We start from the raw sequence: 57,067 nt of genomic DNA, 5'->3' as shown, positions 1-57,067 counted from the left end.
GCATAATACCGCGCAGATCGCGGTGGCGGTATGTCTGGTCAGTACGTTTAAACTGATGTATTATCTTCCCGTTCTGCTCGTATCAGGCGTGGTGACCGGAGCAGGGATCGGGATCGTGAGCAGGGAGATGATCCGGCGTCTGGCGCCGGTGTTTCAAAAGGAATAAGAGGGCATAGAAGATGATCGTGTTTGTTAAAGGTGAGGTCGCGGAGCTCGGCGAACACCATGTAGTGATCGATAACGGCGGAATTGGCTATGAAATTTTCATGCCGTCCTCCATGCTGGCATGTCTGCGGCAGGGGGAAGAAATCCGGATACATACATACCAGCATGTGAAGGAAGATGCCATGCAGCTGTTTGGATTTCTGACAAAAGAGGATATGCAGGTCTTTCGGCTGCTGATCGGTGTGAACGGCGTGGGACCTAAGGCGGGACTTGGGATACTGTCTGCACTGTCCACGGATGAACTGCGGTTTGCAGTTCTCTCTGATGACGCCGCTGCGATCTCCCGGGCGCCGGGGATCGGGAAGAAGACAGCGCAGAAGATCATACTGGAACTGAAGGACAAGATGGACCTTCAGGATGCATTTGAACAGAAGCTGATGCATCAGCAGGAGGCGCAGGCAGAAGCGGGGGCTGATCTCGCAGTGCACGAGGCTGTACAGGCGCTGACGGCACTCGGATACTCAAATTCAGACGCCCTGCGTGCGGTAAAACAGACAGGCAGCACGGAGGGAATGGATGCCGAGGCTGTTTTGAAGGCGGCACTGAAGAGACTGATTTAATGAAATATTCAATGAATGGAATGAAGGCGGATGGATAAGAGGATCATTACGACAGAATTTACTGATGAAGATGTGAAGATCGAGGGCAGTCTGCGGCCGCAGACCCTGGATGACTATATCGGACAGGAGAAGACGAAGGAAAATCTGCGGATTTATATCGAGGCTGCCAGGCAGCGTGGGGATGCGCTGGATCACGTACTGTTCTACGGGCCTCCCGGACTGGGGAAGACGACACTCGCAGGTATTATTGCAAATGAGATGGGCGTGAATATGAAGGTCACCTCCGGACCGGCGATCGAAAAACCCGGGGAGATGGCTGCCATCCTGAATAATCTCCAGGAGGGAGACGTACTTTTTGTGGATGAGATTCATCGTCTGAACCGTCAGGTGGAGGAGGTTCTGTATCCCGCGATGGAGGATTTTGCAATCGACATCATGATCGGCAAAGGGGCGACCGCACGTTCGATACGCCTTGATCTTCCGAAGTTTACACTGGTGGGGGCGACAACGCGGGCAGGGCTTCTGACGGCGCCGCTGAGGGATCGTTTTGGAGTGATTCACCATCTCGAATTTTACCAGGAGGAGGAGCTTGAAACGATTATCCTGCATTCAGCCCAGGTACTCGGGGTTAAGATCGATACGAAGGGAGCGGCAGCTCTCGCTAGACGCGCGCGGGGGACGCCGCGACTGGCAAATCGTCTCCTCAAAAGGGTGAGGGATTTTGCACAGGTGAAATATGACGGTGTTATCACAGAAGAGGTGGCGGTCTATGCACTGGATCTACTGGAAGTCGATCAGTACGGCCTGGACAGCTGCGACCGGATGATCCTGACTACGCTGATCGAAAAGTTTGCCGGAGGCCCTGCAGGGCTTGATACCCTGGCTGCTGCCATAGGAGAGGACTCCGGGACGATCGAAGATGTCTATGAACCGTATCTGCTGAAACACGGTTTTCTGAACCGTACTCCCCGCGGCAGATGTGCAACGGTTAAGGCATATGAACATCTGGGTATCGCTGTCCCGGAGACGGAAAACTGACGGTGTGGAAAAGTAAAGGTTGTTTTTCTGGCATTTTCTATTATAATAATAGTATGCGGGTCCCAAAGTCATGCTTTTTCATGCAAGCATGAAACGCACGACCTTTTGACCCTGGTATCTTAGTATAAAAGGATGGAGGTAAGCTGTTAATGCCTACAAAAAATACAACACAGGTCTTGATCGGCGGAAAAATCATTAAGCTGAGCGGATATGAGAGTGAGGAATATCTGCAGAAGGTGGCTGCATATCTGAATAATAAAATTGCAGAGCTGGGCGAACTTCCAGGATACAACCGTCAGCCTGTTGAGACAAAGAGCACGCTTTTGAGCCTGAATATTGCAGATGATTACTTTAAGGCAAAAAAACAGGCGGAAGTGTTTGAAGAGGATTCTCAGGGAAAAGATAAAGAAGTATATGATCTGAAGCATGAGCTGATAGCAGTACAGATTCAGCTTGAAAATGCGTTAAAAGAGCTGGAGGCAGTCAGGGCAGAGAAACAGTCTCTGTCGCAGCAGGCGTCAAAACTGCAGAGTGATATGGAAGAACTTTTAAAATAGGAAAACGGGGGATTGCTGGACGGGTAATCTCCTTATTTTTTGAAAAGAGGAACGTTATGAGAGCAGAATTGCTGGCGCCGGCCGGTTCTTATGAAGCGATGACGGCAGCTTACCATGCGGGAGCTGACGCAGTCTATATTGGCGGTGAAAAATTTGGAGCGAGAGCTTACGCGGATAATCCGGACAGCGCGCATATGCTGGAGGCAATAGACTATGCGCACCTGCACGGGAAGCAGTTATACCTGACTGTCAACACGATGCTGAAAGAGCGGGAGTTGGAGAATGAATTATACGATTATCTGCTCCCCTTCTATCGGCGGGGGCTGGATGCGGTCATCGTCCAGGATTTTGGTGTTTTTGCTTTTATAAAAAAAGAATTCCCAGGGCTACCCATACACTGCAGTACCCAGATGACAATCACCGGAGCGGCTGGCGCAAAGCTTCTGGAACAGCTGGGCGCGGACCGTATTGTGACGGCAAGGGAACTGTCACTGCAGGAGATACGGGACATCAGGAGCCACACAAAGCTCGAGATCGAGAGTTTTGTTCACGGTGCACTGTGCTATTGCTATTCCGGTCAGTGCCTGTTCAGCAGCATGCTGGGAGGACGCAGCGGAAACCGGGGAAAATGCGCACAGCCCTGCCGTCTGCCGTATCAGGTATCTGAGGGCAGAAGAGCATTGAACGACGAAAAAACAGCGTATGTGCTGAGTCCGAAAGACATGTGTACAATCGATCTGCTGCCGGAGATACTGGAAGCCGGTGTGACCTCTCTGAAGATCGAAGGCCGGATGAAAAAGCCGGAATATACGGCGGGTGTTGTCAGCATTTACCGGAAATATCTGGATCTGGCAATCGCAGGACAGCCCTATGAGGTGGCGGGGGAGGACAGGCGGGAACTGTTTGACCTGTATAACCGTGACGGCTTTCATCAGGGATATTACAGACAGAGGAACGGGCGCAAAATGATGGCACTCCGAAATGAAAAGGCGCTGAAAAAGAAAGACGGCCAATTTCGAAATGAGGCGTTGTTTGAGCGGATATCAGAGGAGTACGTACAGCCGAAGGATCCGGTCACGGTGCGCGCCAGGGTTTCCCTGCATGCGGGGGAGAAAGCCCGGATGGAGCTCTTTGCCTGCGGATGTTCTGCGTTTTTTCAGGGACCGGAGGTTTCGCAGGCTGTGAAACAGCCGCTGTCGAAGGAACGCGTGGTGAAACAGCTGAGGAAGACGGGAACCACGGTATTTGAGATCCGGGAACTGTCTCTGGAGATGGCGGATGATATTTTCATGCCGGTGCAGGCGTTGAATGAGCTGCGCCGCGGGGCGCTCGCATCACTGGAACAGGAGATTTTAAAAAAATTTTTCAGGGAAACCTTCCGAAGTATGAATGATTCCGTACAAACGGTGAAACCTTCACATAAAGGGGTCGATCTGCCGGTCTGGGCTTCGGCGGAAACGAGGGAGCAGATAAGCGCCCTGCTGGGTTCGGGTGCAGTGACGAGAATTTATGCATTGTGTTCCGCATTTTACGGCGCACGGTTTTTAGAAAATGCCGGGATGTATGTGCGGGATTGTACGAAACTTGGCATAGAACCGTATCTGATGCTTCCGTATATGCTGCGTGAGGAGAAGACGGAAGAGCTTTTTGCAGCCCTCACTGATCTGAAGAAGACGGGAATCCGCGGATTTCTCGTGCATAATCTGGAACAGTATGCGCTGCTAAAAAAAGCAGGGATGCAGGAGTGTGCGGTGCTGAACGCGTCGATGTCAGCGTGGAACCACAGAGGAATACTGCTGTTTGACCGGCTCGGTATCGAGGGTGACACCGTTCCTGCGGAATTAAACGCACAGGAGATCAGAGAACGCTGCAATACGGGCAGCGAAATGGTGGTTTACGGGCATGCGGTGCTGATGATATCCGCACAGTGTGTGAAGAAGAATCTGGATACCTGCCAAAAGGCAGATTCCCTGCTTTTTCTGCGAGACCGCTATAAAAAGCAATTTCCTGTAAAATGTGACTGCAGTTTCTGTTATAATACCATATATAACAGTATACCCACCGGACTTTTGCAGGAATATCAGGAGATAAAAGAACTCGGTGTAAGAGCCGTAAGGCTTAACTTTACGATAGAGGATTCAAAACGCACCGCGGCGATTGCCCGGGAATTCTCGGAAGCTTACCATATGGGAAGGCTTTCGCAGCATTCCGGAGAATTTACGAAGGGGCATTTCAGGCGGGGCGTATAGACAGGTGAGTGTATGATCAATATCATAGTTGAATTATCGAAGTATTTAATCATAATCCTGATGACGCTGTTTACCTTTCAGTGCTTTCGGATATTCAAGAAAAAAGATGAAGACGACAAGAAATACGTGCTTCGAAAGCAGGTGATCCTGATTCTCTTTCTGAATCTGGTTGCCTTTCTCGTGATGTATCTTCAGACCATGGAAATTAAAATGCTGATCATGTATCTGCAGGTAGCCGCCTATATCGTGGTTCTGCAGGTCATGTACCGCATCTTTTATAAGAAGGCCTCCATGCTGGTGGTGAATAACATGTGTATGCTGTTAAGCTGCGGGTTCATCATGCTCAGCCGTCTGGACTTTGAGAAAGCGGAGAAACAGTTTTTCATCGTGGTGGCGGGAACCGTTATTTCCCTGCTGGTACCGGTTATTATCCGGAAGGTGAAACTTCTGAAGGACCTGACATGGCTGTACGGAATTCTGGGCATTATTCTGCTGCTTGCAGTGCTGGCGCTGTCAAAAGTTACAGGAGGCGCCAATCTGGCCCTGGAGATCGGCGGGATCAGTTTTCAGTTTTCAGAGCTGGTAAAAATAACGTTTGTATTTTTCGTTGCGGGGATTCTGAGGGGAGATCCCAATTTTAAAAAAGTTGTAACGGCTACGGTTGTGGCAGGAATCCATGTGATGATTCTGGTATTATCGACTGACCTGGGAAGTGCGCTCGTATTTTTTATGACATACGTGGTAATGGTTTACGTCGCCACGAAAAAACCATTGTATGCGCTTGCAGGACTCGCGGGGGGAAGTCTTGCAGCTGTGGCTGCCTATTTCCTGTTCGGACATGTGCGGCAGCGTGTTGTGGCATGGAAAGCCCCATTTTCAGTATACGAGACAAACGGGTATCAGATTGTTCAGTCGCTGTTTGCGATCGGAGCAGGAGGATGGTTCGGTGTCGGGCTGTTTGCGGGTTCGCCGAAATCAATTCCAGTCGTGACGCAGGATTTCATCTTTGCAGCGATCTGTGAGGAGATGGGAGCGATTTTTGCAATCTGTCTTCTGCTCGTGTGCATGAGCTGTTTCCTCATGATCTTAAATATCTCAATGAGGATGAGCAACAAGTTTTACAAGCTGATCGCCCTCGGACTTGGGACCGAATATGCATTTCAGGTATTCCTGACAGTCGGCGGCACGACAAAATTCATACCAATGACCGGAATCACACTTCCGCTCGTGAGTTACGGAGGAAGTTCAGTCATCTGTACGATCGTCATGCTGGCGATCATCCAGGGGCTTTACATTTTGAGAGAGGACGAAGGAGCAGAACTTGAGAAACAAAAACAAGAACGAAACCAGAGACCAGGAGCGCAGTATGAGCAGAAAAGAAGAAAAGGCACGGAGCAGACAAGAGAAAAAAGCCTTGAAGAAAAAATTGAAGAAGAAACAGAAAAAAGCCTCCGGTGGTAAGGAATATGTGGTGGTGGCATACACGTTTGTCGTGATTTTTCTGTCCCTGATCGGCTATATGGTTTACTTTAACGTGAAGCTGAGTGAGGAATTTCTGAACAGCCCGTATAATAAAAGACAGAATTCCTATGAAGAACGGGTGGTGCGGGGAGATATCATGGCTTCCGGCGGGGAGATACTGGCGCAGACGGAGACGGATGAAGAGGGAAATGAATACAGGACGTATCCGTATAACAATCTGTTCGCTCATGTAGTGGGTTATACAAGCAACGGCAACAGCGGACTGGAATCAACGGAGAATTATCATCTCCTGACATCACACGCGGGTGCGGTTGAACAGGTGACGAATGAATTCAAAGAAGAGAAAAACATGGGAGATACGATCGTTACAACGCTGGATGTACGCCTGCAGCAGGCTGCCTATGATGCGCTCGGGGGATACAACGGAGCTGTGGTCGTGATGGAACCTGACACCGGAAAAGTACTGGCGATGGTCAGCAAGCCGGATTTTGATCCCAATACTCTGAGCTCTGTCTGGGATGAACTCGTCAGCGATGACAGTAATACAAATCTTCTGAACCGCGCGACACAGGGACTTTATCCTCCGGGATCAACGTTTAAAATAGTAACAACGCTGGCGTACTTAAGATCCGGGGAGCGTATGAGTGATTTTTCTTTTGACTGTCAGGGTGAAGTGACGCATGGCGGTTACACCATCCACTGCTACAACAACAACGTACACGGCCACGAGGATTTTGCAACGGCATTTGCGAAATCGTGCAATAGTGCATTTGCCCAGATCGGTGTGGACCTTGGCAGAAGCGCCTTTGCACGGACAGCAGAAGATGTCTTATTTAATAAAAAGCTTCCGATCGAGATTCCTTACAGCAAGGGTAAATTCACTCTCGATGGCAGCACACCGGATGCGCTTGCCATGCAGACAGCGATCGGACAGGGAAATACGGTCACATCGCCAATGCATATGGCGATGATAACGGCAGCCGTCGCCAACGGCGGTAATCTCATGCATCCGTATTTTGTGGAACGGATCGAGAATTACACCGGGGACAGTGTGAAGAAATATTCACCGTCGGTCTATGAAAGACTGATGACTTCAGACGAGGCACAGACGATCAAGGAGCTGATGGAAGGCGTGGTTCAGAGCGGCACCGCATCCTCACTTTCCGGCCAGAGTTATACGGCAGCCGGGAAGACAGGGACGGCTGAACACGGTGATATGAGCGGATCTCCGCATGCATGGTTTGTCGGCTTTTCGAACGTGGACAATCCGGATATCGTGGTCAGTGTGATCGCAGAAAGTGCCGGTACAGGCAGTGATGTCGCAGTTCCGATAGCAAGACAAATATTCGATGCATATTACAATTAAGGTTGCACACCCTGTTAAAAAGAGTTATACTTATTACAAGTAACACTACGCATAACAGGAGGAATTGCAATGATTGAGGCAACGAGCTGTGGCGGGGTGGTAATATATCGGGGGAAGATCCTGACCTTATATAAGAGCTATAAAAACAAGTATGAGGGATGGGTATTGCCGAAGGGAACTGTTGAAAGAGGAGAGGACTATAAGGATACCGCAATGCGGGAGGTTCTGGAAGAAGCGGGGGTACAAGCTTCCATTATCAAATACATTGGAAAAAGTCAATATAGTTTTACTGTTCCGGAAGACACGGTGGAAAAGGATGTTCACTGGTATCTCATGATGGCGAACAGCTATCACAGCAAACCGCAGAGAGAGGAATACTTTGTTGATTCAGGATATTATAAGTTCCATGAAGCTTACCACCTGTTGAAATTTTCAAATGAACGGCAGATTTTGGAAATGGCATATCAGGAATACCTGGATTTGAAAAAATCCAACCTGTGGGGAAACCGCAAATACTATTAATGATTCTCGTAGAAAAGGGAGGGATACCAGTATCTCTCCCTTATTCTAAAATATAAAGGAGGGATTCTATGCTGGAACAGATTAATCTGACGAAAAAGCTTGGAAAAGGTGAGTACAAGAAACGGATGGACCGGCTGGAACCACAGCTGGCGCTGCTGCAGAGAGAGTGCAAAGAACTGCAGATACCTGTGATGATCGTCTTTGAGGGATTTGGTGCCGCCGGCAAGGGAGTCCAAATCAGCAACCTGATACATGCGCTGGACCCCAGAGGATTTTCTGTATATGCTACGGGAAGTGAGACTGAGGAAGAGCGTATGCGGCCGTTCTTGTGGAGATTCTGGACAAAGACCCCTCCGAACGGAAGGATTGCCATTTTTGACAGAAGCTGGTACCGGAGAGTTCAGGTGGATCGTTTTGATAAGATCACGACAGATCAGGAGCTTCAGTACGCGTATGATGAGATCAATGCTTTCGAGCAGCAGCTCTCAGACGGCGGGACTGCGATTCTGAAACTCTTTCTCTATATTGGGAAGAAAGAGCAGAAAAAGCGGTTTGAGAAGCTGATGAGCGATCCGGCAAGTGCATGGCGAGTCAGCAAGGGCGACCTGAAGCGTAATGAACAGTATGAAGAGTATAAGCGGATCAATGATGAGATGCTGCAGAAGACGGATACAGACTGCGCGCCGTGGACCATCATAGAATCCGTGGACCGGGAGTTTGCTACGGTAAAGATTTATATGTCGGTGATCCGATGCCTGACAGAGGCGATTGAGGCCAAAAAGAAAATGCTGGCCGGTAAAGAACGTCAGAAAGAAGAGACTGCCGGCACGGAACAGGCAGATTTACAGACATCGTCTGATGAACTCATCGATGACAGCGTGATGCGGACCTCCAGTCTGCACAGTGTGGACCTGAGCCTGTCATATAAGAAAGAGGAGTATAAAAAGTATCTGGGGGAACTGCAGTCGCAGATGGAACATCTGCACGGAGAGCTGTACCGCAGGAGAATCCCTGTGATCATAGGATTTGAAGGCTGGGATGCAGGTGGGAAAGGCGGCGCCATCAAACGCCTGACGGAACGCATGGATCCCCGGGGATATCAGGTAAACCCGACGGCGGCTCCGAATGACCTGGAGCGTTCTCACCATTATCTGTGGCGTTTCTGGAATCAGGTACCGAAAGACGGTCATGTCGCAATCTACGACAGGACCTGGTACGGACGGGTCATGGTCGAGAGGATCGAGGGCTTCTGTTCGGAAGAAGAATGGAAACGGGCATACAAAGAGATCAATGACATGGAGGCAAGCTGGGCGCATGACGGTGCGATCGTTCTGAAATTCTGGATGCAGATCGACAAGGACGAACAGGAGCGGCGTTTTAAAGAGCGTATGGAAGATCCGTCGAAGCAATGGAAGATCACAGATGAGGACTGGAGAAACCGTGAGAAATGGGATCTGTATGAGCAGGCGGTTGACGAGATGCTGATCCATACTTCGACGACATATGCACCGTGGATCATTGTGGAAGGCAATTGTAAGTATTATGCACGCATCAAAGTGCTGAGGACGGTCATCGATGCCATTTTAAAGAGACTGGAAGACAAGAAATAAAGGACAGATTTATGTTAAACTGGTATAAGAATCTTTATGTGGGCGATACTGCAAAAAAGAAAGAAAAAAAAATCCGGAGAAAGATCAACAACGGCTCCGGCATGATCGGTGTGTATGTGATTACGTTGGCTGCCAATCCGGCCGATCATCTGGAGATCATTTCTTCAAATTATCTTCTCCAGAAACCGCTGCGGGCCAGATGCCCGATGATTGTGGGCATCGCTGAGGGATATGAGGAGGCACTTGAACTCGTGGAGGAGATCGCCGGGGAAGTCTGGGAGAAGACGGGAGGTGTCCAGATACGGGCATTTCTGGAAAATAATCAGAAAGCGTAATAAAAGGTGGAGTCATGTTACATATTATTCTCATAATATTAAAAATAATAGGTGTGCTGCTGCTGGTCATACTGGGCCTTCTGCTGCTGACAGTGCTCTGCCTGCTTTTTGTTCCGGTTTGTTACCGCCTGGAGGGTATCAGGAATCCGGATGAACTGTCCGGGAATATCCGTGTATCATGGCTGGGCGGACTGCTGTCTGTGAGGGCTGGCATAACGGATGGGAATACATCCCTTGTGATCCGCATTTTCGGTATCTCAATGGACCGGCTGAAAAAAATATTTTCCGGTATAAAACGGTTTTTCAGAAGAAAACCAAAAAGGACTGTTTCGAGCAAAACGGCGGTGAATACGCCGGTCCCGATGGAAAAGACTGAACCCCTGAAGACAGAGAACTCCGGGATGCATGACCAGAGAGAGGATAGGTCCCCGGATAAAACAGCGGACATTCACCGTGAGGAAAAGCAGGAGCGTCCTGGCAGCCGAATCATTTCAAAAGTACGGCAGATCTGGCTGAGGATGCTGGGGATTCCCGCAAAAATACGCAGTGTTTTCCGAAAGTTTAAGTTAACAATAACAGAAATCTATGCTAAAATAAAAAAATGGAAATCGTTTCTTGCAGATGAGACCACAAAAGAGGCAATCCGATTTTTATGGACGACGTCGAAATCACTGCTGAGGCATCTGATTCCGAGAAGGGCAAAGGGATATATCAAATTTGGTTTCGATGACCCGGCGCTGACCGGGCAGGCCCTGGGAGTATGCGGTCTTATCGTTCCCCTGTATAAGACAAAACTGCAGGTCATCCCCGTCTTTGATCAGGAGATTCTGGAGGGCAGGATAGTGCTTGGCGGACATATACTGGGAGTGGTCCTGCTTCGCCTGGGATGGCGGGTATACCGCAGCAAGTCTGTTAAGAAAACAATCAGAAGATTTCAGCACAAGGAGGCATAAAACATATGGCAGACAATACATTTCACAATACGGTTGAGGCATTATTCAAAGGTATGGAGAGTTTTATTACGACCAAAACAGTCGTCGGTGATGCGATCCATATTGGTGACACGATTATACTGCCTCTGGTAGACGTCACGTTTGGCGTTGGTGCGGGAGCATTTGCCGAGAACGCGAAAAACAATGGCTACGGCGGCATGGGCGGTAAAATATCCCCATCGGCTGTTCTTGTCATCAATAAAAACGGCACAAAGCTTGTCAACGTGAAGAACCAGGATGCAATCACCAAGATTTTGGATATGGTTCCGGACATCGCGGATAAATTCACAAAGAAGGACAAAACAGATGAGTATACACAGGAGGATATTGAGCATATACTGAATCAAGAAGAAGAAAAATAGGAGAGTTCATGATCCGAATTATCGGCTTTGTTATGTTTTTCATCGGAATCGGCGTCATGATCGCATTGATCATACCGTCGTCTCTCTGTGAAGTCATAGTAGCATTGATATGTCTTCTGATCGGTTACAATTTATTCTGTTGTTCATAAAAAGACTCTGATATCGTTAATCGGGGTCTTTTTTTCTGATTAGGGGGTTGAAAAAGATAGTCAATTCGCTATTCTGATAATAGGGAATGACCATGGGAGTCAAACCAAAAGAGTCAGCACAGCGTGCGGCAGAAAGGACAGATGAGAGTATGAATGAAAAATTTTTTTCTCTCCCGGAAGAAAAGCAGCAAAATATCATCAATGCGGCGATGGAAGTCTTTGCTCAAAATGAGTACAAGCGTGCTTCAACGGAGTTGATGGCGGTCAGGGCCGGTGTCTCAAAGGGACTGTTGTTTTACTATTTTCACAATAAAAAGGAACTGTATCTGTTTTTGTACGACTACGTGGTGGAAATCATGAAAAGCCAGATTGGAAATCAGCGGATGAGACAGATTACAGACTTTTATGAAATGCTGAGGTATTGTACGGAAGAAAAAGTCAGGATCCTGGGCAGGAATCCGTACCTCATGGAATTTTCGATGAGGGCGTTCTATTCCGTAAAGGAGGAAGTCTCCGACAGCTTGAAACAGATGAATACATCGCTGCTCCAAGTTCTGTATCAGCAGTATTTCGGCCATATAGATACCTCCAGGTTCAAAGAAACAGTGGATCCATACAGAGTATTTAAGATGCTGCAGTGGATGGCGGACGGATATATCCATGAGCTTCAGATGGAAAATAAGAAGTTTGACGTTGACCTTCTCGCACAGGAATTTGGGGATTGGATGGACATGATGAAAAAACTGACATATAAGGAGGAGTATCTGGATGAGTGTCATAGAGATTAACCATATCACAAAAGATTACGGTCAGGGACGGGGAGTTTTTGATGTCAGCTTCGGAGTTTGGCGTGGGGAAGTCCTGGGATTTCTCGGGCCAAACGGTGCAGGAAAAACGACGACAATCCGTCAGCTGATGGGATTTATCAAACCTGACAGCGGATCTCTGACCATCAGGGGCAAAGACTGTTTTAAAAAGGCGGATGAGATCCAGAAGGATGTCGGATATCTGCCGGGGGAGATCGCATTTATCGATACCATGAATGGAATGGAGTTCATACGTTTTATCGCGCGGATGAAAAAGATGAAAGATCTGGGACGGGCTCCTGAACTGATGGAAATGTTTGAATTGAATCCGTCCGGTAAGCTGAAAAAAATGTCAAAGGGTATGAAGCAGAAGATTGGAATTGTATGTGCCTTTATGCAGGATCCGAAGCTGCTCATCCTGGATGAACCGACGAGCGGCCTGGACCCTTTGATGCAGAATAAGTTCGTGGAGCTCATTCTTCAGGAAAAGAAAAGAGGAAAGACGATCCTGATGTCCTCTCACAGCTTTGAGGAAGTGGAGAAGACGTGTGACCGTGCTGCCATCATCAGAGGCGGGAAACTGGCTGCTGTGGAGGAGATGGAGAGACTGCGCACGGGAAGAAAAAAGATCGTACAGCTGGAACTGGAAACCGCCGGGATGGCATCAGATCTGGCAGACGAATTTCCGGGAGCCGGATTGCAGGAACGTACGGTGACTGTGAAAGTGGGAAAGGAAGTCGATCTGCTGATCAAAAAAGCGTCTCAGTACAAGGTTTTGGATATGGAAATCCGCACCCAGAGTCTGGAGGAATTTTTCATGCACTTTTATGGAGGGGAAGAAAATGTTTAGTACGACACTGTTTCGGAAGGAACTAAAATCCAATTACATATTGCTTGTGATCTTCCTGGGAGTTCTGACAATGTATGCGGTGATGATCGTCATGATGTTTGATCCCAGGACGGGGGACAGCCTGCGAGCCATGGCGGAGAGTATGCCGCAGATCTTTGCGGCATTCGGCATGGGGGAGGTCGGTACGACACTGCTGGAATTTATCACCGGGTATCTGTATGGTATGCTGTTTGTGATATTTCCGGCGGTCTTTATCATCATTCTGTCCAACCGGCTGGTGGCGAAATATGTGGACAACGGATCGATGGCATGCCTTTTGGCATCACCTCACCGGAGGAGGAAGATTGCCGCTACGCAGGCAGTATTTTTGACCGTATGTCTTGTATTTCTGGTCGTGTTCGTAACGGCTCTGGTTGCGTCCGTATCTGAAATCATGTTTCCGGGTGAGCTTCAAATGCCTGCGTTTCTGAGGGTGAATGCAGGTCTGCTCGGTCTGCTGATCTTTCTGGGCGGAGTCTGCTTTCTGTTCTCCTGCCTGTTTAATGATTCAAGAAGGGCAACCGGGATCGGTGCTGCTGTCGTGGTTTACTCCGTGCTCGTTCAGATGGTGTCGCAGGTGGGAGAGAAGTTTGAGAATGCGAAGTATGCGACGCCCCTCACACTGTTTGACATCAACGGACTGACTGCGGCTGACGGGGACGCATGGCTGGCGTGCGCCGCACTGTATGTGAGCGGCATCCTTCTGATGGCATTGGGTATCGCTGCTTTCAGCAGAAGAAATCTGCCGCTGTAACTGGGATTGAAAGTGGTCTGGTTGAAATTAATAAAACTGGATATTTTAATAATGCCAATTTTCCGTTAAGATAAGTTTCAGGATGTAAGGGACATTCAAATCATTACGGAAAAGAGGAGAAACATTATGAATCAATCGACACAGACCGCGGTTCGTGAAGCGAGCCACATCAAAGCACTGACAATTACGGCTGTCTTTATTGCGCTGACCTATGTATTCACAGCATTCGTGAATATCCGGCTGCCGATTGCGGCAAACGGAGGGCTGATCCATCTTGGAAATGTACCGTTGTTTATCGGCGCCATGATATTTGGAAAGCGTACGGGGGCTATTGCAGGCGGCATAGGGATGGCGATGTTCGACCTGCTGTCCGGATGGACTGCATGGGCTTTGTTTACCCTGGTGATCGTCGGCCTGATGGGATTCACTGTCGGTCTGATCGCTGAGAAACACAGAGGAATCGGCTGGTATGCACTGGCGATCGCCGCGGCCTGTGTGATCAAGGTGGCCGGCTACTATCTCGCAGAAGTTATTATTTACGGCAACTGGTTGTCACCGGCAAGCTCCATTCCGGGGAATCTGGTACAGATCGGGGCAGCCGCGGTGCTGACACTTCCGGTTGTCGGAAGGCTTCGCAGCGCAGCTGAGAAACTCGGATCTGCAGGAGGGCATGCTGATGTATGAGATCATGACACCGGGACCGACTGCGGTCGCAGAGAATGTGAGAATGGCAAGAAGCAGAGAATGTACGAATCCGGATCTGGACCCGCAGTTTTATGAGTTTTACCGCGATACCTGCCGCATGTTCAGTGAATTAGTCCGCACAGAGAATGAGACGCTGATCCTGGGCGGTGAGGGAATACTCGGACTCGAAGCCGCGTGCGCATCGCTGACGGAGGCGGGAGACCGTGTGCTGGTGTTGGACAACGGGGTGTTTGGGAAGGGATTTCAGGATTTTGTCTCGATGTACGGGGGAGATGCGGTGCTCTATACGACAGATTACCGCAAACCCATCGACCCCGCGGCATTGCAGACATATCTGGAACAGGATTCGGATTTTAAATATGCGACAGTCGTACACTGTGATACGCCGAGCGGTATGTGTAATGATGTGGCGGCGATCTGCCCTCTGTTAAAATCTTACGGTATTCTGACCGTCGTGGATTCTGTCTCGGCGATGTTCGGCGAACAGATGGATGCGGACGATTTTCAGATCGATGTATTGCTGGGTGGATCACAGAAAGCAATCTCGGCGCCTCCTGGCCTGACGCTGGTGACTTTAAGTCAGGATGCGAGGTCTGCCATGAAAAACAGAAAGACACCCATCGCTTCTTTTTATGCGAATCTGCTTACCTTTGAAGACTATTATGAAAACCAGTGGTTCCCGTATACGATGCCGGTCAGTGATATTTGCGGACTGAGAGCAGCGCTTGAGAATATCAGGCGGGAACCTGATATCGTGGCGCGTCATCAGAAGATCGCAGCACGGGTCCGCCGGGCGCTGACCTCCTGCGGACTGAAACTGTACCAGGAGGACGGTTTCTGTGGCACGGTGACGGTGTTCGAAGTGCCTAAGCCCGCTCAAGCGGCAGATATTCTGGATAAGATGAAGACGGAGCACAATATTCTGATTGCCGGATCCTTTGATGTCATGGCGGGACAGGTGATCCGTATCGGACATATGGGTGAGAACTGCCGGGAAGAAAAAGTCAGACGGACACTTGCAGCACTGGATAGGGTGCTCGCTGATCTCGGCGTTTTGATGAAGGGAAGAACAGCAGAGATTTTCTGAAAAAGCAGCATAGTATCGAATAGATACTATGCTACTTTTTTGTGCGTACTTATCAAAAATATTGATTTCAATTATGCTATAAAAGAACAGAAAACGGGAAAAGTAAGAGGGAGGTAATTATGAACGCACAGGATTGTCTGCAGATTCTCAGAGAGATCAAAGATGTTGCTTTCGCCACCGCGGATGGGGAAGGAAGACCAAGGATACGGATCATTGACGTGATGCTGGCGGAAGACAACAGACTGATCTTCTGTACGGCCAGAGGCAAGGCATTTTACAGGCAGCTGACGGACAGACCGGAGGTTGCGGTGACAGGGATGAATCGCCGGTTTCAGATGGTTCGGCTGGAAGGACGGGTAAAAAAACTGGATCATCAAAGAGCTTGGATTGACCGGATTTTTGAGGAAAACCCGGCGATGCGGGATGTATACCCGGGGAATACCAGATATATCCTGGAGCCTTTTTGCATCGAAGACGCGGCGTTAGAGTTCTTTGATCTGGGTGTACAGCCCGTCTACAGGGAAAGCTTTTCAATCGGGGCGGCATCCGGGGTGGAGAGCGGATTTATGATTTCGACGTCATGTACACAGTGCGGCAGCTGTCAAAGCATCTGTCCGCAGCGTTGCATAAAGGAAGGGAAACCGTACAGGATACAGCAGGAACACTGCCTGCACTGCGGACTCTGTGCTGAGAACTGTCCGGCTGAGGCAATCGTAAGAAGGAGATCAATATGTTAAATGATATTTGTACCCTGGTGTTGGAGCGGAAAGGATTCTTCCTGCAGCTTCTGTGGGAACATCTGGAGATTTCGTTTATATCGATCGTGATTGCAGTACTTGCGGGCGGTCTGGCCGGAGTCCTGATCAGTGAATATGACAGGGCCGCAAAACCCACGCTGGCAGCGATCAACTTTCTATATACCATACCGTCGATTTCCATGCTGGGATTTCTGATTCCATTTTCCGGGGTGGGCAATACGACTGCTGTCATCGCGTTGACGGTCTATGCGCTGCTTCCCATGGTTCGCGCAGTGCACACGGGGATCCGGAATGTGGACAAGGGAATACTGGAAGCGGCAAAAGGCATGGGAAGCACGGATTTTCAGATTCTGTACAGGATTAAGATACCGCTGGCGATGCCAGTGATCATGTCAGGCATCCGCAGCATGGTGACCATGACGATTGCACTGGCTGGTATCGCCTCTTTTATCGGGGCGGGCGGTCTCGGTGTCGCTATCTACCGCGGCATAACGACAAACAACGCGGCGATGACGATAGCGGGGAGCATGTTTATTGCGCTTCTGGCACTGCTCATGGATTTCCTGCTTGGAATATTGGAGAAATGCATGGAGCGAAAGAGCAGCAGGGTCAGCAGAAAAAGTCTGGCGGCGAAGTTTGTGACAGGGATTTTCTGTGCAGCTGTACTCGGAGGGATACTGTGGAACACACATAAGGAAGAAGTCATACGGATTGCTACTAAGCCAATGACAGAACAATATATTCTGGGGGAAATGCTGGATCTTCTGATAGAACAGGACACAGATCTGAAAGTGGAGCTGACGCAGGGAGTCGGAGGAGGCACGTCAAATATTCAACCCGCCATGGAAAGCGGAGAGTTTGATATGTATCCTGAATATACGGGTACTGCCTGGAATATGGTCCTCAAAGAAGAAGGAGGGTATACGGAAGAGATGTTTGGAGAGCTGGAGGATGCCTATAAAGAAAAGTATCATATGAATTGGAAGGGCATGTATGGATTTAACAATACTTACGGACTGGCAGTGCGAAGGGAGATCGCCGATCAGTACGGCCTGAAAACATATTCTGATTTAAAAGCGGTGGCTGACCGGCTGGTGTTCGGTGCAGAATATGACTTTTTCGAACGGGAAGACGGGTACGATGCCCTGTGTGATGCCTACCGCCTGAAGTTTAAAAGCACGATGGATCTGGATATCGGGCTGAAATATAAGGCGATGCAGGAAGGAAAGATTGACGTGATGGTGATCTTTACGACAGACGGACAGCTGAGCGCATCGGATGTCACCGTTCTCACGGATGACCGGGGGTTCTACCCGTCGTATATGTGCGGTAACGTTGTTCGCGGTGACGTGCTGGAAGATTACCCGGAACTGGAAGTGGTCTTTGAAGAGCTGACCGGTGTGTTGGATGATGCACAGGTCTCACAGATGAACTATGAAGTAGAATCCGAAGGAAAAGAGCCGCGGGACGTCGCCGTGGAATTCCTGGAGGGACAGGGACTTCTGAAAGGGGCGGGAAAATGAAGGCGGCAGTCGAATTTCAAAACATTTCTAAAATATATGGGGATCAGAAGGTGATTGACTCCCTGAATCTCAGTATTGCAGAGGGGGAGTTTGTGACCTTCATCGGATCTTCGGGGTGTGGAAAAACAACGCTGCTGAAAATGATTAACGGGCTGATCACACAGAGCAGCGGTGATGTGCTGGTTCACGGTGAAAATATAAAAGATGCAGACATGATACGGCTTCGCAGGAATATCGGATACGCCATTCAGGGAAGTGTCCTGTTTCCGCATCTGACAGTGGAACAGAATATCGCTTATGTCCCGAATCTTCTGAATAAGCGAGAGAAGAGGAAAACCAGACAGGCAGTCAGAAAGTGGATGGAGATTGTAGGCCTGGAAGAGGAGCTTCTCCCCAGATACCCTTTTGAGTTATCCGGAGGGCAGCAGCAGAGGGTGGGAATCGCAAGGGCACTGGCGGCGTCACCGGATATCCTGCTGATGGACGAACCATTCGGCGCAGTGGATGAGATCACAAGGAAACAGCTGCAGGATGAGTTAAAAAAGATACATGAAAAGACAAAAATCACCATCCTGTTCGTAACACATGATATTGCGGAGGCGTTAAAGCTGGGAACGAAGGTGCTTGTGATGGACAGGGGAATCATCCAGCAGTATGATACTCCGGAACACATACAACAGCAGCCGGCAACGGAATTTGTGCGCAGACTGGTTGGGGGAACATCCTGATATCAGGATGCTCCCCCATACTATCTTTCAAACCCGTTGAGTGCTTCCACGGCGACACTTCCTCCGCGTATGATCTCAATCCTGTTTAAAAAATATTTGCCGAACATGGCAGCCAGATCATTGTTTTGTTTCTCAGTCTGAATACTCTGAAGCAGAGCGGTTGTGGGAGTATAATCGATCACTTTCACACCAAATACCTGAGAAAGCCTGAAGATCTCAGCCATATCTTTAGCAGTGCAGCAGTTAACCCTTATAAACATAAGCTCTTTCAGATGTATGGCAACATCCGTATAATCCACCACCTTGATAACCTCGACGGCCCGGTTGAGCTGCTTTTTTACCTGCTCGAACGTCCTGTCGTCGCTGGTCAGGCTGATCGTCATCCGGGATACGGTTTCGTCCTCAGTCGCTCCGACCGTCAGGCTGTTCAGGTTATATGATTTTCCCGAAAACAGTCCGGAGATCCGGGCGAGTACCCCGACATCATTTTCTACAAACAGACAGATCCATCTCTTTTTCATTCTCCCTGCTCCTCCTTTTCCAGTATCATATCGCTGAGCGGATTTCCCGGCGGTACCATCGGCAGAACATTCGCCTCCCGCTCAATGATAAATTCAATGACAGTAGGTACAGTACGGGTGTTTTTTGCTTCCATCAGAGCAGAGGCGATATCCTCCGCTTTTGTCACACGGATTCCCTTCGCGCCGTAGCTTTCCGCCAGTTTCACAAAATCGGGCGTGTACTCGGGACATTCCCGGCGGGGATCTGTGCATGCCGCAACACAACTCCTTCTGCGGCGCATGCAGGTGGAAGAATAACGCCTGTCAAAGAACATTTCCTGCCACTGCCTTACATTGCCCAGGTAACCGTTATTCAGGATACAGATGATGACGGGAAGTTCGTAGACCACGGCTGTTGCCATCTCCTGGATATTCATCTGCATGCCTCCGTCGCCGGATATGACGATCACGTCCTTGTCTGGATTGCCGAGTTTCGCACCGAGTGCCGCCGGGAATCCATATCCCATTGTGCCGAGTCCTCCGGAGGTCATCAGCTGCCTGTGCTCGTCGAGCGAGAGGTACTGTGTCGCCCACAGCTGATTTTGCCCGACGTCGGTCGCGATGACGGAGTGATCAAACGTCTCGTTGATCGCGCCGATGATCGCTGCCGGCGTGAGCCCGTCTGCCTCTGAACTTAACGGAAACTGCTGATCCCAGGCTTTGATCTCATCGCGCCACGCATCGATTTTCAGCGGGACCGCCCTCTCGGTCAGCGCCAGAATCGCCTGTTTCGCATCCGCCACGATAGGTACATCGACGGCAATATTTCTGGAGATCGAAGCTGAATCGATGTCGATGTGGACGATGGAGGCACCTTTTGCAAATTCTTCGATCTTTCCGGTGATGCGGTCGTTGAATCTGGTACCGATCGAGAACAGCAGGTCGCAGTGGCTGATTGCTGAGTTGGCGGCAAAGCTGCCGTGAATTCCGATGTTTCCGATATAGAGGGGATGGGAGGTCGGAACGGCGCCTTTTCCCATGATCGTTGTGACAACAGGGCAGCCCGTCAGCTCTGCCAGCTTCGTCATTTCCTTACCGGCATGTGTGATATTGACACCGCCGCCCACTAAAAAGACCGGACGTTTTGCGTGTTTTAGCAGCCCAAGCGCCTTCTTCAGCTGTCCGATATGTACGGACGTACTGGGCTTGTATCCGCGGATATCGATCGTGTCGGGGTACAGGCCGCTGCCGTCCGCCCGCTGGATATCTTTGGGAATGTCGACGACGACGACTCCCGGCTTTCCGCTTCTGGCGATATAGAAGGCTTTCTTGATGGTGCTGTTCAGGTCTTCCCGGTCTCTGACCGTCACGGCATACTTGCAGATACTCCTGGTGATACCGACGATATCGACCTCCTGAAAAGCGTCATTTCCGATCAGACTGGTCGGTACCTGGCCGGTAAAACAGACAAGCGGGACACTGTCATAATTTGCCGTGGCGATCCCGGTCACGAGATTGGTCGCTCCGGGGCCGCTCGTCACCAGGCATACCCCCGTCTTTCCGGTTGAGCGGGCATAGCCGTCCGCGGCGTGAATCAGTCCCTGCTCATGGCGCGGGAGGATGACATCGATATCCGGTTCCTGGTACAGGGCATCGAACAGATCGATGGCCTGGCCGCCGGGATAGGCGAACAGAGTGTCAACCTGTTCTGCTTTTAAAGCGTTTACAAACAGTTCAGCTCCAGATATTTGCATAGATAATTCTCCTTTTTGCAGTATTAATGTTGTGACAGAGGCGGAATACCGCTGATAAACAGTTCCACGCTCCGTTTGATAAAATCCGTCCGGCCCACAGACGAAAGCTTTTCTCCAAAAGAAGCCTTCAGAAAGGTATAGCCGAAAGTCGCAGAAAATATGGTCAGGGCAAGGCACTCACAGTCCAGTGGAGGAAGCTTTCCGAGTTCCTCCATGCTTCGGAAATATTCGGCAAGAAAAGAGATGAATGCCTGCGGGATCTTCATAATAAAAGGTGCGGCGTCCTCATACAGCTGAGGTGCGCGCAGACCAATGGAAAGATTTACGAAATCGGGGGTTATTCGATCCATATAGGCGTTCATGAACATTTCAAGGTCGGGCTGCAGTTCCCAGACGACATCGTGAAAGATATCAGAGGTAACATTGCCGCGCCATTTTTCCTGTTCGATACCGCTAAGTGCAATATCTTTTTTGCTCTTGAATTTCCTGAAAAGTGTGCATTCGTTGACGCCGGCGAGGTTAGCAATGTCTTTTGTAGTAGTAGCGACGTATCCTTTGTCGCGAATCAGACGCATCGTTGCGTCGATGATCTTCTGACTGGTTTCATCCATAATGACACCTCCATGCAAGTACTTGCTTTCGTTCTATTTTATTAAGATATTATGTATTTGTCAATAGTATAATGCCAGGGTTAAAAGATCTTTTGACCCTAACATCATAGTATGACGAAAAAAGGATGTCCTCTCAGGACACCCTTTTCATAGTATTCATAACGATATTCATGAAGAACTAAGCGCGTTCAACTCTGCCGGATTTCAGACATGAAGTACATACATACATCTTTCTGGCCGCTCCGTTTACATTAACCTTTACAGATTTGATGTTGGATTTCCACATTTTGTTAGATCTTCTATGAGAATGGCTCACATTGTTACCGAAATGAGCGCCTTTTTCACAAATTGCACATTTTGCCATGATTGCACCTCCTTGAACATATAATAAGTCCGGAAAGCACATCCAGACTTGCAACAATAGTTATTTTATCAGAAGTTGCCCTGATTTGCAAGAGAAAAATAAAAAATTCAAATTAAATATTTCATTTTCCTGTAAAAAAGGTTATAATACAAACATAAAATACGGGTCATTATGAAACAGAGACTTAAGAACCAGAAATGGAGGAATCCGAATGAAGGGTCGAATCAATACAGAACTAGGAGAAATATCCATAAATCCGGACGTTATCGCCATGTATGCGGGGAGCGTTGCCGTAGAATGTTTTGGCATCGTCGGTATGGCTGCGGTAAATATGAAAGACGGTCTGGTAAAACTGTTGAAAAGAGAAAGTTTAAAACACGGGATCAATGTTGTGCTGAATGACAATAAAATCTCCTTGGATTTTCATGTGATTGTATCATATGGGGTCAGCATTCTTGCAGTAGCTGATAATCTGATCAGCAGTGTCAGATATAAAGTGGAAGAATTTACGGGACTGGAAATTGAACATATCAATATCCTGGTCGAAGGCGTCAGAGTAATAGATTGATTAAGGAGGAACTTATTGTGGCAACAAATACAGTAGATGCCGGAATGCTGAAAAAGATGTTTCTGGCTGGTGCTAAAAATCTGGAAGTGAAAAAGGAATGGATCAATGAACTGAATGTATTTCCGGTTCCGGATGGAGATACAGGAACGAATATGACGCTGACGATCATGTCCGCTGTCAAAGAGGTCAATGGACTTTCCGAAGTCACGACAGACACACTGGCAAAAGCAATTTCATCCGGTTCTCTGCGTGGTGCGAGAGGAAATTCCGGAGTCATTTTATCACAGCTGCTCAGAGGCTTTACAAAAGGAATCCGGGATTATAAGAAACTGGACGCTCCGATTTTTGCAGCTGCCTTTGAAAAGGGTGTGGAGACAGCGTACAAGGCGGTCATGAAACCGAAGGAAGGTACAATATTAACAGTCGCGCGGGGCGCGGCAAAAAAAGCGGTGCAGCTGGCGGAAGAATGTGATGATCTTCAGGCGTTTTTTGAAGATGTCCTGGCGGAGGCTGAGAGTGTTCTGGCCAGAACTCCCGATATGCTGCCCGTTCTGAAGGAGGCGGGTGTCGTGGACTCAGGCGGTCAGGGACTTGTTGAGGTTATGCGCGGCGCGTATGACGCCTTCATGGGAAAAGAGATTGATCTCACATTTGATGTTCCCGTGTCATCCGGGGGCGGCACAGCGGTCAGGACAGAGTCGGAGGCTGATATTAAATTTGGCTACTGTACGGAATTTATTATCATGACGGACGATCATGTGTTCAATGAAAAGGATGAGAACGAATTTAAATCTTACCTGAGTTCTATCGGTGATTCTATTGTGTGCGTTGCAGACGATGATATCGTGAAAGTGCATGTACATACGAATGATCCGGGGCTGGCGATCCAGAAAGCCCTGACGTATGGTGCACTCTCCAGGATGAAGATCGATAATATGAGGGAAGAACATCAGGAAAAACTGATCAAAGATGCCGAAAAGGCGGCGGCAGAGCAGAAGAACCAGGAGCCTCCTAAGGAGGTTGGATTTATCTCCGTGTCCATCGGTGAGGGTATCGGTGAGATATTCAGAGGGCTTGGTGTGGATTATCTGATCGAGGGTGGTCAGACGATGAATCCGAGTACGGAAGATATGCTCAATGCGATCGCATGTGTGAATGCAAGGACGATCTACATTCTTCCGAATAATAAGAATATCATTCTGGCTGCGAACCAGGCACAGAATCTGACGAAGGACAAGGAAATTATCGTAATACCGACGAAGACAGTGCCTCAGGGGATCACAGCTGTGATCAACTACGTACCGGAAAAAACGCCGCAGGAGAATGCACAGGCGATGACAGAGGGCATCGGCAATGTGAAGACGGGACAGATCACATATGCAGTCCGCGATACACATATCGACGATAAGGATATCAAACAGGGTGATATCATGGGAATCGGAGACCACGGGATTCTGGCGGTCGGAGAGGATGTCATGAGCGTGACGAAAGAGACCGTGTCAGTGATGGTGAACGAAGATTCAGAACTGATCAGTGTATATTACGGGGAAGATGTGACGGAAGAAGTTGCTGAGAAGTTAGGAGAAGATCTGGAAGCGGCATACCCGGACTGTGACGTAGAGGTAAATTATGGCGGTCAGCCTATTTATTACTGCATCGTTTCAGTAGAATAGAGCATGGGCATTGCAGGGGAAGAAACATTCTTTGCAATGCCTTTTATTTTTAATTAGTAAGAGGATATATGGCATGGAGACACTGCACACAATCAAATCGATCAAGGGAGTCGGGGAAAAGACAGAAAAATTGTTTGTAAAGCTCGGAATCCGTTCTACAGACGACCTGATCCATTATTATCCGAGAGACTATGATGCCTATGAACCGCCGGTACGGCTCTGCCAGCTGGTCCCGGGAAAAAAATGGTCCGTCACGGGTATGCTGATGCAGGCGCCCGACGTCAAAAAGACGGGAATGCGCGCCGTGGTCACGACCAGGATCAAGGATGGAGATGCTTATCTGACTCTGACCTGGTTTAATATGCCGTTCTTGAGAAATGTGCTGAAGCGCGGCTCTGTTTTTGTGTTCCGCGGGAAAGTGACGGAAAAAAACGGGCGTCTGACCATGGAACAGCCGGAGTATTATACACCTGCCGCATACGAACAGATACAAAATGTCATGCAGCCGCTCTACGGGCTGACAGCAGGGCTTTCCAATAAAGTGATCGTCAAATCTGTCAGACAGCTGCTTCTTCGGGCAGAGTATCGACAGGAATACCTTCCCGCCGCACTGCGCATGCGGTATCATCTGGCAGAGTATTCATTTGCCGTGGAGCAGATTCATTTTCCGAAGAACTTTGAAGCGCTGAAGGAAGCCAGAAGGCGGCTCGTATTTGATGAGTTTTTGCTGTTTATCCTGACGGTTGCAGGATTTAAAGAAAAATCAGAGACGACACCGTCTTCATTTGCATTGAAAGAGGTCTGGAAAACAGAGGAAATCATGGAGCGCCTGCCGTATGAACTGACGGAGGCACAGAAGCAGGTCTGGTTTGAGATTGAACGGGATATGAAGGGCCGTACGGCGATGGCACGACTGGTGCAGGGAGACGTGGGAAGCGGAAAGACCATTGTGGCATTTCTGGCGATGGCCATGGCGGCGGAGAATGGCTGTCAGGCAGCGATGATGGTGCCCACGGAAGTACTCGCCAGGCAGCATTACGAATCCCTGAGGCAGCTTCTGAGTGAAGAGGAGTGGGAGCAGTATGCGCCGGTCCTGCTGACCGGTTCCAACACGGCAAAGGAAAAGCGGGAGCGGTACGAGCTGATCAGGAAGGGAGCCAGCCGCATGATCATCGGCACGCATGCGCTGATCCAGGAAAAAGTAGAGTATCACAGCCTTGCACTCGTCGTGACGGATGAGCAGCACCGTTTCGGTGTGCGGCAGAGGGAAGTTTTTTCTGAAAAGGGAGGCGTGCCGGATGTTCTGGTGATGAGTGCAACACCGATACCGCGAACACTGGCGATTATACTGTACGGGGATCTGGACATCTCAGTGATCGATGAACTTCCGGCAAGAAGACTGCCCATCAAAAACTGTGTTGTGAATCAGGGATACCGCAGGACGGCCTTCCGTTTTATTCAGCAGCAGATTCAGGAGGGACATCAGGCGTATATTATCTGCCCGATGGTTGAGGAGAGTGAGGAACTCGATGCGGAGAATGTCACGGATTATCCGCAGAAACTTGCCGGTTATCTGCCGGCGGAGGCGTCCGTGGCTGTTCTGCACGGCAAGATGAAGCCTTCGGAGAAGAATGAAGTGATGGAAAGATTTGCAGCGAACGAAATTCAGGTGCTGGTCAGCACGACTGTTGTGGAGGTCGGGGTAAATGTACCGAACGCCACCGTCATGATGGTTGAAAACGCAGAACGGTTCGGGCTGGCACAGCTGCATCAGCTGCGTGGACGCGTGGGACGCGGAGATGCACAGTCCTACTGCATTTTCATCCAGGGAAATGAGGATGAAAATACGGCGAAGCGCCTGGATATCCTGAACCGCTCCAACGACGGTTTTTACATTGCGGGAGAAGATCTGAAGCTGAGAGGGCCGGGGGATATCCTGGGAATCCGCCAGAGCGGAATGATGGAATTTCGGATCGCGGATATCTTTCAGGACGCAGACGTGCTGAAAACCGCCAGCGAGGCTGCCGCCATACTGAGGGAGGACAACGGGAAACTCCTGGATTCGCAGGAGTACAGCGGGGTTCGGGAAAGACTGGAAGCGTATTTAAAATATCAGACAGAGGGCATCAGCCTGTGAGAAAAGAAATGAGGTGTGCCATGCAGCCGATCGTTGTAATGGAAGGAATCAGAAAGTATTATCGTATGGGGGAAGTCACCATTCAGGCAGTTGACGGCATCGACCTGACAATAGAAAAAGGAGAATTCACGGTGATCGTGGGGCCGAGCGGCGCCGGAAAAACAACAGTGCTGAATATCCTGGGCGGCATGGATACTGCCGATGAGGGGACGATACTGGTCGACGGAAACGATATCAGTCAGTACCGGGAACGGCAGCTGACCACATACCGCAGAAATGATATCGGCTTCGTGTTTCAGTTCTATAATCTGGTTCAGAACCTGACCGCGCTGGAGAATGTAGAGCTCGCATCCCAGATCTGCCAGGACCCGCTGGATGCGGGGACAGTGCTTGCGGATGTCGGACTCGGAGAGCGCATGCACAACTTTCCGGCGCAGCTGTCGGGGGGAGAGCAGCAGAGGGTCGCCATCGCCCGGGCGCTCGCCAAGAACCCGAAGCTTCTGCTGTGTGATGAGCCGACCGGAGCGCTTGACTATCAGACTGGAAAAGCGATCTTGAAATTGCTGCAGGAGACCTGCAGGGAGAGAGGGATGACGGTTGTCGTGATCACGCACAATCTCGCGATCGCACCGATTGCCGACCGGGTCATCCGCATAAAAAATGGTAAAGTGAGTGAAATGTCGGTGAATACGAAGCCGAAATCTGTAGATGTGATCGAATGGTAGGGAAAGCCTATGAAAAAACATATGCTGCGCAAAGATTTCCTGATGGAGATCAAAAAAAGTAAAAACAGGTTTTTGTCTATTCTCATCATCGTCGCACTGGGAGTCGCTTTTTTTGCCGGCATCCGCGCGTCGGGGCCGGATATGAAGCTGTCGGCCGACGCTTATTATGATGCGCAGAAACTCATGGATATCCGTGTGCTGGGGACACTGGGGATGACTGAGGAGGATGTCGGTGCGATCCGCAGCCTGCCCGGCATCCGGCGTGTGGTTCCCTCGTATTCTTCGGACGTGTTCATGAATGGCAAAGACAGTCAGTACGTAGTGAAACTCATGTCACTGACGGAAGGAATGAATGAGACGGAGGTGCTCTCCGGCAGGCTGCCTGAGAGCAGCGGGGAAGTACTGCTCGATGCAAATATGCGGGAAAAGTATGGCTATGAGATCGGTGACAAGATCAAGGTGACCGCCGGGGCGGATACTGACCTGGAAGACATCCTGCAGACAGACACACTGACGGTCTGCGGGTTTGGCAACAGCCCGTTTTATCTGAGCCTGGAGCGGGGGACCAGCAGTCTCGGAAGCGGTGTCGTCGAGGGTTTCGGGGTGATCCTGCCGGAGGACTTTTCGATGGAAGCGTACAGCGAACTGTACGTGGAGACGGACGGGACAAAAGATCTGCTCTGCTACAGCGATGAATACGGGGATGCCGTTGAACCGGTCATGGATAAGATCGAGGCGATCGAGGACGAGCGCTGCGATGCCCGGTATTCTTCGCTGCAGGAGGATGGCCGTCAGGAAATCGATGACGCCAGGGCTGAGATAACGGATGCCAGACAGCAGCTTGAGGACGCTCGGCAGAAACTGGATGATGCTGATCAAAAGCTGGCGGATGCTGACCAAAAGCTTCAGGAAAAACAGACGGAGCTGGAAGACGGAAAGCGTGAGATCGATGAAAATGAAGAGAAACTCGCAGACGGGCGCCAGCAGCTGGAGGATGGATACGGGCAGCTGAACGACGGTGTTGAGGAGTATAACCGGTCCGTCGATGAATACATAGAAAAGGAAGCCGAATTCTTTGATCAGGAGCAGCTGCTGTCTGAACAGGAAGCCGAGTTTTATGCACAGGAAGAGGAACTCAACCGGAATCAGGAGCAGTTTGTCCAAAACGAGGAGACGCTGAAGAAAAACACTGCCGAACTGGAAGACGGGAAAAATAAATTAGCTGAGGCGAAGGCGGCGCTGGAAGAACAGGATGCCGCGTTCTCGGCACAGGAAAAGCAGCTGGAAGAGGCACTGCAGAACCCGGCGCTGACACCGGAGGAGCGCACCTACCTGGAGGAGCAGATGCAGGCGCTGGCGGGGCTAAGAAATGAGCTGGAAGCCGCAAGAGGAAAGCTTGCCGCCCAGGAGACCGACCTGGAAGATAACGAGAAGACCCTGGAGGCCGGATGGAATGAGCTGGAAGCTGCCAGGCAGCAGCTTGCGGCGGGAAGACAGCAGCTGGAAGAGGGAAGAAGGCAGCTGGAAGAAGGGCGGAAGCAGCTTGAGTCAGGCAGGCAGCAGCTGGATGCAGGAGCGCAGGAACTGGACAATGCCCGTGAGGAGATCGAATCGAATAAAGTGACGCTCGCCGATCATGAGCAGGAGCTCCTCGACGGCGGCAGGCAGCTTGCGGATGCGAAACAGGAATACGAGGACGGGGCAGAAAAACTGCAGGAAGCACAGGATACGCTGACGGAGAAGGAGACAGAGCTCGCGGACGCGAAACAGGAATACGAGGACGAGAAGGCAAAGGCGGATAAGGAGATCGCCGACGCGGAGCAGAAGATAGCGGATGGGGAGAAAGAACTGGATGATATGGAAGTTCCGTCCTGGTACGTCCTGGATCGGAATTCGATTCAGACTTATGTGGAATATGAGCAGGATGCGGAGCGGATCGAAGCCATTGGAACCGTATTTCCGGTGATCTTTTTTCTGGTCGCCGCGCTGATCTGCCTGACCACGATGACAAGGATGGTGGAAGAGGGAAGGCAGCAGATCGGCACACTGAAGGCGCTCGGGTATCAAAAGGGCGCGATCATGATGAAATATATCATGTATGCGTTTCTGGCGACGCTGTTCGGCAGCGCCATCGGAGTTGTGTTTGGACAGAAATTCCTGCCGGTCGTCATTATACGTGCGTATGCGATCCTGTACGATACACTGCCCGAAGTGCTGAATCCGCTTCACACCGGTTATACGGTGACGTCAGCGCTGCTCGCAGTCCTGTGTACAACGGCGGCGACTCTGGGCGCGTGTTACAACGAACTGCGTGAGGTACCGGCACAGCTGATGCGCCCGGAAGCGCCGAAGGCGGGGAAACGGATACTTCTGGAACGCCTTGCTGTCGTATGGAACCATCTGAGTTTTACTCAGAAATCGACGATGCGGAATCTGTTCCGGTATAAAAAGCGTTTCCTGATGACGGTTTTTGGAATCGGGGGATGCATGGGACTTCTGCTCGTTGGATTCGGACTGAAAGACTCGATCATGGCGATCGGTGACCGGCAGTTTGGTGAGGTACGCATTTTTTCCGGTACGCTTGCGATGGAGGACGATGCCGCGCAGGATCAGATGAACACCGTCATGAATGCCGTGCAGGCGGACAGCCGGATCACGGATACGATGAGGGCACGAGAATCCAGCGTGGATGTCGGCTACGGCAGGACAGAGAAATCCGCTTACCAGGTAGTGGTGGAGCAGAAAGAAAAACTGAAGGATTTTATTCTGCTGAAGAACCGGATCACCGGTGAAACATACCAGCTTACGGACGACGGCGTTGTGATCACGGAGAAACTCGCAAAACTTCTCGGCGTGAAGGCGGGGGATACCATCTATCTGAAGGACGATGACGGGAAACACATGGAGGCAGCCGTGACGGCCGTCACTGAGAACTATTTTTTTCACTATGTCTACATGACGTCCGCGTATTATGAAAAGCTGTACGGAGAGCCTGCCGATATTCAGGAACTTTTCTTTAAGACGAGAGAGGGTACAGAAGAGGAAGAAGATGAGATTCAAAAGGATTACATGGATATGGACGGCGTGGCTTCTGTCACCTTTACAAGTTCTACCAGCGAACGGATCGCAGACATGCTGAAAAGTATGGACACCGTCATCTATGTACTCGTGATCTCGGCAGGGCTGCTGGCGTTTGTCGTGCTGTATAATCTCAACAATATCAACATCAGTGAGCGGAAACGGGAACTTGCCACACTGAAGGTGCTCGGGTTCTATGAAATGGAAGTTTCCGGATATGTGTTCAGGGAGAATATCTGGCTCACGCTGTTTGGATGTATTCTCGGAGTTGGCTTTGGCATGATTCTGCATCGCTATGTGATACTGACAGCTGAAATCGATATGATGATGTTTGGCAGGAGTATTAAACCTTTGAGCTATCTGTACAGCATTGTGCTTACCTGGATCTTCTCGTTTTTCGTCAATGTGGTGATGCATTTCCGTTTAAAACGGATTAATATGGTAGAATCCCTGAAAAGCATAGAATAATCTTGCATTTTTGTGAGTTTAGGAGTATCATGTATAAAAATGCAATGAGGATATATCAAGGAGGGAATTTCATGGCAGTGAAAAAAACAGGAGTAACGGAAGTGAAAGAGACACCCGCAGTTGAGACTAAAACAATTCCGGCAACCGTCAGGGAAACCGTAAAAACAGAAGGTAAAGAAACTGCTGAACCGGCGGTTAAAACTACGCCCGCTGAAGCAGAGAAAACGGTAAAAGAAGAAGTGAAAGATACAGTGAAAGCTGCTGCAAAAGCTCCGGCTAAGAAACCGGCTGCAAAAAGAACAGCGGCTAAAAAACCGGCGGCGAAAAAGACCGCAGCGAAAACTGAAGTGAAACAGGAAGTGAACGCAGCTGTTATCCTTCAGTTCGGAGGAAAGGAAGTCGATACGACGGCTCTGACCGCACGTGTGAAAGAGATCTGGACTAAAGAACTGGGAAATAAGGAAAAAGACCTGAAAGACGTCAAACTCTATGTTAAACCGGAGGAGTTCGCCGCATACTATGTGCTGAACGGCGATGTGACCGGAAGCATCGAATTATAAGAACAGAAAAAAAGCAGCTCAGATGAGTCCCATCTGAGCTGCTTTCACGAACGGAAGTTTTATTATAACTGTCCGCTCTGTCCGCCAGTCATCTGTCCGCCCTGAGCGCCAGACATCTGTCTTTCCTGTGCTTCGATCATTTTTTTAACCATATAACCGCCAACAGAACCATTCTGTTTGGAAGTCAGGTTTCCGTTATAACCATCAGAAAGCGGTACTCCCAGCTCGTTTGCCACTTCAAATTTAAAACGGTCCAGTGCGCCTTTTGCTTCCGGTACTGCAGCAGTATTAGAAGAACGATTTGACATAATGTTGCCTCCTTAAAATTGAAAAGTTTTTTTTGTTTTTGGTTACGATGGTAGTATATGAAATAAAAAAGATATTACACTAGAAGTTTCTTCAAGTATTGACAAATTCTGAAGAATTTAGAAGACATGTATAATTTGTGAAAAATATTTGCAGTTTATTTAGTTATTTGTTATAATGAGCCTATAAAATGCTGAAGGGGCCTTAAGAATGAATATAGGAATTATAGCACATAACAGTAAAAAGAGCTTGATTGAAGATTTTTGCATTGCATACAAAGGGATTCTTTCCAAGCATGAAGTGTATGCAACGGGTACGACAGGAAGAAGGATTGAAGAGGTAACGAGTCTTCACGTACACAAGTTTCTGGCGGGTTCTGTCGGAGGGGACAAACAGTTTACAGAAATGATCGAGCGGGGAGATATGGACCTCGTGATCCTGTTTTATAATCCGGTGATGATGTCTTCCAAGGAACCTGATATTCAGGCGATCTCAAGGTGCTGTGACCAGTACAATATTCCGGTTGCAACGAACATTGCCACGGCTGAATGCCTGATTCTCGGACTGGCAAGAGGAGATCTCGACTGGCGGGAGCAGATCAGGTACTAGGCGATGAGAGTAATCGCAGGAAAAGCGAGAAGCATTCGGCTTCAGACACCGAAGGGAATGCAGACGAGACCGACAACGGACCGGATCAAAGAAACGTTATTCAATATTCTGCAGACAGGCATGGCAGGATGTTATTTTCTGGATCTGTTCTCGGGAAGCGGAGCGATCGGCATCGAGGCGTTAAGCCGGGGTGCGGCACACTGCGTATTTGTGGAACAGGACAGGGAAGCCGTAAGGTGTATCAAAGATAATCTGCAGAAGACGAAGCTGCAGGACGAGAGCGAAATCCTGGAGATGGATGTACTATCGGCAATTGGCAGGATGGACAAAACGGTTCGGTTTGATTATGTTTTCATGGATCCGCCCTATCTAAACGCAGTGGAAGAGAGAGTTCTGGAGACACTGGCGGATTCGGCACTGATCACGGAAGATACCGTGATTATAATAGAAGCGGCGCTTGATACGGATTTTTCATTTCTGGAGAAGCTGCCGTTTATCGTTGTGCGTGAAAAAAAATATAAGACGAACAGGCATCTGTTTCTGCAGATGAAAAAACCTGAAATTAAAAATATAAAGATACAGGAGAAATCCACTTATGACAACAGCAGTATATCCGGGCACTTTTGACCCGGTAACAAACGGGCACCTCGACGTGATCACACGAGCAGCAAAATTATTTGACTGTGTCATCGTGGGGGTTCTGCACAATTCTGCAAAAAGTCCGTTGTTTTCTGTCGAAGAACGTGTTAATATACTAACTAAGGTAACGGAATCAGTCCCGAATATAAGAGTAGCGTCTTTTTCCGGCCTCTCTATTGACTTTGCCAGAGAAAATAAGGCCAACGCAATTGTGCGGGGGCTGCGTGCGATCACAGACTTTGATTTTGAGCTGCAGATGGCACAGACAAACCGGGTACTGGCACCCGATATCGATACCATGTTTCTGACGACGAGTCTGGAGTATGCGTATTTAAGTTCGACAACTGTAAAAGAGGTAGCCGTCTTCGGCGGTGATATCACGAAATTTGTTCCACCTTATGTCGTGGAAGAAATTCATAAGAAACTTCATGGGGAACAGAAGAATAATGGATAAGGAGAAGAGCTATGAGCAGTAGAATTGAACAGATTATTGAAGAGATTGAGGAATATGTAGACAGCTGTAAATATCAGCCCCTGTCCACGACTAAGATTGTCGTTAATAAAGAAGAGCTGGAAGAGATGCTGCGTGAACTCCGAATGAAAACACCGGATGAGGTGAAGAGATATCAGAAAATCATCAGCAATAAAGATGCCATTCTCGCAGATGCACAGTCCAAGGCGGACAGCATTATCGCAGATGCCCAGGCAAAGGCACAGGAGCTTGTCAGTCAGCATGAGGTCATGCAGCAGGCTTATGCGCAGGCGAATGAGACGATCACGAATGCCAACAAACAGGCACAGGGAATTCTGGACGATGCTACACAGGATGCGAATAATATTCGCGTCAGTGCCATCGCCTATACCGACGATATGCTGGCAAATCTCGGGCAGATTATGGGCAGCACACTGCAGGATGCCGGAGAAAAATATAAGACATTCATCACCTCTCTGCAGAGCTGTTATGACGTAGTGAATAAAAACAGAAGTGAGCTGGCGCCGCAGACGGGTGCCATGGCTCAGCAGGTTCAGCTTCCGGATGAAGATGAATTTGATGACTTATCCATGGAAGAAGGCGAAGAATAACCGGCACAGGAAAAAAGTAAGCGCTCCGTTCAGCACTTTTGCGGCCAGATACATCCGTATGGAGAGTCCTGTCTTTCGAATCATACTGTGTGTCTGCAGAACACAGGAGAATCCGCCGAACGCGGTGGCTGCCAGTATGATACTGTAGCGAAGCGAAAAGTCCCAGGGTAACTGCGCGATTTTGGCAGCTCCGCTGGAGAGCTCGGTCACCGCCGCGATCAGAGAACCGATCCCCGATCCGGACGGCAGTATTTTTTCGATCATTGCAGCCAGAAGATTGAAGAGCAGGACATATCCGCCCAGTCTGGTTATGGATTCAAAACCGTTCATGATAGAGGTATCAAGAAGTTCCGGAAGCGGGACTTGGGATACCTCTTTTTTAATGGAATGGCTGCCGGAACAGGGGAGAGCAAAACGATGGTAAACGGCCCTGAAGATCATGCAGCATAGAAAATCCGAAACGTATATTAATGCAAATGAAAGAATAACCATGCGCTGTGTGTGCAGCAGCTGATTCAGGATGTACGCCATAAGAAACATGGGACTTGCGTTGTTTGATATCGTGAGCAGATAGTCGGCTTCGTTTTTGGTGATACAGTTCTCTCTCAGCAGGTCAGCGGTGAGTTTGGCGCCCATCGGATAGCCGCAGAAGATTCCGAGTACGAATGCATAGGCGCCGTATGGGGACAGACCGAGTGTCGTACGCCAGAATGACGGAAAGATGCCGAATAAAAATGGGATAAAATTCGTATGGATCAACAGTCCTGAGAGTATAATAAAGGGCAGAAGCGCAGGCAGCAGGGTACGGAACCACAGGGTAATGCCCTGAACGGAAGCATTGAGGGATTCTGCAGGAAATAAAAGCATATATCCGAGAAGCAGTGTGATAAAAAGGATAAATCCTGTACGTTTCATGGCTGTTCACCTCAAGGTGTTTTCCTATATATATGCCTTGATTTTTCATATTATATATGACACAATGAAGTTTGTGAAAGGAAGGTACAAATATGGCGGTATTGGAAGGCTTAAAACCTGAACGCGTATTTTATTATTTTGAGAAATGGTGTCAGATTCCACACGGATCCGGTCATACTGAGGAGGTTCGCAGGTTCCTGACGGATTTTGCCCGTGAGCACGGACTCACCTGCCGTGTCGACGATTCTGACAATGTATTGATAGAAAAAGCCGCGGCGCCGGGATATGAGACGGCTGTTCCGGTGATCATCCAGGGGCATACAGATATGGTCGCGGAGAAAACCGTGCAGTCGGAGCACGATTTTGAGAAGGACGGACTGAAACTTTCTGTGAACGGAGATTATATCTGTGCAGAGGAAACGACGCTGGGCGCGGATGACGGGATCGCAGTGGCATATGCGCTGGCGCTTCTGGAAGACAGCAATCTGGAGCATCCGGCACTTGAGGTACTGCTGACTTCTAATGAAGAAGTCGGTCTTCTGGGAGCCGGGCAGTTTGACGCCTCAGTGCTGAGAGGGAAGTACCTGATCAATATCGATTCCGAGGAAGAGGGGATACTGCTCGGCGGATGTGCCGGCGGTGTGAGCGTGAAATGTTCGATTCCCGTGCGTTATGTTGAGGAGACAAATAACCGCTATGAAATCCGCGTTACGGGACTGAAAGGCGGTCACTCCGGAATGGAGATCGGCAGGCAGCGCGCAAATGCCAACATTCTTATGGGCAGGATCTTATTTACGCTGAAACAGCAGATGCCGTTTTTGATTGCGGAATTTGAAGGCGGAAGAAAGCATAATGTGATCCCGAATGAGGCAAGGGCTCTGGTGATGGCGGATGAAGCCAGCGGGGATATCCTGAAAGACACGGTGAAGCTGCTGGAGAAAGAGTTTTGCAGAGAGTATGCGGGCAGTGATGCGGACATTACACTGACGGTTACAGAGCTGGGATTGAGCACGGAACCTGCTCTTCATCCGGTCAGTATGGAGAAAATTCTGTTTTTCCTGATGAATCAGCAAAACGGTGTGATCCATATGAGCGGCCTGGTGCAGGGGATGGTGCAGACCTCGGCGAATACTGCAGTGACAGTACTTACGCCGGAAACGTTTGACGTGCTCGTGAGCATTCGGAGCTCTGTCGAGAGTGAAAAGGATCATGTGGCGTCCAGGAGCTGTTATCTGACAGAATTTCTGGGCGGTGAGTGCGAGCTGGAGGGGGAATATCCGGCATGGGAATATCAGGAAACATCCAGGCTTCGGGAGATCATGTGCCGGACGTATGAGGCATTATTTGGGGAGCAGCCGGTTGTAACCACGGTACATGCCGGACTGGAATGCGGATTGTTCAAGGGAAAAAATGACGCGCTTGACTGTATATCTTTCGGACCTGATATCCTTGATATCCACAGTGTCAACGAGCGTGTCAGCATCTCTTCTGTCGCCCGTATGTGGGAATATCTGCTGCATGTCCTGAAAAATATGAAATAACTGGTCTAATTTCCGGATTCGTTCATATAATGGATGATGGGTAAGTCGAAATAAAGGAGAGATTGGTATATGGAAATACAGTTGTGGCGTGAAATATTAAACCCTTATGAACTGGCAGTCAGGGAGCTGACAGATAAATTTAATCATCTGATCAAAGAGCATAAAGTGAAAAATCTTTATTCTCCGATAGAAGAAGTGTCCGGACGGGTAAAGAGTGTGACCAGCATTCTCGAAAAGCTTCAGAAAAAACAGATTCCGATCGAACAGATGGAAGAACAGATAGAGGATATCGCCGGTATCAGGATTATCTGTCAGTTTGTTGAAGACATTGAGCGGGTGGCTCAGCTGATCAGGAACAGAAGCGATATAACGGTCAAATACGAGAAAGATTATATTGCACATATGAAGGACAGCGGTTACAGGAGCTTTCATATGATTATTTACTATATGGTGGAGACGCTGAACGGGCCGAAGCGTATTCAGGCGGAGATTCAAATACGCACGATGGCGATGGATTTCTGGGCGACGATCGAGCACTCACTGCAGTACAAATATAAATCCAAGATGCCGGAACATATTCGCATCCGTCTGAGCAAAGCTGCAGATGCGATTATAGCTCTGGATAACGAGATGTCAACAGTGCGGAATGAGATCATGGATGCTCAGAATTCCTCGCTGCTGCAGATGAATCTGGTCTCGGATATCCTGAACAATATCGAAAACCTGTTTAAGCTCTCCAACCAGAGGGAGGCAGTGAAAATACAGGATGAATTTTACCGCATCTATGCGACGAATGATCTGCAGCAGCTGAAACGGTTCCATAAACAGCTTGATATTATAGCTGAAGGATACCGGGCACAGGCTGTCACGACGGATTCGCTGGAAGGTTAGAACATGGAGATGAATTTACCAAAGAAGTTTCTGGAACAGATGCAAAAACTGCTCGGAATTCAGTACGATTCGTACATACAGAGTCTGACACAGCCCGCCTCCTGCGGGCTGCGCGTAAACACACTCAAACTGTCACCGGAAGAATTCAAAAGCAGAACATCGATCCCCACGGAAGAGATCCCGTGGATCGCTGACGGATTCTATTATAAAACGTCAGGACAGCCATCGAAAGATCCGTATTACGCGGCAGGGCTGTATTATCTGCAGGAGCCGAGCGCAATGACGCCTGCTGACCGCCTGCCGGTGGAACCGGGAGACCGTGTTCTTGATTTGTGCGCGGCGCCCGGCGGAAAAGCGACGAAGCTGGGGGCGCGTCTGAAGGGAAAGGGGATTCTGTTTGCGAATGACATCAGCAGTTCCAGGGCAAAGGCGCTTCTCAAAAATCTGGAGTTGTTCGGTATCCCGAATATCTGTGTGACAAGTGAAAATCCACAGAAGCTGCTTGATTTTTATCCGGAGTACTTTGATAAGATCCTGATTGATGCACCTTGTTCGGGGGAAGGCATGTTTCGGAAAGAGCCGCGTATGGCTGCATGCTGGGAATCGCGTGGACCGGGCGAATATGCCCCAATACAGAAAGAGCTGCTTTGTCAGGCGTATGAAATGCTGAAACCCGGCGGGATGATGCTGTATTCCACCTGTACTTTTTCAAAGGAAGAAAATGAAAACAATATTGCATGGCTTCTGCAGGAATTTCCTGATCTTGAACTTGCACAGATTGCACCGTACGAGGGATTTTCGGAAGGCTGTGACGGTCTCGTGCAGTGCGTCCGCATCTTCCCTCACAACATGCGCGGAGAGGGGCATTTTCTGGCACTGTTAAAAAAACAGGGAGAACTGTCCGCAAACCGTGCCGGGAAAGCCGGAAAAAGCGTAGTACCGAAAGAGGCGGAAGAGTTTTTTAAGGATGTGTCGGCAAAAATCCTGGATGACATGGAATTCCGTGTAATAGGGGAAAAGCTGTACGCTCTTCCCGGCGGCTATATACCGGAAAAGCCGATACGTTACCTTCGGACGGGCTGGTATCTGGGAGATATCAGGAAAGGGCGTTTTGAGCCTTCGCAGGCATTTGCGATGGGCCTTAGGCCGAAGGAGTACCGCAGAGTCCTCTCACTGCCGCATGACGATTACCGGATCATGAAATACCTGAAAGGCGAGACTCTCGATATCACAGATTTTGACAGAGTCAATGGATGGTATCTCATCTGTATCGATGCGTTTCCGCTTGGCTGGGGGAAGGTACAGAATCACTCACTGAAGAACAAATATTACAGCGGCTGGAGATGGCAGTGATGGCAGACAGGAGTAATGAAAAGAAAATGATGCGGCTGGACCGGTATCTGGCGGAAATGGGAATTGGTTCTCGGTCTTCGGTAAAAGAAATGATCCGCAAAAAACAGGTCTGTGTGGACGGCGCTGCCGCGTGCGGACCGGAGCAGAAAGTTTGCCCGGGAAAAGAATGCATCACGGTGTCGGGCAGACGGGTGGACTTTGTGAGTAAAGAGTACTTTATGCTGTACAAGCCGGCAGGCGTGGTTTCCGCCGTGAAAGATGCGAAAGACAGGACGGTGATCGATCTGATCACGGAACACAAAAGGTGTGACCTGTTTCCCGTCGGACGGCTGGACAAGGATACGGAGGGACTGCTGCTCATCACCAATGACGGCGTGCTCGCCCATGAGCTGCTGTCGCCGAAAAAGCACGTGGACAAGACGTATTATGCCAGGATTGCAGGGATTGTGACGGATGAGGATGTAAGATGCTTTCAGGAGGGGCTGGATATCGGAGATGAGAAACTGACGCTGCCGGCAGAGCTCACCATTAGAAAAAGCGGAGCGGTCTCTGAAGTGGAGATCACAGTACGGGAAGGCAGATTTCATCAGATCAAGCGGATGTTTGAGGCCGTGGACAAGCGGGTGCTGTATCTGAAGAGGCTGTCCATGGGAACGCTCACGCTGGATGAAACGCTTCGTCCGGGCGAATACCGGGCGCTTACGTCAGAGGAGACAGAAAGGCTGGTGAAAATACATGTTAAAGGATAAAAAGGCAATGCTGTTCGATCTGGACGGCACGCTTGTGGATTCCATGTGGATGTGGAAGGATATTGATTTTGAGTATCTGAGCAGCCGCGGAAAGGAACTTCCGGACACACTGCAGCATGAAATAGAAGGGATGAGTTTCACTGAGACCGCCGGATACTTTAAGAAGAGGTTCGGCCTCAAGGATTCCGTTGATACGATCAAAGAAGAATGGCTTTTCATGGCGCGCGATAAATACCTGCACGAGACACCTCTGAAAGACGGGGTGTTTGAATTTATTATGGACATGCAAAAAAAAGATATCCGCATGGGAATCGCTTCCAGCAACAGCAGGGAGCTGGTTGAGGCGATTCTGAAGGTCCATCGGCTCGAGGAATGCTTTTCATCCGTTCATACGTGCTGTGATGTGAAAAGCGGAAAACCGGAGCCGGATATCTATCTGCTGGTGGCAGGAGAACTGGATGTGGACCCAAGGCAGTGCCTCGTGTTCGAGGATATACCGGCGGGTATTATGGCCGGGAAACGGGCAGGCATGCAGACGTGTGCGGTCTGGGACGCCTACAGCGTGAGCCAGGATGAACAGAAGAAGAATCTTGCGGATTACTATATCCATACATACCGGGACATTCTGGAAGGAAGTTACGAGGTGCTTAACACATGTCTGTAAATTTTTTACCGACGACAAAACAGGAACTCGAGGCCGCGGGCATCAGCAGGCCCGATTTTGTTTATATTAGCGGCGATGCTTATATTGATCATTCTTCCTTTGGAAGCGCAATCATCACACGTCTGCTGGAAAGCAGGGGGTATTCTGTCGGGATCATTTCACAGCCGGACTGGACGAAGCCGGAGAGCGTACAGGTTTTCGGAGAACCGCGCCTTGCGTTTCTCGTCTCATCCGGGAATATGGACTCCATGGTGAACCACTATACGGCGGCAAAAAAACACAGGCGTACGGACGCGTATTCGCCCGGGGGAAAGATGGGATGCAGGCCGGACCGCGCGGTGATCGTCTACGGGAATCTAATCAGACGGACGTACAAACATACGCCGGTCATACTGGGGGGGATTGAGGCGAGTCTGCGCCGCCTCGGCCATTATGACTACTGGTCAGACCGGGTGAAGCGGTCTGTGCTCCTGGATTCCGGGGCGGATATGATATCCTACGGAATGGGAGAACACTCCATCATTGATATCGCGGAAGCACTCGATGCCGGTATTTTGGTTTCTGAGATTACTTATGTACCCGGGACTGTCTACCGGACGAAGGATAAGAACCGTTTAAACGGCGCGGTACTCCTGCCATCTTATGAGACCATCTGCAGGGATAAAAAAAGTTATGCAGAGAGCTTTGCGCTGCAGTACCGCAATACGGATCCATTTACCGGGGATACGCTGGCGGAACCGTATGAGGGACAGGGATATATCGTACAGAATCCGCCCGCAAAGCCGCTTACCATGCAGGAACTGGATGACATCTACGACCTGCCGTACGCGAATACGTACCATCCTATGTATGAGAAAGACGGGGGAGTTCCGGCGATCGACGAAGTGCGGTTCAGCCTGACGAGCTGCCGGGGATGCTTCGGAGCCTGTAATTTCTGTGCGCTGACGTTTCACCAGGGACGTATCGTGCAGGCGAGGAGTCATGAATCACTGGAGCGGGAGGCCGTATCTTTCACGGAAGACCCCGGATTTAAGGGATATATCCACGATGTGGGGGGACCGACGGCTGATTTCAGACAGCCATCGTGCCGGAAACAGGTGGATAGGGGAGCCTGTAAGGACAGACAGTGCCTGTTTCCCTCTCCGTGTCCAAACCTGAATGCCGATCACAGTGATTATACAAAACTGCTGCGCCGCCTGCGCCAGCTCCCGAAAGTAAAAAAGGTATTTGTCAGGTCCGGGATCCGCTTCGATTATGTGACTGCGGACGGCAATGATGAATTTATAAAGGAACTTGTCGGACACCATATCAGCGGGCAGCTGAGAGTAGCGCCGGAACACGTATCCGATGCTGTGCTGGAGTACATGGGGAAACCGAAGCATGAAGTGTATGAGCAGTTTCTGCGCAGATATCAGTTCTGGAACCAGCGGCTGAAGAAACAGCAGTATGCAGTCCCGTATTTCATGTCTTCACACCCGGGATGTGGTCTCGGCGACGCGGTGAAGCTGGCGGAATACATCCGGGATATGGGATTTATGCCGGAGCAGGTTCAGGATTTCTACCCGACACCGTCCACCGTTTCGACGTGTATGTATTATACGGGACTGGATCCCAGGAATATGAAACCGCTCTATGTACCGCGGTCGTTCCATGAAAAGGAGATGCAGCGCGCGCTTATGCAGTACCGTCTGCCGCAAAACCGGTCTCTTGTGGAGGAAGCACTGAAAAAAACGGGACGCACGGATCTGATCGGATACGATAAAAAATGTCTGATCCGGCCTTCGGGCAGAGGCGCGTCAGAGCGGCAGAACCCGAAGAGGAATACCGGGAAGACACCCGGGAGAAAAACGATACGAAACGTACATAAGAAGAAATCGGGGAAGTAAGATGAAAGTACAGAAAGGGGATGCCGGTTATATATCGGCTCAGAAAAAGAGGAGGCTGTTGATCACGGCGGGGCTTTTTGTTCTGCCGCTGGCTGTATTCGCGCTCGGGCTGCTGTACTTTGGAAAGAGAGAAAATGTACTGACAGTGGTGGCGGTTGTCGGCTGTCTTCCGGGCTGCAGGTCCATGGTGGGCCTGGTCATGATTATGATGAGGAAACCGGGTCCCGGAAAAATGATAAGTGAAATACAGGCGCATGCAGGAGGACTCACCATGGCTTACGAACTGTTTTTCACCACCTATGAAAAAAATGTTTACGTGGATGCCGCCGCTGTGTGCGGCAACACGGTTGTATGCTATACGAAAAATGAGACCAGGGAGAACGCAGATTTCATTCAGGAACACATACAGAAAATGATCCGGCACAACGGATATCCAGTTTCCGTCATAGTAATGAACGGAAACACTGATAGATTTCTGGAACGGCTGGACAGCATGAATAAAAACCGGCACAGCCTGCAGGAGGGGATCACATTTTCCCCGGATCCCAGGTATCCGGGGCTGTCGAGAGATGAAATGGTCAGACACATCATGCTGACCCTGGTTCTGTAAAGATTGGGAGTTTTTACCTATGCAGGTTTTACACATATCATCAAAAGAGGCTGGCCAGAGACTGGACAAGTTTCTGCAGAAGTACATGAATCAGGCGCCGAAGAGTTTTATCTATAAAATGCTCCGGAAAAAGAACATCGTGCTGAATAAAAAGAAGGCGGACGGAAGCGAGAAGATCATCGAGGATGATGAAATCACACTGTTTCTGTCGGATGAGACGATCGGCAAATTTACGAAACATGAAATTGTGGCAGAACAGGTGCCTCTGGCGGTTGTTTATGAGAACACGCATGTGCTGATCATGAACAAACCGGCAGGCATGCTGTCTCAGAAAGCGAGTGCGGATGATATATCTGCAAACGAATATATGATCAGCTACCTGATTCACAGCCGTCAGCTTTCCAGGGAGGACCTGCGGACATTCCGGCCGGGCGTGTGCAACCGTCTGGACCGCAACACGAGCGGCCTTTTGCTGGCAGGCAAGACGGTGACGGGACTGCAGGAAATGTCGCGCCTGTTGAAAGAGCGGACCATACAGAAGTATTATCTCTGCCTTGTACAGGGAGAGGTACGAAATGCAGAACATATCAGCGGGTATTTGCATAAAAATGAAAAATGTAATAAAGTAGAGATATATCAGACGCCGCGCCCGGGTGCATCCCGGATTGAGACGGCTTATGAACCTCTTAGATCCAATGGCAACGTCACTCTGCTGAAGGTGGAGCTCATTACCGGTAAAACGCATCAGATCCGCAGTCATCTCGCAGGATGCGGCCATGGGATCATAGGAGATGCCAAATACGGCGATTCCGTCTGGAATGAAAAGTATAGAAAAAAATATGGACTGCGCCACCAGCTTCTGCATGCGTGGAAACTCTGTTTTCCAAAGATGCAGGAACCTTTTGGGGATTTGAGCGGGCGGGTTGCAGAAGCCGAACTTCCGGATCTTTTTAAAAAGATATTGGATGAAGAACATCTTAAGGAGTAAAGCATGAGCAAATCTATGAAGAATGAACTCTGGGATTACGTGAAAATGATTATTTTTGTTGTCGTTTTCGTGCTGGTCGTCAATAATTTTCTGATCATCAACGCCAAGATCCCGTCGGAATCGATGGAGAATACGATTATGACAGGAGACCAGATCTTTGGAAACCGGCTGGCCTATCTCACCCACGACCCGGAGCGCTACGACATCGTGATCTTTAAATATCCGGACAATGAATCCAAGCTTTTTATCAAACGTATCATCGGGCTTCCGGGCGAGACTGTCACCATCAGGGACGGGAAGGTTTATATCAATGACAGTACCGAGCCGCTTGACGACAGCTTCATTCCGGAACCGATGGAAGGGGACTTCGGACCGTATGAGGTGCCGGAGGATTCGTATTTTATGCTGGGTGACAACCGCAACTGGTCGAAAGATTCCAGGTTCTGGAACAATACATACGTGAAACGGGACGCAATCCTGGGAAAAGCCGTTCTGCGTTACTTCCCGTTTAATAAAATCGGTTTTATCGAGTAGAAAGCGGAGGGCTGACATGGGAACATGGAATTCCAGAGGTCTTCGAGGTTCTACACTGGAAGAGCTGATAAACAGGACCAACGAACAGTATCGGGAAAAGGGGCTGGCGCTGATCCAGAAGATCCCGACTCCGATCACCCCCATTAAAATCGATAAGGAACACCGGCACATCACGCTTGCATATTTTGAGAAGAAGAGTACCGTCGACTATATCGGTGCAGTACAGGGAATCCCGGTCTGCTTTGATGCAAAGGAATGTGCGGCGGATACATTTCCGCTTGCGAATATCCATGAACATCAGGTTGTGTTCATGGAGGAATTCGAGAAACAGGGAGGTATCGCCTTTCTGATCCTGTATTTTACAGGACGAAACGAATTTTATTACATGCGTCTGCGTGAGGTGCTCCGGTTTCGGGAACGGGCAGATGGCGGCGGCAGGAAACGATTTTCCTATGATGAGCTCGACCGGGAATACTTTCTCAACCAGAAAAACGGGCTGCTCGTCTCCTATCTGGATGGGCTGCAGAAAGACCTTCTGTCCAGGGATTGACATTTTATTCAGGATGGACTATAATCGAAAAGATTCACATGGTAATATGCTACCATGGTAGCACTTTAATACGATAAAGCAGAAGGAGTATATGAAAATGGTACAAAGAATGTTCCACACGCCGGAGGGCGTACGTGATGTTTACAATGGAGAATGTGAGAGAAAACAGTTTCTTCAGGAGAAACTGCACCGTATGGTCCATAGTTACGGATATCAGGATATCGAGACGCCGACGTTTGAATTCTTTGATGTATTCAGCAGGGAAGTGGGTACCACTCCTTCTAAAGATCTGTATAAATTTTTTGACCGCGAGGGAAATACGCTTGTCCTGCGTCCTGACTTTACGCCATCTGTAGCGAGGGCTGCTGCAAAGTACTTTCTGGAAGACGGCATGCCGGTGCGCCTCTGTTATCAGGGCAGCACGTTTATCAATAATTCCAGCTATCAGGGGCGGTTAAAGGAATCTACGGAGATGGGCGTGGAACTGATGGGCGATGCGTCGATTGACGCAGATGCAGAGATCCTCACACTGATGGTCGATCTGCTGAAAGAGACCGGTTTGTCGGAGTTTCAGATCAGCGTAGGACAGGTTGATTTCTTTAAGTCTCTCATCGAGGAAGCCGGGATGAGTGACGATACCGTCGCCCGCCTGCGGGAACTGATCTCCAATAAAAACCATTTCGGCGTGGAAGAGCTGATTTCCGAACAGAAGCTGAGCATGGAACTCGAGCGTGCATTTCTGCGTCTTCCGCACATGTTCGGCTCCGTGGAGATTATGGAAGAAGCGAAGAACCTGACGAGCAACAAAAAGGCACGTGCTGCGATTGAGCGCCTGGAAAAGATTTATGATATTTTAACACTATACGGTGTCGAAAAATACATTTCGTTTGATCTGGGGATGCTCAGCAAATATAAGTACTATACCGGTATCATTTTTCAGGGGTATACGTATGGTTCCGGTGAACCTCTCGTCAAGGGCGGCCGTTACAACAGTCTTCTGGAACATTTTCTGCGTCCGGCGCCTGCGATCGGTTTTGCGCTTGTGATGGAACAGGTGATGAATGCGCTGGAGCGTCAGAACATTGAGATTCCGGTATCCAGTCAGAAGACGATGGTCGTCTATCCGGAGCATCTGCGCAGTGCAGCGGTTAAAATGGTCAGGAAAGACAGGAGCCGGGGAATGAAGATGGCATGTATGGTGCAGGATATGGACAGGACGCCGGATGATTACCGCACCTATGCGAAAAAGCATGGATTTGATACCATTGGATACGTAAAGAGCGAAGATACGGTGAGTATGGAAGACCTGAACACGGACCGTGTACAGAAGGTACGTATATAGCAGAAAAAATGAAGGGGATACACGAATATGAGATATTTGACGTTTGCGCTCGGCAAAGGAAGACTTGCCAGGACGACACTGGAGCTGTTTGAAAAAATCGGGATTACGTGTGAGGAAATGAAAGATAAAGATTCCAGGAAACTGATTTTTGTAAATGAAGAACTGAAACTGAAGTTTTTTCTCTCCAAAGGACCAGATGTCCCGACGTACGTGGAATATGGCGCGGCGGATATCGGAATTGTCGGAAGAGATACGATTTTGGAAGAGGGCCGAAAGCTGTATGAGGTAATGGATCTGGGCTTTGGGAAATGCAGAATGTGTGTCTGCGGCCCGGAATCTGCACTGGAACTGCTGCAGCACAATCAGCTGATCAGGGTTGCGACAAAGTATCCGAATATCGCAAAGGATTACTTTTATAATAAAAAGCACCAGACAGTTGAGATCATCAAGCTGAACGGCTCCATCGAGCTGGCGCCGATCGTCGGACTGTCTGAGGTCATCGTCGATATCGTCGAGACGGGATCTACGCTTCGGGAAAACGGTCTGAATGTTCTGGAGGAGGTATGTCCCCTGTCCGCCCGGATGGTGGTCAATCAGGTCAGCATGAAAATGGAAAATGAACGGATCACAAAGATTATCCGGGATCTGAGAGAGGTTCTTTGATTAAGGAGAATAGATATGAGGATTGTAAAACTAACAGAAGAAACGACGCAGGATATCCTGGTCAATATGCTGAAACGTTCTCCGTCGCAGTACGGCGCATATGAGGATACGGTTAAGGATATCCTGGAGGATGTGAAAACCAGAGGGGACGAAGCAGTATTTGCATATACGGAGAAATTTGACCATGCAAAACTGACACCGGACAATGTACGCGTCTCGGAGGCAGAGATCGAGGATGCTTATCATGAAGTGGATGCGGACCTGATCACCGTGATCAGGAAAGCACTGCTTAATATCAGAGCGTATCATGAAAAGCAGAAACGTACCAGCTGGTTTGACACGCAGGAGAACGGTACACTGCTGGGACAGAAAGTCACGCCTCTGGCTGTGGCGGGTGTCTATGTGCCGGGCGGAAAAGCGGCATATCCGTCCTCGGTGCTGATGAATATCGTTCCGGCGAAAGTAGCAGGTGTCAGGAAGATTATTATGACGACACCGTGCGGGGCAGACGGCAGGGTCAATCCGGTCGTTCTGGCGGCAGCAAGAGAAGCGGGAGTCGATGAGATCTATAAGATAGGAGGCGCTCAGGCGATCGCCGCTATGGCGTATGGGACGCAGAGCATTCCGAAAGTCGATAAGATCGTAGGACCCGGCAACATCTATGTCGCGCTGGCAAAAAAAGCTGTCTATGGACATGTCAGCATTGACTCCATCGCAGGACCGAGCGAGATCCTTGTGCTTGCAGATCAGAAGGCAAATCCCAGATACGTAGCGGCGGATCTGCTGTCCCAGGCGGAACATGACGAGCTGGCGTCGGCGATCCTGATCACAACCAGTGAAGAACTGGCTCAGAAGGTGAATGAAGAGGTGGAAACATTTGCAGACGGACTATCCAGAAAGGAAATCATACGAAAATCTCTGGACAATTTCGGCTACCTGCTGGTCGCTGAGAATACACAGCAGGCGATCGATGCGGCGAATCAGATCGCATCGGAGCACCTGGAGATTATGATGGAACATCCGTTTGAAGTGATGACGAAGATTCAGAATGCGGGTGCCATTTTTATCGGAGATTACAGCAGTGAGCCGCTTGGAGATTATTTTGCAGGACCGAACCATATCCTGCCGACGAACGGGACGGCAAAATTCTTTTCGCCTTTGTCTGTCGACGATTTTGTCAAGAAGTCCAGCATCATCTACTATGGAAAGGAAGCATTGGAACCGGTTCACCGGGATATTATCACGTTTGCCGAGTCAGAGCAGCTGACCGCACACGCAAATTCTATCCGTGTACGTTTTGAAGAAGAATCTTAAGGAGGAACGCGTATGACAAGAAAAGCCGTTGTGAAGAGAAACACGAAAGAAACTCAGATTTCCATGGATCTGTCGATTGACGGGAGCGGTAAGGCGAGGATAGAGACCGGCATTGGTTTTTTTGACCATATGCTGGACGGATTTGCGCGGCATGGACTTTTTGATTTGAAACTTGAGACGGCGGGTGATCTTGAGGTGGACTGCCATCACACGGTTGAGGATACAGGTATTGTACTGGGAAATGCTATCCGGGAGGCTGTCGGGGATAAAAAGGGGATCCGGCGCTATGGAAGCATGATCCTGCCGATGGACGAAGCACTTGTCCTCTGTGCGGTTGATCTGTGCGGCCGTCCGTATTTTTCTTTTGATTATGATTTTAAATGTGACAGTGTCGGAGATATGGATACGGAGATGGTACGGGAATTTTTCTATGCCGTGTCCTATGCGGGAGAGATGAATCTGCATCTGAAGGTGCTGGACGGACAGAACACGCATCACATCATCGAAGCGCTCTTCAAGGCATTTGCAAAGGCTCTTGACGAGGCTGCGATGTTTGACGGGCGGATCACGGACGTGATGTCAACAAAAGGTACTTTATAGAGACGGGAGAAGAATGCGATGGGAATGAAGACGATCGTGCCGTGTATCTATCTGTTTTCGGGACAGGCAGTTGCCGGCTTTAAGGAAAGAAATGTATTTGAATGTAAAGATGTAAAAGAACTGGCGGGGTTCTACAGTGACAATGGCGCAGATGAAATTCTGGTGTTTGACCTGTCCTCTGATGACGCATCACATGAAGAGGCCATCGGCAATATCAAGAATATCTGTGCGACGGCGGAAGTCCCGGTGATGGCGGCCGGAAATATTAAACGCATGGAAGATGTGAAAAAACTGATCTATGCGGGATGTGCCAAAGCGGTACTGAATTTCAGCAAATCATCCAATGTGGAGCTTTTGGAAGAGGTATCTAAAAAATTCGGAAAAGAGAAGATTGCTGTCTGCATTGCAAAAAAGGAAGAGTTTACGGACCATCAGACCATGATCGAAGAGTATGCAAGTCAGGTGATCTGTCTGAAAGAAATTCTGCAGGAAGAAGTGCGAAGCGTATCCGGCATTTCTATTCTTCTGCTCTGCGACCGCATGGAAGAGGAGCAGGTCATTTCCGCACTTCAAAGTGAAGCGGTGGACGGAGTGACGGGGGCATGGGTGAGCGCCCTGGATGCACAGCTGATGCAGCTGAAACGCACCTGTAAAGAGAATGGGATTTCAGTCAATACATTTGAGAGCAAAATTCCGTGGTCACAGTTTAAGACCAACAGTGACGGAATGGTGCCGGTCATTGTACAGGACTACAAAACAGAAGAGGTACTGATGCTCGCCTATATGAACGAAGAGGCGTTTGATACCACACTGGCAACAGGGAAAATGACATACTGGAGCCGCAGCAGAGACGAGCTCTGGACAAAAGGGCTGACCAGCGGACACGTACAGTATGTCAAGTCGCTGACAATCGACTGTGACAGTGATACGATCCTGGCCAGGGTTTCACAGGTGGGTGCCGCATGCCATACCGGGAACCGCACCTGTTTCTTCCGGGAACTCGTGAAGAAGGAATACGACGATACGAATCCGCTTCGTGTGTTCCAGAACGTCTATGATGTGATTATGGATCGGAAGATTCATCCGAAAGAAGGATCCTATACGAATTACCTCTTTGACAAGGGCATCGATAAGATACTGAAAAAAGTCGGCGAGGAGTGTACGGAGATCGTCATCGCCGCCAAAAACCCGGACAAAGAGGAGATCAAATACGAAATCTCAGATTTCCTGTACCACGTGATGGTGCTGATGGCTGAGAAAGGTGTTGCATGGGAAGACATAACCGCAGAGCTGGCACACCGGTCCTGATATAACGTACAAAAATTCCGCCTGTTCAGATGAACGGGCGGAATTTTACTGTCATATAATAAAAAGAATATCTGTGACAGTAAAGGAATAATTATGACAGATTATATCACATCATCGCTAGAACTGCATTTGTTTTTCTCGAGAATCATGAAAGAGCACGCCCTGTTTTTAGAGACAGGGTTTCAAATAAAAGACAGGGCAATGCGGAATAAGGCACAGTGGTTCCGCCTGCAGTTTGAAAAATTACTGCGTGAGGCAGTCAAAATCAGTGATGGCTTTATTCGAAAAGAAGTATTGTGTTCAGAGGAACTGGTTACCGGCTTCACATCTTCTGCCGAACAGAAGACCAGCCAGCTGACCGGTGTTGCTATTGACAGCCGTATCACTGCTCTTGAACGGCAGCTGCATGCATATACAGGTTTTCAATGTTCGTGCGGATCAGAACACAGGATCAGGGTGATCAATCAAAAAGGGCTGCATCTGCTGGACGGTTTGATTGCATTCAAAGAGTCAATATTAAAACAGGCAGATCAATGCAGTCTGTATACCGCCAACTATCCGCTGCTGATACAGCATATTATCAGAGAGGCAAAATTATACCGCAGATTTCTATGTGAACTGGAAAGAACAGGAACCATCTGTCAGCAAAGTATGCGGGAAGTTGAAATGTTCTGGAATCAGATTATGATGGAGCATGCACTCTTCATCAGGGGGCTGCTCGATCCTTCAGAAGCCGGACTTATCGAAACAGCGGATGAATTTGCACAAGAATACGCCGCGTTGCTGGAAGAGGCCGGCAGAAAAAATTGCAGTACGCTGAAAGGACTTACCGAAAAAACAGTGGAAGAGACGATACGGTACCGTGAATTTAAAGAAGCCGGAACGAATGGCATTATCAGATGTGAGATTTCATCCATTATACTGCCGCTGCTTGCCGACCATGTTCTGCGGGAGGCGAACCACTATCTGAGAATTTTGCAGGAATAGGAGGGGGATACCATGGAATTGCGAAACTATCCCAAAAAGGCATGCACCCGTACATTCTGTGTGGAGGCGATTGAAATTCCGATTGTCTATAATAAGTACGGAGATCACGACCCTGCCGGACTCCTGTATGTCCTCAAAAAGGACGCCCAAGAGATCAGGAAACAGGCTCTTGAGAAGTACAGCCAGGATCCGCCTCAGCCCTGTGAGCTGGTGCAGCCGCTGGTTATACGTGCCAATGTTGGAGATGAGATCATGATTCATTTTCAGCACTCCCTGAAGCGCAGGCTGTCTATGCATGTTCAGGGACTCATATATGATGTGAAAACTTCAGATGGAGCTGAGGTTGGGAGAAATCCTGACAGTACCACCGGAAACCGGATCACGTACAGATGGTATGCACAGCGCGAAGGTGTTTATCTGTTTTCCGACATGGGGGATACCAGAAGCGGTGAGGAAGGCACTAATATACACGGCTTGTTTGGGGCGATTATTATAGAAGCCCCGGAATCTGTGTGGTATGACCCCGAGACAGGTGAGGAGCTGGAAAGTGGTCTGTTTGCCGATATCTATCATCCGGTAAACGCTGCTTTTCGGGAATATGCAGTTTTTTTTCACGATGAGCTGGAAATAAAGGATAAAAACGGACAGCAGCCGGTTGATCCCCATACGGGTCTGCCGTCTGCAACGACCGGTATCAGCTACCGTTCAGAGCCTATGAGAAACCGGCTCCCGCTGACCGAAGAACATGCTGATTCGGGAGAAGATATTTCCATGAGTTCCTGGTCATATGGAGATCCGGCGCCCCCGATTCTGAGAGCATATGTGGGGGATCCATCTAAAATCCGACTGATCCATGGCGGTGTGAAAGAGACACATGTTTTTCATCTTCATAATCATCAGTGGAGACTGGAAAGTGAAAATCCCAGCTCGACGATCATTGATTCAGTCTCGATCAGTCCGCAGGAGTGCTATACGCTGGATATTCTGCACGGTGCCGGCAGCCTTAACGGAATGATTGGAGATGCTATTTTTCACTGCCACCTCTATCCCCATTTTCATGAGGGAATGTGGACCTTATGGAGAATTTATGACCGGCTGGAAGACGGAAACGGCAGGCTGCCGGACGGAACGGCCGTCCCCGCTTTGCTTCCGCTGAGAGACCGGGTTTCTCCGCAGGTAAAGGATGCACAGCATCCGGGATATCCGCGGTTTATTAACGGAGAATTTGGAGAGCGTCCGCTGCAGCCGCCGCTTGGAATTCTGACAAGCGAAGGAGAAAATAAGATCGTTCCCACTCCCCTGGAGATGGATAATTTTGTTGATAAGTTTGCGGAGGGAGCTCTTTACACGGAAACATGCCTCTGCCATGCCGGCGGATGTCCGTATGAAGAAACTAAAAACGTGAAAGTATTTGAGATTGCTGCAATCCAGGCGAAGATCACATACAATGAATATGGATGGCATGATCCGCAGGGGAGGTTCTTTGTGCTGAAAGAGGAACTGGAAAAGCACGGGGGTCTGGATGCTTATATTAAAAAAGTAGAATGCCGAAAGATTCAGCCGGAACCTCTTGTTATCCGTGCAAATCACGGTGACTGCATTGAAGTACGGTTTACTAATCTGCTGCCGGAATATATAGAGTCCAGTGCCTTCCAGAGAATGACGCTGACAGACATAGTCGGCTATCATATCCATCTTGTGAAATTTGATACGATCGTTTCAGACGGTGCAGCAAATGGATGGAACAATATTGCGGGTGCGAGGCAGTATGAGACATTGATCGAGCGTTTTTTTGCCAATGCTGAGCTGAACGCAGTGTTTTTTCATGACCACCTGTTTGCCAATACACATCAGCAGCACGGGATGTTTGGTTCGCTTATTATCGAGGAGGCCGGCGCAACATTTCATGACATACGAACGGGAGAACCATTGAGGTCAGGAACGAAGGCCGTGATTAAAAGAAGGGATGGGACCTCATTCCGGGAATTTGCACTGTTTGTCCATGACTTTGCGTTGCTTTTTGACAAGAATGGAGATCCGTTAAATCCACCGGAAGTACCGGGTTCTCACGATGATCCCGGTGTCATGGGGGTAAATTACCGGTCTGAGCCTATGCGTGAGAGACTGCGGCCGGGGGATGATCCTGCATATATTTTCAGTTCCCATGTCTATGGAGACCCGGCAACGCCTCTGCTGGAGACGTATCCCGGTGACGAGATCATCATCCGGCTTTTGGACGGCGCACATGAGGAACAGCATTCTCTGAATATCACCGGGATGTCCTGGCACAGGGAGATCCGGGATGAGCATTCGCCGCTGGCAGCCTCCTGTTCTATCGGGATATCGGAAGCCTTTAATCTAAGAATCCAAAAAGAGTACGGATGCGGAGATTACCTGTATTATTTTGGGGGAATTGACGATGCATGGCTGGGCTTATGGGGAATCATCAGGGCCTACGACCGGGAACAAAGTTGCCTGAAACCGCTGTGTAAGGGCAAGGCACAGATTCTTCCGCTGCCTCCGTGCCCCGGGAAACATGCGGTGATCCGCAGATATGAAATAGCCGCAATAACGACAAACCTGGTATACAACCGGTATGGGGATCATGATCCTGATGGGATGATCTTTGTACCTGCGGACCAGGCCGAAGCAGTCCTGTGCGGAAAGTGCCGGCCGAAGCCTTTGATCCTGAGAGCAAACGCAGGTGACTGGCTTGAGGTCACACTCCATAACATGCTGGGCCCTGAGATTCCGTATTTTGATTATCCCCGTGTACCGCTGGACAGGAAGCATCAGCCGTCCATGAGAGTCTCACTGAATCCTCAGTTTCTGCGGTATGATGCAGTCTGTGATTCAGGAATTAATGTCGGATACAATAACAGAGAACAGACAGTGGGACCGGGTGAGAGCAGAAAATATCTGTGGCATGCAGACGGTGAATACGGCGCCTGTATCCTGCAGTCCTTCGGGGATATGCGGAATCACAGGTATCACGGCCTGTTCGGTTCAGTGATCATAGAGCCGCCTGGATCAAAATGGTACCGCGGTTTTTCAATGAGGGACGGAACTTATGAGGAACAGGCGGTTATCATTCCTCCGGGAGAAGAAACCTTTCGGGAATGTGTTGTATTTATACAGAATGGAATCCGCCTGCTTGACAGGGAGGGAAATCTGATCAGGACAGCAAGGGAGGATCAGGAGACAGTGGATGCGGAGGATACGGGTGAGAAGGGATACAACTACCGATCCGAGCGCTTTGCAAACCGTTTGCACGAGGACCCTGATATCTCGAGAGTCTTCAGCAGTAAGGTGCATGGGGATCCGGCTACTCCTTTGTATCAGGCATATGAGGGAGACCGTGTGATCTTCCGCGCCATGATGCCGGCTGATAAGCCGAGAAATACCGGGTTCGCGGTTCATGGACATCAATGGAAGGAGCAGCCCCGGGATCCATTTTCACGGGTGATCCCGATACAGGGAGCAGTCAGTATTGGAAATAAATTTGATATAGAGCTGGAAGAAGGCGCTTCCTGTCCCGGAGACTATCTGTATCGTTCCGGAAGCCTTAAGTGGGATGTGGAGTCCGGTATGTGGGGAATCTTCAGAGTGCTGAAGCAGGGGCTGAGGTGCAAGTGTAAGAATATCTGCCGCCAGGTTACGTGCTCTATACGGGATATGATTTTGTGAACCTCTGCTGCAGCAAATAAAATATAAGCGTAAAATTCCCGATTTCCCGGGTGGGGAAGCCCATATAGAAGGAAATCGGGATTTTTACATTCTGTCAGATATCGAACAGATCATTCAGCGCCTCACTCATCGTGGGATGCGTATAAATGTTGTCGCGCAGAACTGTATACGGGATGTCTGAATCGATTGCCAGTTTGATGATGTTGATCATCTCATAGCTCTCCTCGCAGAAAAGGTGGGCGCCGAGAATCCGCCCGGTCGTTCTGTCGATCACAGCTTTCAGCAGTCCGTCCGCTTTCTCTAGAACCTGGGCTTTCGGGATTGCAGAGGCCGGCAATTTTGCTATCTGTATGTCATACCCTTTTTCCCTTGCCTCGGTCTCTGTCATGCCCACGCGGGAGAACGGCGGGTCCAGAAACACGCTGTAGGGGACCGCGCCGCGGTTCGAAACCGTGCGTGAACCATCGCCGAGAATCTGGGACTTTACGATACGGTAATCATCCAGGGAGATATAAGTGAACTGGAGTCCGCCCGCCACATCACCCATTGCCCAGATGTTTGGCGCCGTGGTGTGCAGATGATCGTCTGTTTTGACAGCGCCGCGAGCAGTCAGTTCAATACCGGCGGCTTTCAGATTCAGGCCTTCCACGTTGGGGCGCCGGCCTGTTGCCACCAGAATCGCGTCGGCATGCAGCGACTGTCTCTGGGAACCAGTGGAAATCGTTATCATGGCACCGCAGTCTGTGTCCTGGACCAGCTCTGTTTTGGCAGAACGCATGATCATAACACCTCTGTTTTCCAGACTCTCCATAACTGCCTGTGCAATTTCTGCATCCTCCCGGGGGAGAAAGACGTCACCGTCCTGAATGACTGTGACCTGTGAGCCAAAGTTGGCAAACATGGACGCGAATTCCATGCCGATGTAGCCGCCGCCGATGATGGCCAGCCGGCGGGGGAGTGTCTTTAAGTCCAGAAGGTCTTCGCTCAGATATACATAGTCACTGTCCGAAAGACCGGGGATTGTAGGAACGAAAGGACGGGCACCGGTGTTGATGAAAATCTGTTCCGCCTCCAGCTCCTCAGTCTGATTTTCCTTCGATACAGCGATGGAGTGCGGACCAGTGAACGAACCGTGTCCATCGATTACGGTAATATCAGGATTGTCGGCCAGTTTGTGATAATTTTTGTCCCTCAGCATGGAGGTCAGCCGGTCTTTTGTCTCGACTGCCTGTGTGTAGCGGTCTGATTTCTCATCAAACGAACCGCCCTGTACTGCGGACCGTGCGGCGCTGTGCACCAGCGATTTGGTGGGAATGCAGGCTGCATTGATGCAGGTTCCTCCGTACATTTGCGCTGACTGTTCAATCACTGCGACAGATCTTCCGGCTGCGGCCAATGCGCCTGCCAGTGTCTTTCCCCCTTTTCCGAAACCGATTATGATTGCATCAAACTTCCTCATAGATAATCTCCTTTCACTCAGTAACCGTTAGATAACATATGTAATAAAATTTATTACAGTTCCATACTGTTATAATAGCAGTTACAGTTTGAAAAGTCAACAGTAATATTTGAGGAATTTCTCCGATGGGCTGGTATAGCACAAGTTCGTTGAGTTTTATCAGCTCATGTGCTATGATTTAAAGAAATGTAATAGAAAAATAAACATGAAAAGGAAAATCAGCATGTCTGAGATTCAATCGGAATTTTGCAAAAAGGCTGTCGAAAAGGTCAGGGATCTGTGGCACCTGTATATTATCAATCATGAGCCGGACCAGATGGAGAGAGGATTATACGGACTTCCCGGTAATCTGCTGATGATCGGTACCGGACGCCATGAGTTTTATAAAAACAGAGAAGAGTTTCTGAGGGGGATAACGGCGGATCAGCTGGAGGCACGAAATATTCAGTTCGAGCTGCAGGATGAATGGTATGAAGCGCAGGAGATTACCGGGGATGTCTGTGTCGTGTACGGAAGCATTTGGGTACGGGAAAAATCCGCTCCGGGTAAAGCGGTTCTTGTGGATATGGAAGGCAGCCGGTTTACTGTGGTATGCCGGGATACCGCAGACGGCGTACAGATTTGCAGCCTCCATCATTCCATGCCCTATCTGGAACAGGGAGAGGATGAATATTATCCTCAGACACTGGTATCTCTGGCAAATGAGGCGATCCAGAGAAGTAAAGCTCTGGAACAGAGAGTGGAACTCGATCATATGACCGGGCTTTACAGCAGGGTTTATCTGGAACACCATGTAAGACAGAAGCTTATAAAAGAGGCCGGGTATTTCTTTTCCGTAGATCTGGATGATTTTAAAAGTGTCAACGATTCAATGGGACATCTGGCAGGAGATAAGGTGATCCGGGAATTTTCACAGCTTCTTAAAAAAATATTCGGTACCTCAGCGATTATCGGGAGAATGGGCGGCGACGAGTTTGCTGTGTGGGACAGTACACTGAGAGAAAAGAGTATGGCAGGCATGCGGTTTTTAGCGCTCACGGAGGGATGCCGTGTATTGTCAGGAAGGCTGGACATTCCAGTCAGCTGTTCGGCAGGTATTGCTTTCAGCGGTGGGAATGGAGAAGACTTTACCGATCTTTATCTGAGAACCGATAAGGCGATGTACATTGCCAAGGAAAGGGGTAAGGGCCGTTATTGCTGGGCATGGAGCGAATAACTGTTATGTGCGACTGGATTGTTAGTTCTGAATGCAGC

General features: G+C 49.4%; 57 protein-coding genes and 1 pseudogene (2 of these 58 running past the window's edge). 51 read left to right on the top strand and 7 right to left on the bottom strand.

Annotation, left to right across the window (positions count from 1 at the left end):
• The 21 genes from NQ502_RS01085 to NQ502_RS00985 form a co-directional block, all read left to right on the top strand.
• Window positions 1–166, top strand: the 3' end of a protein-coding gene (locus NQ502_RS01085; RefSeq protein WP_028528382.1) for a Gx transporter family protein. Its footprint begins 332 nt before the window's first position; only the last 166 of its 498 coding nucleotides appear in the window; its start codon lies off the left edge, out of view; it ends in the stop codon at window positions 164–166.
• Between the two features lie 13 nt (window positions 167–179).
• On the top strand, window positions 180–785 hold the full coding sequence (gene ruvA, locus NQ502_RS01080) for a Holliday junction branch migration protein RuvA (protein ID WP_028528381.1): 606 nt from the start codon (window positions 180–182) through the stop codon (window positions 783–785).
• Between the two features lie 30 nt (window positions 786–815).
• Window positions 816–1,823, top strand: a complete 1,008-nt coding sequence (gene ruvB / locus NQ502_RS01075) for a Holliday junction branch migration DNA helicase RuvB (RefSeq protein ID WP_028528380.1) — start codon at window positions 816–818, stop codon at window positions 1,821–1,823.
• Between the two features lie 149 nt (window positions 1,824–1,972).
• Window positions 1,973–2,380, top strand: a complete 408-nt coding sequence (locus NQ502_RS01070) for a cell division protein ZapA (RefSeq protein ID WP_028528379.1) — start codon at window positions 1,973–1,975, stop codon at window positions 2,378–2,380.
• 56 nt (window positions 2,381–2,436) lie between these two features.
• Window positions 2,437–4,629 carry a U32 family peptidase gene (locus NQ502_RS01065; RefSeq protein WP_028528378.1) on the top strand — a complete coding sequence of 731 codons (2,193 nt, stop codon included), beginning with the start codon at window positions 2,437–2,439 and terminating at the stop codon, window positions 4,627–4,629.
• 12 nt (window positions 4,630–4,641) lie between these two features.
• Window positions 4,642–6,090, top strand: coding sequence for an FtsW/RodA/SpoVE family cell cycle protein (locus NQ502_RS01060; protein WP_028528377.1), 1,449 nt, complete (start codon window positions 4,642–4,644; stop codon window positions 6,088–6,090).
• Window positions 5,996–7,477, top strand: a complete 1,482-nt coding sequence (locus NQ502_RS01055; RefSeq protein ID WP_044983182.1) for a peptidoglycan D,D-transpeptidase FtsI family protein — start codon at window positions 5,996–5,998, stop codon at window positions 7,475–7,477. Before NQ502_RS01060 ends, NQ502_RS01055 begins: the two co-directional genes overlap by 95 nt.
• A gap of 69 nt (window positions 7,478–7,546) precedes the next feature.
• Window positions 7,547–7,999 carry an NUDIX hydrolase gene (locus NQ502_RS01050; protein WP_028528375.1) on the top strand — a complete coding sequence of 151 codons (453 nt, stop codon included), beginning with the start codon at window positions 7,547–7,549 and terminating at the stop codon, window positions 7,997–7,999.
• Between the two features lie 68 nt (window positions 8,000–8,067).
• Window positions 8,068–9,609 (top strand): phosphate--AMP phosphotransferase, encoded by a 1,542-nt coding sequence (locus NQ502_RS01045; RefSeq protein ID WP_028528374.1) that lies wholly within the window; start codon window positions 8,068–8,070, stop codon window positions 9,607–9,609.
• Between the two features lie 11 nt (window positions 9,610–9,620).
• The gene (locus NQ502_RS01040; protein WP_028528373.1) at window positions 9,621–9,944 is read left to right on the top strand and encodes a hypothetical protein; all 324 of its coding nucleotides are present in this window, start codon (window positions 9,621–9,623) and stop codon (window positions 9,942–9,944) included.
• Between the two features lie 14 nt (window positions 9,945–9,958).
• Entirely contained in the window at window positions 9,959–10,897 is a 939-nt protein-coding gene (locus NQ502_RS01035) for a DUF2953 domain-containing protein (RefSeq protein WP_028528372.1), read from the top strand.
• A 5-nt stretch (window positions 10,898–10,902) separates the two neighbouring features.
• Window positions 10,903–11,298, top strand: a complete 396-nt coding sequence (locus NQ502_RS01030) for a GerW family sporulation protein (protein ID WP_028528371.1) — start codon at window positions 10,903–10,905, stop codon at window positions 11,296–11,298.
• Between the two features lie 8 nt (window positions 11,299–11,306).
• On the top strand, window positions 11,307–11,447 hold the full coding sequence (locus NQ502_RS01025) for a hypothetical protein (protein WP_169579917.1): 141 nt from the start codon (window positions 11,307–11,309) through the stop codon (window positions 11,445–11,447).
• Window positions 11,448–11,539: 92 nt separating this feature from the next.
• Window positions 11,540–12,235, top strand: a complete 696-nt coding sequence (locus NQ502_RS01020; protein WP_327240955.1) for a TetR/AcrR family transcriptional regulator — start codon at window positions 11,540–11,542, stop codon at window positions 12,233–12,235.
• Window positions 12,216–13,103 (top strand): ABC transporter ATP-binding protein, encoded by an 888-nt coding sequence (locus NQ502_RS01015; protein ID WP_028528369.1) that lies wholly within the window; start codon window positions 12,216–12,218, stop codon window positions 13,101–13,103. The genes NQ502_RS01020 and NQ502_RS01015 overlap by 20 nt, the downstream gene beginning before the upstream one ends.
• Window positions 13,096–13,896, top strand: a complete 801-nt coding sequence (locus NQ502_RS01010; RefSeq protein ID WP_028528368.1) for an ABC transporter permease subunit — start codon at window positions 13,096–13,098, stop codon at window positions 13,894–13,896. The genes NQ502_RS01015 and NQ502_RS01010 overlap by 8 nt, the downstream gene beginning before the upstream one ends.
• 126 nt (window positions 13,897–14,022) lie before the next feature.
• Entirely contained in the window at window positions 14,023–14,580 is a 558-nt protein-coding gene (locus NQ502_RS01005) for an ECF transporter S component (protein ID WP_028528367.1), read from the top strand.
• Window positions 14,573–15,688, top strand: coding sequence for a pyridoxal-phosphate-dependent aminotransferase family protein (locus NQ502_RS01000; protein ID WP_028528366.1), 1,116 nt, complete (start codon window positions 14,573–14,575; stop codon window positions 15,686–15,688). Before NQ502_RS01005 ends, NQ502_RS01000 begins: the two co-directional genes overlap by 8 nt.
• A 119-nt stretch (window positions 15,689–15,807) precedes the next feature.
• Window positions 15,808–16,425: a pyridoxamine 5'-phosphate oxidase family protein gene (locus NQ502_RS00995; RefSeq protein ID WP_028528365.1), complete on the top strand. Its 618-nt coding sequence runs from the start codon at window positions 15,808–15,810 to the stop codon at window positions 16,423–16,425.
• Window positions 16,419–17,969: an ABC transporter permease/substrate-binding protein gene (locus NQ502_RS00990; protein WP_028528364.1), complete on the top strand. Its 1,551-nt coding sequence runs from the start codon at window positions 16,419–16,421 to the stop codon at window positions 17,967–17,969. The genes NQ502_RS00995 and NQ502_RS00990 overlap by 7 nt, the downstream gene beginning before the upstream one ends.
• Complete coding sequence (locus NQ502_RS00985; protein WP_028528363.1) at window positions 17,966–18,697, top strand: ABC transporter ATP-binding protein; 732 nt, start codon at window positions 17,966–17,968, stop codon at window positions 18,695–18,697. Before NQ502_RS00990 ends, NQ502_RS00985 begins: the two co-directional genes overlap by 4 nt.
• A gap of 20 nt (window positions 18,698–18,717) precedes the next feature.
• Here NQ502_RS00985 and ilvN read toward each other — a convergent pair whose 3' ends face one another.
• The 4 genes from ilvN to rpmB form a co-directional block, all read right to left on the bottom strand.
• Complete coding sequence (gene ilvN / locus NQ502_RS00980; protein ID WP_028528362.1) at window positions 18,718–19,218, bottom strand: acetolactate synthase small subunit; 501 nt, start codon at window positions 19,216–19,218, stop codon at window positions 18,718–18,720.
• Complete coding sequence (gene ilvB / locus NQ502_RS00975; protein ID WP_028528361.1) at window positions 19,215–20,951, bottom strand: biosynthetic-type acetolactate synthase large subunit; 1,737 nt, start codon at window positions 20,949–20,951, stop codon at window positions 19,215–19,217. Before ilvB ends, ilvN begins: the two co-directional genes overlap by 4 nt.
• Window positions 20,952–20,974: 23 nt before the next feature.
• Complete coding sequence (locus tag NQ502_RS00970) at window positions 20,975–21,562, bottom strand: TetR/AcrR family transcriptional regulator (protein ID WP_028528360.1); 588 nt, start codon at window positions 21,560–21,562, stop codon at window positions 20,975–20,977.
• A 178-nt stretch (window positions 21,563–21,740) separates the two neighbouring features.
• Complete coding sequence (gene rpmB, locus NQ502_RS00965; protein ID WP_028528359.1) at window positions 21,741–21,926, bottom strand: 50S ribosomal protein L28; 186 nt, start codon at window positions 21,924–21,926, stop codon at window positions 21,741–21,743.
• Between the two features lie 211 nt (window positions 21,927–22,137).
• On the opposite strand from rpmB, the gene NQ502_RS00960 reads away from it, so the two are divergent.
• The 6 genes from NQ502_RS00960 (at window position 22,138) to NQ502_RS00935 (ending at window position 31,135) form a co-directional block, all read left to right on the top strand.
• Complete coding sequence (locus tag NQ502_RS00960) at window positions 22,138–22,494, top strand: Asp23/Gls24 family envelope stress response protein (RefSeq protein ID WP_028528358.1); 357 nt, start codon at window positions 22,138–22,140, stop codon at window positions 22,492–22,494.
• Window positions 22,495–22,538: 44 nt separating this feature from the next.
• A complete protein-coding gene (locus NQ502_RS00955) occupies window positions 22,539–24,167 on the top strand; it encodes a DAK2 domain-containing protein (protein WP_407691156.1) in 1,629 nt (542 codons plus the stop codon).
• A 73-nt stretch (window positions 24,168–24,240) separates the two neighbouring features.
• Window positions 24,241–26,304, top strand: a complete 2,064-nt coding sequence (gene recG, locus NQ502_RS00950) for an ATP-dependent DNA helicase RecG (protein ID WP_028528356.1) — start codon at window positions 24,241–24,243, stop codon at window positions 26,302–26,304.
• A 20-nt stretch (window positions 26,305–26,324) separates the two neighbouring features.
• Window positions 26,325–27,029, top strand: coding sequence for an ABC transporter ATP-binding protein (locus NQ502_RS00945; protein WP_028528355.1), 705 nt, complete (start codon window positions 26,325–26,327; stop codon window positions 27,027–27,029).
• A 9-nt stretch (window positions 27,030–27,038) separates the two neighbouring features.
• The gene (locus tag NQ502_RS00940; RefSeq protein ID WP_028528354.1) at window positions 27,039–30,575 is read left to right on the top strand and encodes an FtsX-like permease family protein; all 3,537 of its coding nucleotides are present in this window, start codon (window positions 27,039–27,041) and stop codon (window positions 30,573–30,575) included.
• Window positions 30,576–30,646: 71 nt separating this feature from the next.
• Window positions 30,647–31,135, top strand: a complete 489-nt coding sequence (locus tag NQ502_RS00935; RefSeq protein WP_028528353.1) for a DUF6465 family protein — start codon at window positions 30,647–30,649, stop codon at window positions 31,133–31,135.
• A gap of 62 nt (window positions 31,136–31,197) precedes the next feature.
• Here NQ502_RS00935 and NQ502_RS00930 read toward each other — a convergent pair whose 3' ends face one another.
• Window positions 31,198–31,443, bottom strand: coding sequence for an alpha/beta-type small acid-soluble spore protein (locus NQ502_RS00930; protein WP_044983179.1), 246 nt, complete (start codon window positions 31,441–31,443; stop codon window positions 31,198–31,200).
• Between the two features lie 208 nt (window positions 31,444–31,651).
• On the opposite strand from NQ502_RS00930, the gene NQ502_RS00925 reads away from it, so the two are divergent.
• Genes NQ502_RS00925 through NQ502_RS00910 form a run of 4 tightly spaced genes read left to right on the top strand, consistent with a single transcriptional unit; the run spans window position 31,652 to window position 33,772 of the window.
• A complete protein-coding gene (locus NQ502_RS00925; protein ID WP_028528351.1) occupies window positions 31,652–32,050 on the top strand; it encodes a methylglyoxal synthase in 399 nt (132 codons plus the stop codon).
• A 3-nt stretch (window positions 32,051–32,053) separates the two neighbouring features.
• On the top strand, window positions 32,054–32,677 hold the full coding sequence (gene rsmD / locus NQ502_RS00920) for a 16S rRNA (guanine(966)-N(2))-methyltransferase RsmD (RefSeq protein WP_083963251.1): 624 nt from the start codon (window positions 32,054–32,056) through the stop codon (window positions 32,675–32,677).
• The gene (gene coaD, locus NQ502_RS00915; protein WP_028528350.1) at window positions 32,646–33,143 is read left to right on the top strand and encodes a pantetheine-phosphate adenylyltransferase; all 498 of its coding nucleotides are present in this window, start codon (window positions 32,646–32,648) and stop codon (window positions 33,141–33,143) included. Before rsmD ends, coaD begins: the two co-directional genes overlap by 32 nt.
• 11 nt (window positions 33,144–33,154) lie before the next feature.
• Window positions 33,155–33,772 (top strand): hypothetical protein, encoded by a 618-nt coding sequence (locus tag NQ502_RS00910; RefSeq protein WP_028528349.1) that lies wholly within the window; start codon window positions 33,155–33,157, stop codon window positions 33,770–33,772.
• Here NQ502_RS00910 and NQ502_RS00905 read toward each other — a convergent pair.
• Complete coding sequence (locus tag NQ502_RS00905; RefSeq protein WP_028528348.1) at window positions 33,746–34,687, bottom strand: hypothetical protein; 942 nt, start codon at window positions 34,685–34,687, stop codon at window positions 33,746–33,748. The genes NQ502_RS00910 and NQ502_RS00905 overlap by 27 nt on opposite strands.
• A gap of 92 nt (window positions 34,688–34,779) precedes the next feature.
• Here NQ502_RS00905 and NQ502_RS00900 point away from each other — a divergent pair, with 92 nt between their 5' ends.
• The 18 genes and pseudogenes from NQ502_RS00900 (at window position 34,780) to NQ502_RS00820 (ending at window position 54,354) form a co-directional block, all read left to right on the top strand.
• Window positions 34,780–36,228, top strand: a complete 1,449-nt coding sequence (locus tag NQ502_RS00900; RefSeq protein ID WP_028528347.1) for an aminoacyl-histidine dipeptidase — start codon at window positions 34,780–34,782, stop codon at window positions 36,226–36,228.
• Between the two features lie 69 nt (window positions 36,229–36,297).
• Window positions 36,298–37,119 carry a GTP pyrophosphokinase gene (locus tag NQ502_RS00895; protein WP_028528346.1) on the top strand — a complete coding sequence of 274 codons (822 nt, stop codon included), beginning with the start codon at window positions 36,298–36,300 and terminating at the stop codon, window positions 37,117–37,119.
• 3 nt (window positions 37,120–37,122) lie between these two features.
• Window positions 37,123–38,472, top strand: coding sequence for an RsmB/NOP family class I SAM-dependent RNA methyltransferase (locus NQ502_RS00890; protein ID WP_341349402.1), 1,350 nt, complete (start codon window positions 37,123–37,125; stop codon window positions 38,470–38,472).
• Complete coding sequence (locus tag NQ502_RS00885; RefSeq protein ID WP_242830256.1) at window positions 38,472–39,221, top strand: pseudouridine synthase; 750 nt, start codon at window positions 38,472–38,474, stop codon at window positions 39,219–39,221. Before NQ502_RS00890 ends, NQ502_RS00885 begins: the two co-directional genes overlap by 1 nt.
• Window positions 39,208–39,885 carry an HAD family hydrolase gene (locus tag NQ502_RS00880; RefSeq protein ID WP_028528343.1) on the top strand — a complete coding sequence of 226 codons (678 nt, stop codon included), beginning with the start codon at window positions 39,208–39,210 and terminating at the stop codon, window positions 39,883–39,885. The genes NQ502_RS00885 and NQ502_RS00880 overlap by 14 nt, the downstream gene beginning before the upstream one ends.
• Window positions 39,876–41,771 carry a YgiQ family radical SAM protein gene (locus NQ502_RS00875; protein ID WP_028528342.1) on the top strand — a complete coding sequence of 632 codons (1,896 nt, stop codon included), beginning with the start codon at window positions 39,876–39,878 and terminating at the stop codon, window positions 41,769–41,771. The genes NQ502_RS00880 and NQ502_RS00875 overlap by 10 nt, the downstream gene beginning before the upstream one ends.
• A gap of 1 nt (window position 41,772) precedes the next feature.
• A complete protein-coding gene (locus tag NQ502_RS00870; RefSeq protein WP_044983177.1) occupies window positions 41,773–42,381 on the top strand; it encodes a hypothetical protein in 609 nt (202 codons plus the stop codon).
• A gap of 19 nt (window positions 42,382–42,400) precedes the next feature.
• The gene (locus NQ502_RS00865; protein ID WP_028528340.1) at window positions 42,401–43,369 is read left to right on the top strand and encodes an RluA family pseudouridine synthase; all 969 of its coding nucleotides are present in this window, start codon (window positions 42,401–42,403) and stop codon (window positions 43,367–43,369) included.
• A gap of 3 nt (window positions 43,370–43,372) precedes the next feature.
• Window positions 43,373–43,903 (top strand): signal peptidase I, encoded by a 531-nt coding sequence (gene lepB, locus NQ502_RS00860; protein WP_028528339.1) that lies wholly within the window; start codon window positions 43,373–43,375, stop codon window positions 43,901–43,903.
• A 16-nt stretch (window positions 43,904–43,919) separates the two neighbouring features.
• Window positions 43,920–44,453: a Holliday junction resolvase RecU gene (locus NQ502_RS00855; RefSeq protein WP_028528338.1), complete on the top strand. Its 534-nt coding sequence runs from the start codon at window positions 43,920–43,922 to the stop codon at window positions 44,451–44,453.
• A 97-nt stretch (window positions 44,454–44,550) separates the two neighbouring features.
• Complete coding sequence (gene hisZ, locus NQ502_RS00850; protein ID WP_044983193.1) at window positions 44,551–45,795, top strand: ATP phosphoribosyltransferase regulatory subunit; 1,245 nt, start codon at window positions 44,551–44,553, stop codon at window positions 45,793–45,795.
• A 27-nt stretch (window positions 45,796–45,822) separates the two neighbouring features.
• A complete protein-coding gene (gene hisG, locus NQ502_RS00845) occupies window positions 45,823–46,458 on the top strand; it encodes an ATP phosphoribosyltransferase (RefSeq protein WP_028528337.1) in 636 nt (211 codons plus the stop codon).
• Window positions 46,459–46,473: 15 nt separating this feature from the next.
• Window positions 46,474–47,772 carry a histidinol dehydrogenase gene (gene hisD / locus NQ502_RS00840; RefSeq protein WP_028528336.1) on the top strand — a complete coding sequence of 433 codons (1,299 nt, stop codon included), beginning with the start codon at window positions 46,474–46,476 and terminating at the stop codon, window positions 47,770–47,772.
• A gap of 12 nt (window positions 47,773–47,784) precedes the next feature.
• Window positions 47,785–48,372 carry an imidazoleglycerol-phosphate dehydratase HisB gene (gene hisB / locus NQ502_RS00835; RefSeq protein ID WP_028528335.1) on the top strand — a complete coding sequence of 196 codons (588 nt, stop codon included), beginning with the start codon at window positions 47,785–47,787 and terminating at the stop codon, window positions 48,370–48,372.
• A gap of 18 nt (window positions 48,373–48,390) precedes the next feature.
• Window positions 48,391–48,915, top strand: a pseudogene (locus NQ502_RS19450) (HisA/HisF-related TIM barrel protein); the annotation flags it as partial.
• 183 nt (window positions 48,916–49,098) lie between these two features.
• Window positions 49,099–49,680 (top strand): bifunctional phosphoribosyl-AMP cyclohydrolase/phosphoribosyl-ATP diphosphatase HisIE, encoded by a 582-nt coding sequence (gene hisIE / locus NQ502_RS19445; protein WP_049898107.1) that lies wholly within the window; start codon window positions 49,099–49,101, stop codon window positions 49,678–49,680.
• A gap of 93 nt (window positions 49,681–49,773) precedes the next feature.
• Entirely contained in the window at window positions 49,774–50,667 is an 894-nt protein-coding gene (locus NQ502_RS00825) for a DUF2935 domain-containing protein (RefSeq protein ID WP_028528333.1), read from the top strand.
• Window positions 50,668–50,679: 12 nt separating this feature from the next.
• Complete coding sequence (locus NQ502_RS00820; RefSeq protein WP_028528332.1) at window positions 50,680–54,354, top strand: multicopper oxidase domain-containing protein; 3,675 nt, start codon at window positions 50,680–50,682, stop codon at window positions 54,352–54,354.
• A gap of 94 nt (window positions 54,355–54,448) precedes the next feature.
• On the opposite strand, the gene NQ502_RS00815 is transcribed toward NQ502_RS00820, so the two are convergent.
• Complete coding sequence (locus tag NQ502_RS00815) at window positions 54,449–55,813, bottom strand: FAD-dependent oxidoreductase (RefSeq protein ID WP_083963249.1); 1,365 nt, start codon at window positions 55,811–55,813, stop codon at window positions 54,449–54,451.
• Between the two features lie 223 nt (window positions 55,814–56,036).
• On the opposite strand from NQ502_RS00815, the gene NQ502_RS00810 reads away from it, so the two are divergent.
• Complete coding sequence (locus NQ502_RS00810; protein ID WP_028528330.1) at window positions 56,037–57,029, top strand: diguanylate cyclase domain-containing protein; 993 nt, start codon at window positions 56,037–56,039, stop codon at window positions 57,027–57,029.
• A 5-nt stretch (window positions 57,030–57,034) separates the two neighbouring features.
• Window positions 57,035–57,067, top strand: partial view of a diguanylate cyclase gene (locus NQ502_RS00805; protein ID WP_028528329.1) — the 5' end (the start) only. 207 nt of this gene lie beyond the right edge of the window; the window shows 33 of its 240 coding nt (coding positions 1–33); it begins with the start codon at window positions 57,035–57,037; its stop codon lies beyond the right edge, outside the window.

It is taken from the genome of Ruminococcus gauvreauii (genome assembly GCF_025151995.1).
Lineage (GTDB): Bacteria > Bacillota > Clostridia > Lachnospirales > Lachnospiraceae > Ruminococcus_G > Ruminococcus_G gauvreauii.
This window is presented reverse-complemented; position numbering and strand designations above follow the sequence as displayed.

What these genes read in the sequence shown, in the direction of transcription:
- ruvA (WP_028528381.1), top strand. Translation starts at nt 180, where the DNA reads ATGATCGTGTTTGTTAAAGGTGAGGTCGCGGAGCTCGGCGAACACCAT.
- ruvB (WP_028528380.1), top strand. Translation starts at nt 816, where the DNA reads ATGGATAAGAGGATCATTACGACAGAATTTACTGATGAAGATGTGAAG.
- NQ502_RS01070 (WP_028528379.1), top strand. Translation starts at nt 1,973, where the DNA reads ATGCCTACAAAAAATACAACACAGGTCTTGATCGGCGGAAAAATCATT.
- NQ502_RS01065 (WP_028528378.1), top strand. Translation starts at nt 2,437, where the DNA reads ATGAGAGCAGAATTGCTGGCGCCGGCCGGTTCTTATGAAGCGATGACG.
- NQ502_RS01060 (WP_028528377.1), top strand. Translation starts at nt 4,642, where the DNA reads ATGATCAATATCATAGTTGAATTATCGAAGTATTTAATCATAATCCTG.
- NQ502_RS01055 (WP_044983182.1), top strand. Translation starts at nt 5,996, where the DNA reads ATGAGCAGAAAAGAAGAAAAGGCACGGAGCAGACAAGAGAAAAAAGCC.
- NQ502_RS01050 (WP_028528375.1), top strand. Translation starts at nt 7,547, where the DNA reads ATGATTGAGGCAACGAGCTGTGGCGGGGTGGTAATATATCGGGGGAAG.
- NQ502_RS01045 (WP_028528374.1), top strand. Translation starts at nt 8,068, where the DNA reads ATGCTGGAACAGATTAATCTGACGAAAAAGCTTGGAAAAGGTGAGTAC.
- NQ502_RS01040 (WP_028528373.1), top strand. Translation starts at nt 9,621, where the DNA reads ATGTTAAACTGGTATAAGAATCTTTATGTGGGCGATACTGCAAAAAAG.
- NQ502_RS01035 (WP_028528372.1), top strand. Translation starts at nt 9,959, where the DNA reads ATGTTACATATTATTCTCATAATATTAAAAATAATAGGTGTGCTGCTG.
- NQ502_RS01030 (WP_028528371.1), top strand. Translation starts at nt 10,903, where the DNA reads ATGGCAGACAATACATTTCACAATACGGTTGAGGCATTATTCAAAGGT.
- NQ502_RS01025 (WP_169579917.1), top strand. Translation starts at nt 11,307, where the DNA reads ATGATCCGAATTATCGGCTTTGTTATGTTTTTCATCGGAATCGGCGTC.
- NQ502_RS01020 (WP_327240955.1), top strand. Translation starts at nt 11,540, where the DNA reads ATGGGAGTCAAACCAAAAGAGTCAGCACAGCGTGCGGCAGAAAGGACA.
- NQ502_RS01015 (WP_028528369.1), top strand. Translation starts at nt 12,216, where the DNA reads ATGAGTGTCATAGAGATTAACCATATCACAAAAGATTACGGTCAGGGA.
- NQ502_RS01010 (WP_028528368.1), top strand. Translation starts at nt 13,096, where the DNA reads ATGTTTAGTACGACACTGTTTCGGAAGGAACTAAAATCCAATTACATA.
- NQ502_RS01005 (WP_028528367.1), top strand. Translation starts at nt 14,023, where the DNA reads ATGAATCAATCGACACAGACCGCGGTTCGTGAAGCGAGCCACATCAAA.
- NQ502_RS01000 (WP_028528366.1), top strand. Translation starts at nt 14,573, where the DNA reads ATGTATGAGATCATGACACCGGGACCGACTGCGGTCGCAGAGAATGTG.
- NQ502_RS00995 (WP_028528365.1), top strand. Translation starts at nt 15,808, where the DNA reads ATGAACGCACAGGATTGTCTGCAGATTCTCAGAGAGATCAAAGATGTT.
- NQ502_RS00990 (WP_028528364.1), top strand. Translation starts at nt 16,419, where the DNA reads ATGTTAAATGATATTTGTACCCTGGTGTTGGAGCGGAAAGGATTCTTC.
- NQ502_RS00985 (WP_028528363.1), top strand. Translation starts at nt 17,966, where the DNA reads ATGAAGGCGGCAGTCGAATTTCAAAACATTTCTAAAATATATGGGGAT.
- ilvN (WP_028528362.1), bottom strand. Translation starts at nt 19,218, where the DNA reads ATGAAAAAGAGATGGATCTGTCTGTTTGTAGAAAATGATGTCGGGGTA.
- ilvB (WP_028528361.1), bottom strand. Translation starts at nt 20,951, where the DNA reads ATGCAAATATCTGGAGCTGAACTGTTTGTAAACGCTTTAAAAGCAGAA.
- NQ502_RS00970 (WP_028528360.1), bottom strand. Translation starts at nt 21,562, where the DNA reads ATGGATGAAACCAGTCAGAAGATCATCGACGCAACGATGCGTCTGATT.
- rpmB (WP_028528359.1), bottom strand. Translation starts at nt 21,926, where the DNA reads ATGGCAAAATGTGCAATTTGTGAAAAAGGCGCTCATTTCGGTAACAAT.
- NQ502_RS00960 (WP_028528358.1), top strand. Translation starts at nt 22,138, where the DNA reads ATGAAGGGTCGAATCAATACAGAACTAGGAGAAATATCCATAAATCCG.
- NQ502_RS00955 (WP_407691156.1), top strand. Translation starts at nt 22,539, where the DNA reads ATGCTGAAAAAGATGTTTCTGGCTGGTGCTAAAAATCTGGAAGTGAAA.
- recG (WP_028528356.1), top strand. Translation starts at nt 24,241, where the DNA reads ATGGAGACACTGCACACAATCAAATCGATCAAGGGAGTCGGGGAAAAG.
- NQ502_RS00945 (WP_028528355.1), top strand. Translation starts at nt 26,325, where the DNA reads ATGCAGCCGATCGTTGTAATGGAAGGAATCAGAAAGTATTATCGTATG.
- NQ502_RS00940 (WP_028528354.1), top strand. Translation starts at nt 27,039, where the DNA reads ATGAAAAAACATATGCTGCGCAAAGATTTCCTGATGGAGATCAAAAAA.
- NQ502_RS00935 (WP_028528353.1), top strand. Translation starts at nt 30,647, where the DNA reads ATGGCAGTGAAAAAAACAGGAGTAACGGAAGTGAAAGAGACACCCGCA.
- NQ502_RS00930 (WP_044983179.1), bottom strand. Translation starts at nt 31,443, where the DNA reads ATGTCAAATCGTTCTTCTAATACTGCTGCAGTACCGGAAGCAAAAGGC.
- NQ502_RS00925 (WP_028528351.1), top strand. Translation starts at nt 31,652, where the DNA reads ATGAATATAGGAATTATAGCACATAACAGTAAAAAGAGCTTGATTGAA.
- rsmD (WP_083963251.1), top strand. Translation starts at nt 32,054, where the DNA reads ATGAGAGTAATCGCAGGAAAAGCGAGAAGCATTCGGCTTCAGACACCG.
- coaD (WP_028528350.1), top strand. Translation starts at nt 32,646, where the DNA reads ATGACAACAGCAGTATATCCGGGCACTTTTGACCCGGTAACAAACGGG.
- NQ502_RS00910 (WP_028528349.1), top strand. Translation starts at nt 33,155, where the DNA reads ATGAGCAGTAGAATTGAACAGATTATTGAAGAGATTGAGGAATATGTA.
- NQ502_RS00905 (WP_028528348.1), bottom strand. Translation starts at nt 34,687, where the DNA reads ATGAAACGTACAGGATTTATCCTTTTTATCACACTGCTTCTCGGATAT.
- NQ502_RS00900 (WP_028528347.1), top strand. Translation starts at nt 34,780, where the DNA reads ATGGCGGTATTGGAAGGCTTAAAACCTGAACGCGTATTTTATTATTTT.
- NQ502_RS00895 (WP_028528346.1), top strand. Translation starts at nt 36,298, where the DNA reads ATGGAAATACAGTTGTGGCGTGAAATATTAAACCCTTATGAACTGGCA.
- NQ502_RS00890 (WP_341349402.1), top strand. Translation starts at nt 37,123, where the DNA reads ATGGAGATGAATTTACCAAAGAAGTTTCTGGAACAGATGCAAAAACTG.
- NQ502_RS00885 (WP_242830256.1), top strand. Translation starts at nt 38,472, where the DNA reads ATGGCAGACAGGAGTAATGAAAAGAAAATGATGCGGCTGGACCGGTAT.
- NQ502_RS00880 (WP_028528343.1), top strand. Translation starts at nt 39,208, where the DNA reads ATGTTAAAGGATAAAAAGGCAATGCTGTTCGATCTGGACGGCACGCTT.
- NQ502_RS00875 (WP_028528342.1), top strand. Translation starts at nt 39,876, where the DNA reads ATGTCTGTAAATTTTTTACCGACGACAAAACAGGAACTCGAGGCCGCG.
- NQ502_RS00870 (WP_044983177.1), top strand. Translation starts at nt 41,773, where the DNA reads ATGAAAGTACAGAAAGGGGATGCCGGTTATATATCGGCTCAGAAAAAG.
- NQ502_RS00865 (WP_028528340.1), top strand. Translation starts at nt 42,401, where the DNA reads ATGCAGGTTTTACACATATCATCAAAAGAGGCTGGCCAGAGACTGGAC.
- lepB (WP_028528339.1), top strand. Translation starts at nt 43,373, where the DNA reads ATGAGCAAATCTATGAAGAATGAACTCTGGGATTACGTGAAAATGATT.
- NQ502_RS00855 (WP_028528338.1), top strand. Translation starts at nt 43,920, where the DNA reads ATGGGAACATGGAATTCCAGAGGTCTTCGAGGTTCTACACTGGAAGAG.
- hisZ (WP_044983193.1), top strand. Translation starts at nt 44,551, where the DNA reads ATGGTACAAAGAATGTTCCACACGCCGGAGGGCGTACGTGATGTTTAC.
- hisG (WP_028528337.1), top strand. Translation starts at nt 45,823, where the DNA reads ATGAGATATTTGACGTTTGCGCTCGGCAAAGGAAGACTTGCCAGGACG.
- hisD (WP_028528336.1), top strand. Translation starts at nt 46,474, where the DNA reads ATGAGGATTGTAAAACTAACAGAAGAAACGACGCAGGATATCCTGGTC.
- hisB (WP_028528335.1), top strand. Translation starts at nt 47,785, where the DNA reads ATGACAAGAAAAGCCGTTGTGAAGAGAAACACGAAAGAAACTCAGATT.
- hisIE (WP_049898107.1), top strand. Translation starts at nt 49,099, where the DNA reads ATGGTGCCGGTCATTGTACAGGACTACAAAACAGAAGAGGTACTGATG.
- NQ502_RS00825 (WP_028528333.1), top strand. Translation starts at nt 49,774, where the DNA reads ATGACAGATTATATCACATCATCGCTAGAACTGCATTTGTTTTTCTCG.
- NQ502_RS00820 (WP_028528332.1), top strand. Translation starts at nt 50,680, where the DNA reads ATGGAATTGCGAAACTATCCCAAAAAGGCATGCACCCGTACATTCTGT.
- NQ502_RS00815 (WP_083963249.1), bottom strand. Translation starts at nt 55,813, where the DNA reads ATGAGGAAGTTTGATGCAATCATAATCGGTTTCGGAAAAGGGGGAAAG.
- NQ502_RS00810 (WP_028528330.1), top strand. Translation starts at nt 56,037, where the DNA reads ATGTCTGAGATTCAATCGGAATTTTGCAAAAAGGCTGTCGAAAAGGTC.